Here is a 53460-nt window from a genome sequence, read left to right as displayed (position 1 = left end):
CATTCCCCGCCGCAGCGAACGCCGAGGCCTTCCACTTGCAACTGAAAGAGCGCTTCGGCGACCGCGCAGAGACTGCCGAGAAGCTCTACCCCGCCGGCGATGACGCGCAGGCGAAGAAGTCGAGTCGGGAATTGTTCGGTGACGAACTTTTCGCCGCAGGTGTGCATGCTGCCGCGCGCGCACAGGCGCGGATCGCGCCCACCTACGTCTATCACTTCGCACATCTGCAGCCCTTCAAGGCGGGACAACACTATCGGGAGGCGAATCCCGCCACGGCGCTCGGTGTGTTCCACAGTTCCGAATACCCTTACATCTTCGGCACCACGCGCGAACTGACGCGCGATTGGACCGAGGACGACGACCGCATGACGACGCTCATGCAGGCGATCTGGACCCGCTTCGCGAAGACCGGCAACCCGAATGCCGAGGGCCTGCCGCAATGGCCGCTGTTCCAGGACGGCGGCCGCACGATCCTTCAGCTCCAGTCCGAGCCGACACTCGTCGACCTGCCGCGCGCCGCGCATCTTTCCTTCGTGGCCTGACCTTCCACCCTTCAAGACCGAGACCCCTATGGCCATCGCCCTCGACCGCTTCGGCTTCAACACTGTCACCATGGGTGGCGAACTCGGCCACAAGCTGGAGTGCATGAAGGCAGCCGGCTTCGCGGGGGTCGAGCTGTGGGCGCGTGACCTGATCAACCACCCCGCGGGTGTCGAGAAGGCCGCGCAGCTGGTCAAGCAGAGCGGCCTCAAGGTCACCGACTTCCAACCGCTGCGCGACTTCGAATGCGCGCCCGACGCCATGCGCCCGCACCGGCTCGAAATGGCGCGCGAGCAGCTGCGGCAGATGGCGCTGGTCGATACCGATCTGCTGCTGTGCTGCTCGACCACGTCGCCGCTCGCCATCGACGATCCCGACCGCGCCGCCGAAGACCTGCGCACGCTCGCCACGCTGGCGACGCCGCTGGGCATCCGCATCTGTTACGAGGCGCTCTCGTGGGGACGGCACACCAACCGCTGGTATCAGGCGTGGGACATCGTGCGCCGCTGCGACCGCGAGAACGTGGGCCTCAACCTCGATTTCTTCCACATGTCCGTGCACGGCGACGACACCAAAGAAACGCTCGCCCAACTGGCCGAAGTACCGGTGGAGAAGATCTTCCTGGTGCAGCTGGCCGACTATTTCTTCGAATACAGCGACCGTCAGGCCGACATGATCGAACTCGCGCGCCACCAGCGGCTGTTCCCGGGCGAGGGCCTGCACGACGTGCGCGACCTCGTGCAGTTGCTCGAGGACAAAGGTTATCGCGGCCACTACACCTTCGAGGTGTTCAACGACGACTATGTGAATTCCGACCCGATGGTGGTCGGTGAGCGTGCCATGAAGAGCGCGCGCTGGATCAGCGAATCGCATGTTGCCGGCGGAGGGCCGGTGCGCGTGCCATCAGCCTCGCGATAGACAACAACGACAACAAGAATTTTTTCCGTGCTTTCATCAACCACAAACGAGGAGACTTCAATGCCCATTCACAAACCCCGCCGCTTCGCGATCCGCCTGGCTGCCGCTTGCGCATTCGCGGCCTGTGCCGCCGGCGCTTTCGCGCAGGACACCATCAAGGTGGCCAACATCCAGGAGCTGTCCGGCACCGGCGCCACCGCCGGCACCAACTTCAAGAACGGTGTCGAACTGGCGATCAAGGAAATCAATGCCGCCGGCGGCATCATGGGCAAGAAGATCGAAAGCGCGATCAGCGACACGCAATCCAACCCGGGTATCGCCAAGGCGATGGCCACCAAGGCAGTCGACAACGACGTGATCGCCGTCTTCGGACCCGGCTTCTCGGGCTCGATGATCGTCAGCATGGCTGAAACCCGCCGTGGCGAGACGCCCAACTTCACCGGCGCCGAGGCGACCGCCATCACCGCGCAGGGCAATCCCTTCGTCTTCCGCACGAGCTTCTCGCAGGTCAATGCCATGCCCAAGCTGGCGCGCTATGTGGCGGCCAATATCAAGGCCAAGACCGTCGCGGTGGTCTTCGTCAACAACGACTTCGGCAAGGGCGGGCGCGAAGCCTTCATCAAGTCGGCCGAAGCCAACGGCATCAAGGTCGTAGCCGACATCTCGACCGAACCGGGCCAGGTCGACTGGTCCGCGCCGGTGCTCAAGGCCAAGCAGAGCAATGCCGACGCGGTCTTCGTCTACACCAACGAAGAAGAATCCGCCCGCGCGCTTCGCGAACTGCGCAAGCAGGGCTGGAGCAAGCCGATCCTCGGCGAGACCGTGCTGCCGAGCCAGAAGGTGATCGAACTCGCGGGAGAGTCCGCCAATGGCGCGTTGGCCCACGTCGGTCTCACGGTGGATGCGCCGATCCCGTCGATGCGTGCCTTCCGCGCCAAATTCGAGAAGGAATACAAGTACATCCCCGATCACAACGGCATCAAGGGCTACACCAGCGTCTACATGTTCAAGGCCGGCGTCGAAAAGGCCGGCAAGCTCGACCGCGTCGCCATCGCCAAGGCACTGCACGGCTTGTCGATCTCGGCGGCCAAGGAGCCGGGCGTGTTGATGGACGTGACCATCGATGAAAAGGGAGACCTCGATCGTGAGAGCTTCATCGTCGAAGTGAAGAACGGCAAACAGGAGGTCAAGGAGATCCTGCCTGCACTGGGCAAGAAGCTGTAAGGGTCCGGCCGGGCGCCATGACCGATTTTCTGCAGCTCTTTTTCTCGGGGCTTGCCACCGGCGCGATCTACGCGCTGGCGGCGCTCGGGTTCACGCTGCTGTGGCAGGCCAGCGGCACCATCAACTTCGCCCAGGGCGAGTTCGTGATGCTGCCGGCGTTCGCCATGCTGGCGTTTCTCTCGTTCGGCGCGCCGCTCGGGCTGAGCTTCGTGCTGACCGTCTTCGTCGCGGTGTTCGTGCTGGGCTGGCTGTTCAAGCGCGGCCTGGTCGATCCACTCTTCAAGTACGGAATGATGCCGATCGTGGTGGCCACCATCGGCCTGTCGATCGCGATGCGCAACGGCGTTCGCGCCGCGTACAGCGCTGAGGCGCAGCCTTTTCCGAGTCTGTTTGCGGACAAGCTCTTCAATATGGCGGGCGTGACGGTCACGCTGTCGGACCTCGGCACCTTCGCACTCGCCGTGGCGATCGTGCTGGCGACGCAGTCCTTCCTCTCGAAGACAGTGACAGGCCGCGCGATGCAGGCGGTGGCGCAGAACACCGAGAGCGCGAGCGTGCTGGGCATCAACGTGCCGCGCATGGTCTTCTATACCTTCGCGATCAATGCCGCACTCGCGGTGGCGGCGGCGCTGCTGATCACGCCGACCTACCTCGCCAAGTTCGACATGGGCGAGAGCCTGGGCAACAAGGCCTTCTTCGCCGCCATCATCGGCGGCTTCAACAATTCGCGCGGGGCCTTGCTGGGCGGCCTGATCGTCGGCGTGGCGGAGAACCTCGCCGCGGCCTACATCTCGCCGGCCTACAAGGACGCGGTGGCGCTCGTCATCTTCATGATCGTGATCCTGTTCAAGCCGCAAGGCCTCCTCGGCCGGAAAGAGGAGCGCAAGGTATGAGAAAGCTCAACACGCTCCTGATGGCCGCGGCGCTGGCCGCGATGCTGATCGCGCCGCAGTTCCTCAAGAACTTCGGCATCTACCTGCTGAGCTACTGGCTCGTCTTCATCATTGCCACGATGGGGCTCAACCTCACCGTGGGCTATGCGGGGCAGAAGTCACTCGGCCATGCGGCGTTCCTGGGCATCGGCGCATACACGGTGGCGCTGCTGCTCAAGGCGGGTGTCAGCTTCTGGCTGGGCCTTCCGGCCGCGGCGGTGCTGTGCTTCGCGGTGGGACTGGTGCTCGGTTTCCCGGCTTTGCGCGTGCAGACCATCTACCTGGCCTTCGCGACGCTGGGCTTCAACACGGCGATCTGGCTGGTGATGCGGAACGAGGAATGGCTGACCGGCGGCACCTTCGGCATCAACAACATCGCACGTCCCTCGTTGTTCGGACTGTCGCTCGAAGGCAACCGGGCCTACTACTACCTCGTGCTGGCGGTGGCCGTGCTGCTGGCGCTGCTGCTCTGGGGGCTGTTGCGTTCACCCTGGGGCAAGGCCTTCACGGCGCTGCGCGACAACCCCATCCGTGCCGAGAGCCTCGGCATCAGCGTGCGCGGCTACACACTGCTGAGCTTCGCGATCGGTGCCGCCTATGCGGGCGTTGCCGGCGGGCTCTTCGCTTCGCTGGTCCAGTTCATCGAACCCGCGCCGTTCACCGTCGCAGCGTCGATCATGATGTACCTGATGGTGGTCGTCGGCGGTCCAGGCTACTTCTGGGGCCCTGTGCTGGGCGCTGCCGTGGGCGTGGTGCTGCCGGAGTGGCTGCGCGACGTGCCCGGCGTGGCCGACTGGTATTTGCCGCTGTTCGGCGCCTCGGTCGTGGTGCTGATGGTCTGGCTGCCCGACGGACTGCTGTCGATCCCCGATCGCATCAAGGCGCGCCGCGAGTCGCGTGAGGCATCGGCGGCCCGAGCGGCGGTCGCGCAACGAGCGGGGGCTTCGACATGAGCGGCATGCTTCCTCCCGTGTTGCGCGTGACCGACCTGCGCAAATCCTACGGCGCCATCCAGGCCGTCGGCGGCGTGAGCTTCGAAGTGCGCCCCGGCGAGGTCTTCGGCGTGATCGGCCCCAATGGCTCCGGCAAGACGACGCTGTTCAACAGCATGCTGGGCCAGATCAGGCCTGACAGCGGGCGCATCGAGCTCAACGGCGACGATGTGACGAAGCTCGGTCCGATGCAACTCAACCGCCGCGGCGTCGGCCGCACCTTCCAGACGCTGCAAGTCTTCGGCAAGATGACCGTGCGCGAAAACCTCATCGTTGCTGCGCAGGAGCATCATGGAACGATGTGGAGCCGCATGTTCGCGCCGGGCGATTCGGGGCTGGGAGGAAAGGCCGATGCGCTGATCAACCAGTTCCGTATCCAGCATGTCGCCGACAAGAAGGCCGGCACGTTGTCTTATGGGCAGCAGAAGCTGGTGGACATCGGCATGGCCTTCATGAGCGACCCCGACCTGGTGCTGCTCGACGAACCTTGCGCCGGCGTCAATCCGAGTCTCGTCGGCGGCCTCTCATCGCTGCTGAAGGAACTCAACCGCACGCGCAAGGGCAGTTTTGTCGTGATCGAGCACAACATGGACTTCGTGATGGACCTGTGCCACCGCATCATGGTGATGGTCGAGGGCAAGGTCATGGCCATCGGCACACCGGCGGAGATCCGCGCGAACAAGCAGGTGCTCGATGCCTACCTCGGGAATTGAGATGAACGCGATGAACAACGACACCTGCATCGAGTTCGACAACGTGCTCGCAGGCTACAAGGATTTCATGATCCTCAACAACCTGTCGTTCAAGGCCAGGCGCGGCAAGATCACCTTGCTGCTGGGCCCCAACGGCGCCGGCAAGTCCACGGTGCTCAAGACACTGTTCGGCCTGCTGAAGGTGCGGCAGGGTTCGATCCGGCTCGATGGCCAGGACATCACAGGCGCCAGCGCCAAGGACCTTCTGGTGAAGCACGGCGTGGCCTTCGTGCCGCAGGGCCGCAATCTCTTCGGCCAGCTGACGGCCTACGAGAACCTCGAACTCGGCGGCATCACGCTGGGCATGAAGACCACCCACGAGCGCATTCCCGAGGTGTTGGAACTCTTCCCACGCGTGAAGGAGCGCATGCACAGCGCCGCCGCCTCGCTTTCCGGCGGCGAGCAGAAGCAGCTCGAAGTGGGGCGCGCCTTGCTGTTGCGGCCCAGGGTGATCCTGATCGACGAGCCGTCCATTGGCTTGTCGCCCATCGTGGTGCAGGACGTCTTCAGGCTGCTGCGCAAACTGGCTGATGGCGGTACAACGGTGCTGATGGTCGAGCAAAACGTCAAGAGCGCGCTCAAGATGGCTGACGAGGCGATTGCGCTCGAATCAGGCCGCCTCGTGCTGCACAAGCGGGCCGACGAACTGCTGGCCGACCCGAACATCGAACGATTGTTTCTTGGCGGCGCGCATGCGACGGCATCGGCGTCCGTCTGATTTCACAAAGGACTCCCCATGATCTCCGGCAAGACCACCCTCATCGCCCACCTCGGCTACCCCACGGAGAGCTTCAAGGCTCCCATGATCTACAACCCCTGGTTCGACAAGCAGGGTATCGACGCGGTGGTGATGCCGATGGGGGTCAAGGCCGAGGTGTATCCGGGCGTGTTCGACGCCTTGTTCAATCTCACCAACATCCGCGGCGCCCTGGTGACCATGCCGCACAAGATCACGACGATGTCATTGGTCGACGAAGTGACGCCCACCGCGAAGATCGCGGGCGCCTGCAACGCCGTGCTCAAGCGCCCCGACGGCACGCTGCTCGGCGACCAGTTCGACGGCGCCGGCTTCGTGCGCGGTGTGCAGCGCAAGGGCCGGTCGCTCGACGGCGCGCGCGTGCTGGTCTCCGGCAGCGGCGGTGTTGGCTCGGCCATCGCGGCGTCGCTGGCCGCAGCAGGCGTCGCGGAAATGGCGCTCTTCGACGCCAGCACGGATTCGGCCGAGGCGCTTGCCGGTCGGCTGCGCGCGCACTATTCGAATCTGAAGGTCACCACCGGCTCCAACGACCCTGCCGGCTTCGACCTGGTCGTCAACGCCACGCCGCTGGGCATGAAGGAGGGCGATCCGCTGCCCTTCGACATCAGCCGCATCGCGCCGACGACCTTCGTCGGCGAAGTCGTGATGAAGAGCGAATACACGCCGCTGCTGCGCGCTGCGCGGGACAAGGGCTGCGCGGTGCAGGTAGGCACCGACATGCTGTTCGAGATGATTCCTGCCTATCTCGAATTCTTCGGCTACGGCACCGCCACCCCCGAAGACCTGCGCGCCGTCGCCACACTGGCCTATTGATCACCGCAGACCACTTCAGCATTCACCATGAGCATTTTCGAGGGCTTTCTCTCCACATCCGAAACGCTGGCCGCATTCAGCGACCGCAATTTCGTCGACGCGATGCTTCGCTTCGAGGCCGCACTCGCGCGCGCGCAGGCGCAACTCGGGCTGATCCCCGAATCGGCCGCCCATTCCATCGTCGGCAGTTGCAAGGTCGAACTGTTCGATGTTGCCAAGATCGTGCGCGACAGCGGCCGGGCCGGCAGCGTCGCGATTCCGCTGGTCAAGAGCCTGAAAGAGGCGGTGGGCCTCTTCAACGCCGACGCCGTGCGTTACGTGCATTTCGGCAGCACCAGCCAGGACGTGATCGATACCGCGATGGCGTTGGTCACGCGTGAGGCGGTCACGCTGATCGAGACCGACCTCGCCAAGGCCGCGCAGGCGCTGCTGCGTCATGCCGAAACGCACGCGACCACGCCCATCCTGGCGCGCACGCTGATGCAGCCCGCATCGGTGACGAGCTTCGGTTTCAAGTGCGTCGGCTGGGCGGCGCCGCTGGTGCGCAGCCGCGTGCGGATTGCCGCGGCATCGCGAAACGCACTGCACGTGCAACTGGGCGGTGCCGTGGGCACGCTGGCGCAGATGAAGGGGCAGGGGCCGCAGGTGCGCCGCCTCGTCGCCGAGGGACTCGGGCTGGGCGATCCGGGCGCGACCTGGCATACCCAGCGCGACGAATGGATTGCGCTCGGGTGCGAACTGGGCCTCATGGTCGGCAGTCTCGGGAAGATCGCAAAGGACATCGCGCTGATGGGTCAGTACGAGGTTGGCGAGCTGGCGGAGCCCAGCGAGCCGGGGCGGGGCGGCTCGTCGGCGATGCCGCACAAGCGCAATCCGGTGGCATCGATGGTGGCGCTCGCCGCGGCGCAGCGGGCACCCCAGCGCGTGGCGGCGTTGCTGCAAGCCATGCCGCAGGAGCACGAACGCGCACTTGGCGCGTGGCAAGCCGAACTGGCCGAATGGCCGCAATTGCTGATGTCGGCGCACGGCAGTGTTCGTGCACTTGCGGGGGCATTGCCCGGCCTGCAGGTCGACGCGGCGCGGATGCGCTCCAATATCGACCGGCTGCGCGCCGAAGTGCCGCGCGAAGCCGCCGACAATTGGTTCGATCCAGCGCTGGCCGGGCCTGCCGGCGAAATCGCGCTGGCGCAGGTCCTGGTCCTGCAGGCCCAACTCAATACACCCGAATCCTTACCATGACCACCTCTTCCACCCCTGCCGGCGACTACGAATCCGGCCTCGTCAATCGTCGCCGCGTGCTGGGCGACGCCTGGGTCGACAAGTCGCTTGCCAACCGCAATGGCTTCAACAGCGAATTCCAGGAGCTGATCACGCGCCACGCCTGGAACGACATCTGGGGCCGGCCCGCGCTGGGCGACAAGACGCGCCGCTACATGGTGCTGTCGATGATGCTCGGCATCCACGCCTACGAGGAGTTCGCAATGCATGTGCGCGCGGCGCTCGACGGGCCGCCCGAGTCGCGCCTCACGCCGGACGACATCAAGGAAGTGATCATGATGGCTGCCATCTACTGCGGCGTGCCCGTGGCCAACCATGCGTTCGGCATCGCTACCGGGATCCTGCGCGAAAAAGGCCTGCTCGCGGACGCACCGAAGTGAACGGGCATGCCGCGCGCAGCGGCATCTCGTTCGCCCTCCTGTTGCCACTGCTGCTGGCGGCCCAGCCGGTCGCGACCGACAGCTACCTGCCGGCGTTGCCGGCCATCGCACAGGATCTTGGCTCTGCAAGTTCGAGCCTGACGGTCTTCGTGCTCGGCTTCGGCCTCGGCCAATTGCCTTGCGGGCTGCTGTCCGACCGCTTCGGGCGCCGTCCCGTTTTGCTGACCGGCCTCGCGCTTTACACCATCGCGGCGCTGGGATGCGCGCTGTCGCCGGGCATCCCGATGCTGGTGACTTGCCGTGCGGTGCAGGGCTTCTCGATGGCGGCCATCCTCGTCTGCGCGCGCGCGGCGGTGCGCGATCTCTATCCGGCACACGAAGGTCCGCACGTGATGGCGCGGGGCCTGACCGGCCTCGGCGTCGTCGGGCTCCTGGCGCCGATCCTGGGCGCGTATGCCGTGCAGGGCCTTGGCTGGCGCTGGGTGCTCGGCGGCATGGCGGTCTACGCGCTGATCCTGTTCGCGATGTGCTTTCACGCTTTCGGCGAAACGCGGGTGAAGGCCGTTGACCCGACCGCGGCGAAGGGCAGTGTGCGCGAAGTCTTCGCGAGCCAGAGTTTTCGCGCTTGGGCCTCGCTCGCCGCGGCGACCTACGGCGGGTTGTTCTGCTTTCTGCTGCTATCGCCGATGGTCTACATCAGCTACCTCGGGCTCTCGCCCGGCATGTATGGCTGGATTCCGGCGGGCGGTTCGCTCGTCTACATCTTCAGCACCACGCTGTGCCGCCGCCTGCTCACGCGCAGGGGCGCCGTCCGCACGGTGCAACTGGGATCGCGTCTCAGCCTCGCCGGGCCGCTGGTGCAGGCGCTGGGCTGCTGGCTGTTGCCGTTGTCGGCATGGCCGCTGCTGCTGGGCCATGCGATCTATTGCATCGGCCACGGCATTCATCAACCCTGCGGACAGGCCGGCGCCGTCGGCGACTTGCCGCACCTGGCCGGCCGCGCCGTCTCGTGGTCGGGTTTTGCGATGATGGCGGTCGCGTTCATCGTCGGCCAGATCGCCGCAAGCTTCGTCAACCCGCAATTCAGCAACGGCGCGTGGCCCATGGTGGTGCCCATGGCGCTGGCAGGCGTCGTGCTGGTGCTGATCGCCCACGTGTGGCTGCCACGCTTGCCCACCCACTCACATCGAAAGGAAACACCATGACCCGTTTGAATGTCGTCCGCGAGGGCAGTGGCCCGATCGTCGTGCTGAGCCATGCGCTGGGCTGCGACCTGCACATGTGGGACGGTGTCGCCGCGCAACTCGCGCGCTCTCACACGGTGCTGCGTTACGACCATCGCAATCACGGCGCCTCCGAAGTGGTCGCCGGGCCGCACACGGTCGATGACCTGGCCGACGACGCAGCCGAACTGATCGCGCGAGAAGCGGCAGGCGAGCCGGTGCACTTCGTCGGCTTGTCGATGGGCGGCATGACGGCGCAGGCCTTCGCGCCGAAGTATCCGAAGCTGCTCAAGAGCGTGGTGATCGCGAATTCGTCATCGCACTATCCCGATTCCGCGCCGTGGCGTGCGCGTGTCGAGACCGTGCAGGCGCAGGGCGTAGAGGCGATTGCGCCGGGCGCGGTGGCACGCTGGCTCACGCCCGCATTCGTTTCGACGCCGGAAGGCGCAGACGCCGCGCGCGCCTTGACCGAGACGCTGGTCGGAACCGATGCCGCCGGCTACATCGCCAGTTGCAACGCCGTGGCCGCGATCGACTTCCGCGACAGCAACCGCCGCATCGCCGTGCCCACGATGGTGATCGCCGGCACGCGTGACGAAGCCACGCCGCCAGCGATGTCCGAAGCGATGGCTGCGGCCATTCCGGGTTCGCGTCTCACCACCATCGATGCCGCCCACCTGAGCGCCGTCGAGCGGCCCGTCGAGTTCACCCAGCTGCTGGTGGATTTCTGGCGGAGTCTGTGAGGCGCTGCCGCGGGATCAGCTCCCGCGGTAGGTCGAGCAACTCCAGGGCGTGCACAGCATCGGCACGTGGTAGTGCTGCTGCGCATCAAAGATCGCGAAGCGCACCGGCACCGTGTCGAGAAAAGGCGGATCGCTCTCGGCCCCCGGTTGGCGCCGGAAATAGTCGCCGACGTGGAAGACCAGTTCGTATTGCCCGACGCGGGCCGCATCGGGTGCCAGCACCGGCTGGTCGGTGCGGCCGTCGCTGTTGGTGGTGATGCTCTTCACGAGCTTCCAGCCGTCGCCTTCGCGCACCGAGAAATCGATGCGCATGCCGGCGCCCGGGCGCCCGGTGCCGCTGTTGAGTACGTGGGTGGATATGCCGGCCATGATCGTCTCCTTGAATTCGTGCGTGATGTGCGGTGCTGCTCAACTGCCGCGGTAGTACGAGTAGCCCCAGGGCGTGAACAGGATCGCGAGGTGGATGCGCTCCGTCGGATTGGCGATCTGAAAGCGCACCGGCACCTGCGACAGAAAGTTCGGCTTCGGCAACGATGTGCCGCGCGCCGCGAAGTAGTCGTCCAGCTGCAGCAGCAGTTCGTAGCGGCCGGGCTTGTAGCTCTGGTCCACCAGCAGCGGATCGTCGGTGCGCCCGCCACGGTTGGTTTCGAATCGGCGCAGCAAGCGGTAGTCGCTGCCGTCGTACATCGACAACTGCACCTTCATGCCGGCGCCGGGCGAGCCGTTGTGGGTGTCGATCGCATGCATCGTGAGCCGCGGGCTCAGGTTGCTCTGCGAGACGGGCGCGGTCGTGAGACCGGCCGGCGCGTTCTGCGCGACGGCACTCGTGGCCAGGCTGCCTAGCGCGAGGCCGGCGGGCAGGAAGGCGCGGCGGGTGAGGGTGGGCGAAGTCATGGTGTCTTGTCTCCTTTGTTTCGTGCTCTGTGGCTAGGCGACCGCCGTCGCCAGCAGCCTGCCGAGCCGCAGGCGCGTGATGATCGCGATCTGGTCCAGCGCGGCTTCGATTTCGGTGTCGGTGTCGCACTCGGTGCGCGTGCGCAGCGCCTCGAAGATCTGCGTTCGCGTGTTGGCGAGCACGGCGATGATGAAAGGAAAGCCATGCTTCGCTGCATACCCGGCGTTCAGCGCACGCAGCGTCTGCAACTGCTCGCGGCTGAGTGCATTCAGGCCGGCCTGCTCGGTCGTCGAGTGACCCGTCATGGTGCCTGCTTGCGCTTCCTTGCCCGCCAGCTCGGGATGCATGCGCAGGAAGTCGATGCGCACCTCGCGGGACGTCGCCCGCACCACGCCGATCATCGCGCGGTGCAGATGGTCGATACTCATGAACGGACGCTCGGCCCAGGCTTCGGTTGCCACCCATGGCGAGTGTTCGAACACACCGCCCAGAGCGGCGACGAAGCGCACGCGATCGAGCCTGTTGATGTCGGCCAGCGTCAAATCCGGCGCTTCGGCGGTACGCAGCACGGCACTCATAAGCTAACCTCCGTGCTGCGCACTTCGGTGCGAGCGCCTTCGGGCGGCCGGGCGGCGCTCATCGGGCCACCGCCTTTTTCACGAAGCGCGGGACGAACGCGATGATCAGGATCGCGGCGCAGATCTCGACGGCCGCGACGATGAAGAGGCCCGGCGAGAGCAGCCCGGTCGACGTCTTGATGGCGCCCAGCATGGACGGCGCGCCGAAGCCAGCGAGGTTTGCGATCGAGTTGATCAGCGCCACGCCGCCCGCCGCTGCAGCGCCGGCCAGGAAGCGGCCAGGAAGTTGCCAGAAGACGGGGATCGCGCTCATCGTTCCGACGATGGCGAGCGTCTGGGCGGCCAGCGCGAGCATCGGGCTCTGCTTCATGAAGAGCGCGGTGAGCGCGAGTCCCACGGCGCCGAGCGCGGCCGCGAATGCGCAATGCAATCGGCTTTCCTGATGACGGTCGGAGTGCAAGCCGTTGTAGACCATGCCGACCGCGCCGCAGAGGTACGAAAAGGCCATGATCCAGCCGACAGTCGCGGGGTTGGTGAAGCCCACTTCCTTTACCACCGACGGGCCGAAGAAGGTCAGCGACGAATTGGCCGCGATGATGCAGAAGAAGATCAGGATCAGCAGCCACATGCGGCGATCCTTCAGCGAAGCGATCAGGCTTTCCTCACGATGACCGAGCGCCTTGCTGTCGCGCGCCATGTCTTCATGCACGAGGCGGCGCTGTTCGGCCGTGAGCCACTTGGCCTGCTCGGGACGGTCGGTCAGGTAGAACCAGGTCACGAAGCCTGCGATCACCGAAGGAATGCCTTCGATCAGGAACACCCATTGCCAACCCGACCAGCCGTTGAGGCCATGCAGGTTGTTCATGATGCTGCCGGCCATCGGACCGCCGATCACGCCCGCAATGGCAGAGGCCGACATGAAGATGCCGAAGGCCTTGGCGCGTCGCTCGCTCGGATACCAGTAGGTCAGGTAGAGAATGATCCCGGGATAGAAGCCGGCCTCGAAAACGCCCATCAGGAAGCGCAGGAAATAGAACATCGCCGGCGTCTTCACGAACATGGTGGCTACGCAGACGATGCCCCAGCCGATAGTGATGCGCATGATCGTCTTCTTGGCGCCGATCTTCTGCAGCAGCAGGTTCGACGGCACCTCGAAGAAGAAGTAGCCGAGGAAGAAGATGCCGGCGCCGAGCCCGTAGATGGCCTCGCTCCAGCCGAGTTCGTCGAGCATGGTCAGCTTGACGAAGCCGACATTGACGCGATCGACCCAGGCCAGCACCCAGAGCGCGAAGATGAAGGGAATGATGCGCCAGGTGATGCGGCTGTATGCCGCATCCAGCGCGCTGGCCGGCGCACTCGGCGCGGCGTGTTGCGGGACTTCCAGGGTGGCCATGAACGAACTCCTTGGCGGATCAATGAGGGACATCGAAGGGGTGTGTGGATTGGGCCAGCCGGCACCCCCGCCTGTCGATACCGGCGCGGCATGCGAATCGCTATAGACTGCATCGGACATATCGATAGACGGGGGCTACGGGAAAACACCATGCAACGCGGCGTCGATCTGCTCGACGGTCATCTGCTGCGCGTGCTCGCCACGGTGGTGGAAGAGCGCAGCGTGTCACGTGCCGCCGCCCGCCTGCGCCAGACGCAACCGGCGGTCAGCGGTTCGCTCAAGCGGCTGCGCGAGATCTTCGGAGACGCCCTCCTGGTGCGCGACGGCACGACGATGGTGCCGACAGCACGCGCCGTGGGCCTCGCCGTCCAGGCGCGGCGCGCACTCGGCGAACTCGAAGCGCTGCTGGTCGAGCCCGAGGTGTTCGTGCCCGCGCACGCCGAGCAGCGCTTCCGGATCGCTTCGCCCGACTACATCGCGCCCTCATGGATCTCCCGGCTCGCGCAGCACCTGAGCGTCGAGGCGCCGCGCTGCCGCATCGAGCTGCGTGCGCTCGGACCGACCTTCGATTTCGAGCGCGCGCTCGGCGACGACGAACTTGACCTGGTCATCGGCAACTGGCCTTCACCGCCCGAGCATCTGCACATTTCGCTGCTGCTGGAGGACGAACTGGTCTGCCTCATGGCACGCGACCATCCGCTGGCGCAAGGCGCCACGCAGGTCAGCGAGGACGACTACCTGGCCGCCGGCCACGTCGTGCCCGTGCCCTATGCCTTGGCGCAGCGCGGCGTGGTCGAGACTTACCTGGGCGAGCGCCGCCTCGGGCGCGATGCGCGCGTGCAGGTGCCGTACTTCGGGTTGGCGCCGTCGATCGCGGCCAGCACGCAGTTGATCTTCACGACCGCGCGCCACTTCGCCGAATACCACGCGCGGCTGCTGCCGCTGGCGCTGCTGAAGGCGCCCGAGGGATTTCCGCGCATGCGCTTCTATCAGCTCTGGCACGACCGCGTTCACCATTCGGCGGCTCACCGCTGGCTGCGCGGCCTGGTGGCGCAATTCGGGCGGGAACTGGCTGCGCCGGCGATGCCGCAATGTCAGCAGGGTGATCCGCCGGCCAGCGGTTGAAAGACGCGCGGGCGGCCCCATCATCGGAGGCATGCCTACCCGACTCCATATCGATTTCGTGTCCGACGTCTCGTGCCCGTGGTGCGCCGTCGGACTTGGCGCGCTCGAAGCCGCTCTCAAGAAGGTTGCCCCGGACGTGACCGCCGAACTGCGCTTCCAGCCCTTCGAACTGAACCCGCAGATGCCGCCCGAAGGCCAGGATGCCTTCGAGCACCTCCACGAGAAGTACGGCTCCACGCGCGAGCAGCAGGCGCAGGCGCGCGAAGCGATCCGGGCGCGCGGCGCGGCGGTCGGCTTCGAGTTCCGCCCCGAGGGGCGCGCCCGCGTCTACAACACCTTCGATGCGCATCGACTGCTCCACTGGGCCGAGCGCGAGGATCTGGCGAAGCAGGTGGCGCTGAAGAAGGCGCTGCTCAAGGCCTGCCATACCGATGGCGAGAATCCGTCGGATCCGGAGGTGCTGGTGCGCCTCGCGGGTGAGGCCGGCCTCGATCCGCAGCGTGCGCGCTCGATCCTGCAGGGCGATGAGTTCGCCGCCGAAACCCGCGAACGCGAGCGCCTCTATACCGACGCCGGCATCCATTCCGTGCCCGCCATCATCATCGACAACAAGCACCTGATCTCCGGCGGCCAACCGGTGGAAGTCTTCGAGCGCGCCCTTCGGCAGATCGCCGGTGCGGCGCCGCCCAGCGTCGCCGTGGCCTGAACGCTGACTGCGGCCTGAACGCCGTGTAAAGACCGTCAACCGGCAACGGCGCCCGCCGGTTGAGTGAGGCAACCCCGCGCCGAAAGGGGCATGGAGCCTCGATGATCCCTCGATCCGCCGTTTCCGCGCTCGTGCTTGCATCCGCCCTGGCGCTGGGTTCCTGCGCCATGCCGAGCGGCCGGGGGCCCTTGCCCAAGGTCGCCGCCCCAGACGAAGCCACGCAACTGCGCTGGCTCGACCGCGTGAGCTGGGGGGCCGATGCCGCCAGCGCGAAGCAACTCGCGCACGAAGGCCTGCCCGCATGGCTGCGCGATCAACTGCACCCTGCGCCGGCCACGCTGCCGCCCGAGGCGCAGGCCCGGATCGATGCGATGACGATCTCCCGCACGCCTGTCGAATCCATCGCCGTCGCGCTCGTCGCGCAGCGACAGGCCGCGAATGCACTGTCCGACGACGACCAGAAGAAGGAGGCCCGGAGGACCTACCAGCAGGATCTCACGCGCCTCACGCGCGAGGCGCAGGAGCGCTTCCTGTTGCGCGCGCTCTATTCGCCCAATCAGCTCGAAGAGCAGATGACGTGGTTCTGGATGAATCACTTCAACGTGAACGCCCGCAAGAACAACCTCCGCGCGCTGGTCGGCGATTATGAGGAAACCGCCATCCGCCCCCATGCGCTCGGCAAGTTCCGCGACCTGCTGGGCGCGACGGTTCATCACCCGGCGATGCTGGGCTACCTGGACAACGCCCAGAACGCCGCCGACCGGATCAACGAAAACTACGCGCGAGAGCTGATGGAGTTGCACACGCTGGGCGTCGGCGGCGGCTACTCGCAGGCCGACGTGCAGGAACTGGCGCGCGTGCTGACCGGCGTCGGCATCCGCCGCCGCGCACCGGACGCGCCGCCGCCCAACATCAGGCCCGCATTGCGCGCCGACTACGTGCAGCAGGGGCTGTTCGAGTTCAACCCGAACCGCCATGACTACGGCCCGAAAGTGCTGCTGGGCCAGCCCATGACGCAGCATGGCCTGGCGGAAGTCGACGAAGCACTCGACCGGCTGGCGCGGGCGCCGGCCACTGCACGATTCATCTCCCGGAAGCTGGCGATCTACTTCGTCTCCGATGACCCATCGCTGGCGCTGGTCGACCGCATGGCCGACACCTTCCGCCGCACCGACGGCGATATTGCCGCCACGCTCCAGACGATGTTCGAGTCGCCCGAGTTCACTGCGTCGCTTGGCCAGAAGTTTCGCGACCCGGTGCACTACGTCATTGCAAGCGTGCGTCTGGCCGACGACGGCCGAATCGTGACCAACGTGAACCCCATCCTGTTTTGGCTCAACCGCATGGGCGAGCCGCTCTACGGCCACGAGACGCCGGACGGCTATCCACTCACGCAGGAAGCCTGGGCCAGCGCCGGGCAGATGTCCACACGCTTCGAGATCGCCCGTGCCATCGGCGCGAACGGTGCGGTGCTGTTCCGTGGCGAAGAGGGCGCACCGGGCGACAAACCGACGCTGGCACGCCTGGCCGATTCGCCCACGGTACAGGCAGCCTTGCCGTCGATGAGCGCCGACACGCGCGAAGCCCTGGCACAAGCGAAGTCGCCGCAGGACTGGAACACCTTCCTGCTTGCGTCACCCGAACTCATGCACCGCTGAAGGGGGCCGATATGCAGCGACGTGATCTCCTGAAACTGCTCGCCGCGGCATCGGCCTCCGGCCCGGTGGGACGGCTGATGGCGGCACCCGCGGCCGGCGGCACGAAGCTGCTGGTCGTGTTCCTGCGCGGCGCTTACGACTGCGCCAATGTGCTGGTGCCGGTGTCGAGCGATTTCTACTATGCCTCGCGCCCCAACATCGCCATCGCGCGGCCGGGCCAGCCTAACGGCGCGGTGACGGTCGATGCCGACTGGGGCCTGCATCCCGCGCTCTCGGCGAGCGTGATGCCGCTGTTCCAGAAGAAGCAGGCCGCGTTCGTTGCTTTCGCGGGCACCGACGACCTCACGCGCAGCCACTTCGAAACGCAGGATTCGATCGAACTCGGCCAGGCGCTGGACCGGCGCCGGGACTATCGCTCAGGCTTCCTGAATCGCCTTGCGGGTGTGCTGGGGGCGGGTCCGGTCACCGACGTGGCGCCCATCGCCTTCACCAACCAGCTGCCGATCGCCCTGCGCGGCGAGGCCAAGGCAGCCAACATGGCGCTGGCCGGGGTGGGGCGGCAGGGCATCGACGAGCGCCAGAGCAAGGTGATCCAGTCGATGTACCGCAACACGGCGCTGGCGCAGCCTGTCGCCGAGGGATTCCAGGTGCGCGACGAAGTGATGCGTGCCGTCCAGGCGGAGATGGAAGCGGCGAGCCGGGACGCGATGACCGCGAGGGGCTTCGAACTCGTCGCGCGGCGCATGGCGCGGCTGATGCGCGAGCGCTTCGACCTCGGCTTCGTCGACGTGGGCGGCTGGGACACGCATGTGGGGCAGGGTGGTGCCACGGGCTACCTCGCGAACCGCCTTGACGAACTTGGACGCGGGCTGGCCGGCTTCGCGGCGGAGATGGGCGACGACGCATGGCGCGACACGGTCGTGGTGGTCATCAGCGAATTCGGTCGTACCTTCCGCGAGAACGGCAATCGTGGCACCGATCACGGGCACGGTACGGTGTATTGGGTGATGGGCGGCGGTCTTTCGGCGCAAGCCGGCGGGCGTGTCGTCGGCGAGCAGGTGGCGGTCGCGCAGGATCGGCTTTTCCAGAATCGCGACTACCCGGTGCTCAACGAATACAGGGCGGTGTTCGGCGGGTTGTTTCGCCGGATGTATGGGCTCTCGCCGGCACAGCTCGGGCAGGTCTTCGATGGTGTGGCGCCGAAGGACCTGGCGCTTGTCTAGGGGAAGGTCGCCAGTCGAATGCCTCGCTTCGCTGCAAATTGCTTCGAAGGCCTGTTCTACCTCTGCTTCTTTGGAATTTGACCTTGCCCCCAAAAAACGTATCCCTTGCTGAGTGTTTCAATGCAAGCAAGGAGAACGGACATGACGAAGACGACGAGAGCGCGCTACACGCTGGAGTTCAGGAGGCCGTGCGGCTGGTCGAAGGTGGCCAGAGCATCGCGGCGGCGGCGCGCACGTTGGGCGTGGTCGAGCAGACCCTGTTCAACTGGGTCAAGGCACAGCGCCAAGGCAAGCTCACCGGTGCTGACGGCAAGGCGGTGAGTGCCGAGCAGATGGAGATCAGCCGGCTGCGTGCCGAGCTGGCGCGCGTGAAGATGGAGCGCGACATATTGGAAAAAGCCACGGCGTACTTCGCGAGATCGCAGCGGTGAAGTACGCCTTTTGTCCAACGCCACCGACGTGTGTGGCCGATCTCTGTGCAATGCCGGGTGCTGCAAATCAGTATGACGGGATACCACGAGCACTTCGTGCGCAAAGCCAGCGCCGCGCAGCGCCGCCACCTGAGCGACGATGCCTTGCTGGTTCACATCAAGGCCATCCATGCCGAGACCCGTGGCGGCTACGGCTGGCCGCGTATCTGGAAGGAACTGCTGGCCCGCGGCATCCGCGTGGGCAAGGACCGTGTGCAAAAGCTGATGCAACGCCACGGCATTCGCGCTCGAAGCAAGCGTCGTTTCCAGGTCACCACCGACAGTCGCCACGATCTTCCGATCTCGCCCAATGTGCTGAACCGCGAATTCACCGTGAGCGAGCCCGACAAGGTCTGGGTAGGCGACATCACATACATCGCAACCGATGAGGGCTGGCTGTTTCTGGCGGTGGTGCTCGACCTGTTCAGCCGCCAGGTGGTGGGCTGGTCGCTGCGCGAGGACATGACACGCGACATCGTGATCGATGCGCTGCGCATGGCATGGTTCAAGCGGCACCCGGGCAAACAGGCGGGCCTGATCTTCCACAGTGACCGGGGCAGCCAGTACGCCAGCCACGACTTCAGGGACGTGCTCAAGGAGTACGGCATCACCAGTTCGATGAGTCGCAAAGGAAACTGCTGGGACAACGCCTGCAGCGAGACCCTGTTCGGGTCATTGAAGGTCGAGCGGCTGCATGGGCGCCGCTTCAAGACCAGACGCGAGGCCAAGGACGAAACCGTTGCGTGGCTGCTCTGGTACAACCGCACTCGACTCCACTCAACGCTGGCCTACGTCAGCCCGATGCAGTTCGAGCAGGACTGGCTTGCCAATCAACCAAGGCAAGCCAACTCATGAACTCGGCTATGGGTTACGGATTCCAGGGGCAAGGTCATACAACCTGAAGAGGGTCATCGCGATCTTGGGTATAGCCAGAACGATGAAGGCGATGAGATTGATGGAGGCGTGAGCCTCTCAAGGCCCCCCAGCGATCAATTCGAATGACCCCGGGCGCACTTGCTGTGCACCGCGTACTGGATAAGTCGCTCTTGGCCACCCCGCCGCGTTCGCGGTCATGTCCTGCACACTGCAATCCAACGGTTTGCACACGGCCTCGGCCCGCTGCAGTCCTAGGAGCCTGCGCGGCAGAGGCGTGACGAGCGCGCAGAGGCTTGATAGATTTGGGCGCATGCCCATCAGCTACGGGACCATCCCCCGCAATGAGCTGACAGGGCTGGAGTGGCTTCAAGACGGGTACGCCACGCACCCCAGCGCCGCTGTCGTGCGCGCCTTTGGGCAAGCGGCGCACCTTCCCCGTCGGGGTGGCAGTTCCGACAGATCGGCAACCCCGACGACGCGCAAGTCGGCCTGTGTAGGCGTGACGGCGTCTCGCCTTGGCCGCACGGACGACCGGCCCAAGGGGGCCATTGACAAGGTACCGACGACTCGTGCGGCGGACTCATGTTCGCTGGCCTCCCTCTGGCCTGCTGCCGCTGAGGGCGTGGGTTTTCCCCAGTTCGCAGCTTGCCTAGGCCACATATCATTTCGTTCCGAACGAAACGATAGCTGCATCATGATTCCACAGAGCGACTTCGATCTCACGTTGAAGCTGGAGGGCTACATTCCCTACCGACTCGCCGTGCTGTCCATGCGTGTTGCGAAGACGTTTGCGCGCCAGCATGCCGCTCGCTACGGCGTGTCCATTCCGGAATGGCGAACGATCATGACCCTGCGTCACCTGGGTCCCAGTTACCCGGCGGACGTATGCCGGTTTTCGACGATGGACAAGACCAAGGTCAATCGGGCCACCATCCGACTCGTTGCTGCCGGCTTCATTTCCCGAACGCCAGATCCCAATGACGCGCGGCGCTGCACGCTGGCCCTCACCGAAAGCGGCCAGCAATTGCACGACGAAATTCTTCCCATCGCCCTCTCGCTGGAGCACGAATTGCTCTCGGTGCTCGATCCGGAAGAAAAAGAAAGCTTCGATCGCATTCTGGCGAAGCTTGACTCCCGAATCCGCGCTATGGGCAGCGAGGAATTGTCAAACGACAGCGATAGCCCGGAATAAACGGGCCTGATCTAGCAGGCAGCCCTGCCGCCCTGTCACTACCTAACCTCAAGGAAATCTCGTGAACCAAGTCGCCACGCTCGAGCCTGCCAAGACCCAATCCGCCAAGGGCGCCCGAACGTTAAAAAACACCCCAACGCGCTCGGCTGCTCCATCGGTAAGGGCTGCCGCGCTGCGGCGCAAGATCAAAGCCGATCGGATCACTACCTGCATTGGCGCAGAGATCAGTGGAATGGATCTCTCGATCACGCCGGACAAGGACGAGGCGGCCGCGCTGCGGGCGCTGCTCCTGCGCCACAAGGTTCTGGTGTTCAGGGACCAGGACATCACCGCAGCGCAGCACGTCGCGCTGGCGCGCATGTTTGGCGACCTCGAGGTTCATCCCGTGTTCAAGCACCATGAAGAACATCCGGAACTGGTAGTGCTCGAGGGAGGCGCCGGCGCCAAGAACGGCCGTGAAAATTGCTTTCACGCGGACGTCACCTGGCGAGCGCTCCCCTCGATGGGATCGATCCTGCGCTCCGTTGTTTGCCCGGAGGTCGGAGGCGACACGATATGGACCAACATGGCTGCCGCATACGAAGGGCTCGCTGCCTCTACCAAGAAGGCGATTCAAGACCTGAACGGGGTTCATGACATCGCCCCCAGCTTTGCCGATCGAACGGAAGCGTCCAAGAAAGATGAATTGCGCGCGCGGTTTCCCGCGCAGATCCATCCCGTCGTCCGCTGCCACCCGGAAACCGGTGAAAAAATCCTGTTCGTGAACGAAGGCTTTGTTACCCATTTCGAGAATTTTGTCGAAAGCCCTGCATTCCGCACCATGACGGAATTTCGCACCGGCGAGCGGGCACTGCTTGACTACCTTCTCTCGCAGGCCAAATATCCCGAGTATCAAATGCGCCTGCGCTGGCGCAAAAATACAATTGCTTTTTGGGATAACAGGGCCACGCAGCATTACGCCGTGCAGGATTATGCCCCGGCGCAACGGGTCATGTGGCGGGCAACCGTCATTGGAGACAGTCCAATGAAGTCTGCCAAATAACAATAAACACCCCGCCAGATTTAAAACTCAATCACCAGAAAAATCGATTCGAATTATCGAATCGTGGGTCTGCTTTTTCTTTTTTTACCCGGCATCGTCTCAAAACAGAAGGAGATATATCATGCTCTTGCGTCGCGATTTTCTGTGCAGCGGTATTGCTGCAGCCGCATCACTTAGCGTCTTCGGGGCTCAGGCCAAGAGCACCAAGCCAATCACAATTATTGTGGGATTTGCGGCTGGAGGATCTCCCGATCTGGTGGCCCGCACCTTGGCGGACAAATTGGCGATCAAGCTCGAGCGACCGGTTGTCGTCGAAAACAAATCAGGTGCGGCCGGGCAGCTGGCATTGGCAGCGTTGACAAACGGGAACGCAGATGGCTCGACCTATGTCTTGACGCCATCCGCCATGGTGACTTCGGTGCCCTTGCTCTACAGCAAGTTGCCGTTTGACCCGAAGAAGCTCGAGCCGGTCATGACCGCCTGTCGCTACGAGTATGGCGTAGTCGCCGGCGCGGCAATGCCCGCCAAAAGCATTGCCGAACTGCTTGCCGCCATCAAAGCTGCGCCGTCGCAGGCGTCCTATGGAATTCCAGGGCCGGGCACGTCGCCGCACTATATCGGCATGCTGCTCGCCCGGGCGGCAGGAGTGGATGCCCAGGCCGTGCTCTACCGCGGCGGCCCCCCGATGCTCTCCGATCTGTTGGGCGGACAGATCCCGTATGCGATCAATGTGCTGTCGAATTTCGTCGACCATCACCGCGGCGGCCGCATTCGGGTACTCGCCGTGAGCGGCAGCAACCGAAGCCCACTCCTGCCCGAAGTCCCGACGCTTGCGGAAGCCGGATACCCGCAGGCTCAAGTCGACGACTGGTATGGCTTCATGGCCAAGGTCGGAACGCCGAAGGCAGAAAGCGCCGCATTTTCTGCCGCGGTACGAGAAGTCCTGGAAATTCCAGCGGTTCAGAAAACGCTGCTTGATTCCGGCCACTACCCGTATGTGATCGCAGCAGACGAGCTAACCGCCGACATCGCCAACAGTCAAAAGAAGTGGACTGAACTCATCAAGACAACCGGCTTCAAGATCGAAAGTTGATTTCGGAACCCGGCACCTTCCAGCGTCACAAAACCCAGGAAAAGCACATGCAAACCTACCACAACACGATCAACGGAGCGCCCGTGGGATCCGACGTGACTTTCAACTCGTACAACCCTGCCACCGGCGAAGTACTGGGTCGCGTGCCCGAGTCGACCCAGCAGCAGGTGGTAGAGGCGATTGCCGCCGCGCGAGCCGCGCAACCCGCCTGGGCAGCCAGGCCCGACGCCGATCGCAAGGCGCTCGTGATGAAAGTAGCGGATGTCATCAACAAGAACGCCGACTATCTGGCCGAATGGGTTACCCGCGAGCAAGGCAAGCCGCTCGGTGGCGTCGGTCCCAGCGAAATCCCTGGCGCACGTTTCGAAGTGTGGGGCTGCGAAGCCTGGACCCAGGTGCCTGCGAGTCTTGACCTGCCCGTGGAAGTCGCCTTCGAGGACGACACCCGCCGCGATGAAGTGCACCGCAAGCCCTATGGCGTGATTGGCGCCATCGCCCCCTGGAATTGGCCTTTGCTCATCGCCATCTGGCAGATCATTCCTTCGATCCGTGCGGGCAATACGGTCGTCATCAAGCCCTCGGAATACACCTCCATCGGGACGCTCGAGTTGGTGCGCCTGATCGCAGAGGCGCTCCCGCCCGGGGTCATCAACACGATCAGCGGCTCAGGAGAGGTCGGCTCCTGGCTGGTGTCCGACCCGGGCATCGACAAGGTGATGTTTACCGGCTCCTCACGCACGGGTTCAAAGATTGCGGCGGCGGCGGCCAAGAACGTGACTCCGGTGACGCTCGAGTTGGGAGGAAACGACGCGGCCATCATGCTGCCCGACGCTGATCCTAAAGCGATGGCGATGGGGCTCTTCTGGGGTGCGTTCATCAACATGGGGCAAACCTGCGCGGCGGCCAAGCGGCTTTACGTTCCGGAGAACCTGTACGAAGACACCGTGCAGGCATTGAAGGAACTCGCCATGGCAATGCCCATGGGCAACGGCATGAGCGATGGCATCGTCATGGGGCCCATCCAGAACAAGATGCAGTACGACAAGGTGGTCAACCTGGTCCAGAGCGCGCGCGAGCAAGGCGGCACGATCGAATGCGGAGGCGAGCCGATGGCCGGCCCGGGCTATTTCTATCCGCTCACCCTGGTCACGGGCCTCAAGGACGGCGACCGCCTAGTCGATGAAGAGCAATTCGGCCCGGTTTTGCCCATCATCAAGTACCGCGAGATCGAAGAAGCAATCGCCAGCGCCAACCGGCTCGACGTGGGGCTAGGTGCCTCTGTCTGGTCACCGGATGTCGAAAAGGCCAAGGAGGTGGCATCGCGCATTCACGCGGGAACGGTGTGGATCAATCAACACGGGATGGTTCACCCGATGGTGCCTTTCGGTGGCGTGAAGGGCTCCGGGTACGGCGTGGAGTTTGGTCACGACGGATTGAAGGCGGTCACGCGCCCGAAGGTCATCAGTGTGAAGAAGTAGCGGGTTCCTCGCCGCAAGCGGAATTCTGTGGAGCCTTGCCTTGGAAGCGTTCACTTACCCGGTGCCGCGCGCCCTCACGTCCGAGTAGGGCGCAACGTACCAAGTCAAGCTGCACCATGCCGCGGTCATCTGTCATCGAACCCCATGTCTGAACCCCATCGGTTCATCTGAGCGCGGACCTGGGTGTCGAGCTTCACAGCCATCGCAGACGACTCCGCAACGCGAACTGATCGCTCCCTTGACGCCCGACCCTATTTCCTTCGAACCGAGGAAGGGCCGCATAGGGCACGCAACCGCCGAATGCTTTGTCGCTGCTGATGGCCGCTTAGGCGCGGTCAGGTGACATTCGGTGGCTGGGCCTTCAAGGACCGGTAGTGGCCGGGACTGCCTGTTCACCAATCTTGCCGATAGCAGCCCTTGGTCTTGCGGACGATCACGCCGAAGGGCACCTGGCAGGTACGTCCGCGAACTGGTACTCGCGGCCATGAGGAGTCGCTTGATCTTGCGCCGATAAGCTGCCCTTCGAAAACGCGAGCGACCGAAAGCGGAAGCCCCACCTACACGAAGCGGACGGCTGCGTGCGAAAGATCGGGCGGGTTTCCCCCACGGACCGTGCCCCTGGCGGCACGCCATGCGTCGTGCAGTGACAACCATTTTGCTGTTGCCATCGGTCTCGTGAGTGGCTGGCTATCCTTTCACAGCCAGCACCGTGAACGCTGTTGCGCAAGCGAACAGTGCGAACGCAGTAGTCGCGGCCATTGTCATCGGGTGCGGGGCCATCGCGGGTTCACCGATCGCCAGCCGCTTCCTACGCAGCGCGCCGAACGTCATCATGGCCACTGCCGCCACCAGCAAGATGCCGCCGAGCATCATGACGAGCCACTGGTCGCTGACGATGCCAGCGCGCAGCGCGAGCCCGGCATTGGTGAGACCCGCCAATGCCGTGCGATTCCAGGCCAGGGCGGTGCGTTCGGGCTGCAACCCGGGGTCGCGCAACGGTTGGCGTCCGCCTGCACGATCCAGCGATCCAGTTCCCTTCATTGCATCAGCAGCGATGCGGCAATCGCGGCCGAGAGAACCAAGGTCGCAGCTGCCGCAAGCGGCAGGGACAAGTTGCCCCGCAACGTCCTGGCGTGACGCATGGCGATTTCGTTGTCACGCCAGCGCAGGTATGCCATCCCGCAAAGAAGCATCGACTGTACGGTCAGCCCGACCGCAATGGCGACGACGACCGCGTGCGGGCCAAGCCGGGTCGCGAATTGGTCCAAAACGAGACCCCCGGCCAGCAGGGACAGTGCCGTTCGTATCCACGCCAGAAAGGTCCGCTCGTTAGCCAACGAGAAGCGGTAGTCCGGCTCCTGACCTTCGCGCATCCACCTGGGAGTCCACATGAGAGTTCTCTCGGCAGCGGCTAGAAGTTCGATGGCTTTCGGGTCATCTCAGGACGTGCGCTGGCCCTTGAGCGCCGATGCCGGTATCGCCAGAAGCATCACAGTCACCGAGATGACGAGTACGGCGGAGATTGTGTACATGCCCAGCCCCAGGCTTCCCGTGGTCGTCTTGATCCAGCCCAACAGTGCCGGGACGATCGCCCCCCCAAGCGCGGACATGGCACCGATCGCGGCGATCCCTCCGGCTGCGGCCGATCCCGCGAGGTAGCTCGGCGGGATGGTCCAGAACACGGCGACGAACGCGAAATGTCCGACGCCGCACAGGGTCAGCAGGGCCACGGCACCGGCGGTGGTGCCGAAGAACAGCGGAAGCAGCGCCAGCGCCGTCGCCGAGACCAGGGCCGCGCCGGCGGCATGCCAGCGGCGCTCCAGGGTCCGGTCCGAATGCCGTCCGACCAGGATCATGCTGATCAATCCGGCCAGCGACGGCAGTGCGGTCAGGAGACCGACCTGGGTGATGCTGGACACGCCAGTAGCCCGGATGATCGTCGGCGCCCAAAACGCGATGGCGTTGGCAGACCAGTAGGTGGCGAAGCCCAGCAAAGCCATCACATAGAGCTTCGGGTCCCTGAGCGCGCTCAGGAAGTTCGCCTGCTTCTTGTTTTCGCGAAGGCGGCGGTCAGCGTCGACGTCGCGTTTGATGAGCGCTCTGTCCCGGTCGTTGAGCCAGTGCGCCTTGTCCGGGCCGTCCTGCAGATAGAAATAGGCCATCACGCCCACGATCACCGACGGGATGCCTTCGAGCAGGAACAACCACTGCCAGGCATGCAGCCCGTGCTGGCCGGACATGTTGTTCATGATCCAACCGGAGACGGGGCTGCCGATGATGCCGGCGACCGGCAACGCAGCAATGAACATCGCCGTGATGCGGCCGCGGTGTGCGGCAGGGTACCAATAGGTCAGGTACAAGAGAATGCCGGGAAGGAAGCCGGCTTCGGCCGCACCCACCAGAAATCTAACGACATAGAACTGCAGCGGTGTCGATACGAACATCGTCGCTGTCGACGCCAAGCCCCACAACACCATGATGCGAAGCAGCGTCTTGCGTGCGCCTATCCTTTCAAGCAGCAGATTGCTCGGTACCTCGAGCACGAGGTAGCCGATAAAGAAAAGTCCGACACCAATCCCATAGACCGTGTCGCTGAAGCCCAGGTCGCTGCGCATCTGCAACTGCGCGAAGCCCACGTTCAGACGATCTACGTAGTTGAGCACGTAGCAGAGGAACAGAAACGGAATCAGCCGTAGCGTTACCTTGCGAAAGGCGGTTTCGGATTCGGCGTGCGCGAGCGCTTCGCTGTTCGCCGTGGCGGCGTAGGTCATGGGTGCGTCTCCTGGTGATGGGCCGCCTTCTCGCAGTCGCTCGTAATCGAGAGGCGCCGCATGGGCTTGGCTTGAGCGCGAGATGGTGCTCGCGACTAGAGTCATTGTTGTTGGTCGAGGACCCACAAACAAGGTGCCGCCACGCTGACACATAAGCGAAATTGAAGTGTCGATTGATACGGTTCCTCTGCGCCGCCGACGGGTCGAACACAAGGGCACCCTGCGACAACGCGGCATTTCAGCCGCTGCGCCCTGAGCGGCGGTCGTGGGTCAGGACGGCGCCACGGATCGGAACTACCGGGGCAGGCTCTTCAGCCGATCCACGATCGAGTCGAGCAAGTCGGCGTTTCGAAGCTGCTTGCCCTTAGACCAGAACAGGCAGACCTCGTACAGCGGAAGGCCCTCGCGAATCCGAACGATTTCGAAACCGTCCCGTGCCGCCTCCTGCGGTTGAAGGGCCGGGTGCGGGACCACGCACAGCAGCTCGGACTGGGCTACTAGATTGAGCAAGGTCGGGTAGTCCCCGCACTGGACCAAGATGCGTGGCGGCGGCAGCCTGTGCACTCGGTGCGCCTCCTCTATCACGTTGCCTGCGGTGCCGGTGCGACCGGCAACGCCCCAGCCGGCTCCGGCAATGTCGCGCAGCGACTGCGCTTCGGCGAGCGGATGCCCCTGGCGGGCGTAGATCCTCGGCGTGCTGGTGTGCAGCGGCACGCGCTTGGTGCCCGCCGACGGAAAGCGCCGGGGCAGCGGCGCGATGACCAGATCGAGCTCCTTGCTGTGGAGCGCAGCGAGCATCTCCGACGCATTGCCACCAAGGATCTGAAGCAGGCCATCCGGCTCGCGCAGCCGCCAGACGGATTCGATCGCCGGGGCATAGAGCAGGGCCGCGGCAGGCGCCATGCCGACCTTCAACACAGCCGCCTCACGGCCCAGACTCCACGGCCGCGGGTCCGCGGCAAACCTTGGCAACCGCTCCAGCCGGCCGAAGAGGTCGCCGGCATGCTGCGCCGCCTGGACAGCGGCGCTCGTCGGTAACTTCTGACGCCCTGCTTTCTCGAACAGGACGGCGCCCCATTCCTGCTCGAGGCTGCGCATGGCCATGGTGATCGCGGGCTGGCTCACACCGGCCGCCTCGGCCGCCGATGCGAACGATCCCTTTTCGACGACGAGCTGGAGGTATCGCAGGTGCTGAAGGTGCATGGCGCAAGGTTAGCGCCATCCACCGCAACCGCTACGCGATGCGTTTCGGATTCGGGCTCGTGTCCGCGTGCTCAATCATCATCTGCGCCAGACGCTGCAGAAGTTCGAGCTTCAACCCCTGCGCTTCGGGCGCATGCCAGAGGTTTCGCAACTCGTGCGGGTCGGCGCCCAGATCGTATAGCTCGCCCCAGTCGCCTTCGCCGAACACGCTCAGGCGGTGCGTGTCGCTGACCAGCGTGCGCACCCGCACGGGCTTCTCGAAGCCGAGATACGCGCGTTGCTGGTTCTCTTCCACCAGTACGGCGGCGCGTGCCGTTGGCAGCGCATCACCGGTCGGCGTGACCAGCGCCCGACCCTGGCTTCCGTTGGGCGGCGCAATGCCGGCGCGGCTGAGCAGCGTGGTCGGCAGGTCCATCGACGAGACCAGATCTCGGCGCACCGCGGCCGGCGCACCGCCCGGCTCGCGCCAGATCAGCGGAACGCGGATCAGGCTTTGGTAATGCAAAGGCCCTTTAAGCACGATGCCATGGTCGCCCATCAGGTCGCCGTGGTCCGAGGTGAAGACGACCACGGTGTTTTCGTCGGCGCCACTGGCGCGCAAGGCGTCCATCACCAGGCCGATGCGGTCGTCGATGTTGGTGATCATCCCGTAAGTCAGCGCGATCATCTCCTGCACCTCGCTCTCCGAGGCCGCGAAGAGGCGCGGCCCGTCGACCTTCGCTTTGCCTTGCCGCCGCTCGTCGAGCAGCCAGCGGACATGCGGCGCGGGCTCGCCGTCGCGCGACATGCTCGCCGGTACCTCGATCGAAGCCGGGTCGTACATGTCCCAGTAGCGCCCGGGCGGCGTCCACGGATGGTGCGGATCGGGGAACGAGCACATCACTGCGAACGGCTGCTCGGCGTTGCGCTCGACGTGGCGGCGGATCCACTGCGCCGTCTGATCGGCGATGTAGTGCGTCGGATAGCTGAACTCGTCGAGGTTCGTGCGCCAGGCCTGGGGCGCGACGTAGCGGGGGTCGCGCTGGCCGTGTTCGCGCCCCAGACGATTCGCCAGTTCGGGATGCTCGGCCTCCAGCCAGCGCAACCAGTCGCCGAAGCACTCGTCGGCGTGATGGTTGCAGAGGGTCACGTCCTGGAAACCATAGAACGGCAGGGTGAGCCGATGGTCGGGGTTCAACCAGCTCGAGCGCAGTTCCTGCTCATAGGCTGCAGCCGGCGCCGTCTCTCGGCGGGCCTCGAGATAGCGCTGCGACGGCTGCGTCCCCGGCAGCCGCTGCGCCGGCGGCAATACCGGAGGCAAATCCTCCATGTTCTGCAGGTGGCTCTTGCCGATCAGCGCCGTCCGGTAGCCGGCCTCGGCCAACAGGTCGGCGAAGGTGACCGATTCGAGCGGCAAGGGAATGCCGTTGCTGCGCGCGCCATGGGCCGAGGGCATGCGCCCCGTCATGATCGACCCCCGATTGGGCATGCACACCGGCGTCGCCACGTACGCACGCTCAAAGCGCTGCCCGGCGCTCGCCAAGGCATCGATATTCGGTGTTTTCACGACCGGATTGCCGTAGCAGCCGAGGTGATCGGCGCGATGCTGGTCGGTGATGAAGATCAGGAAGTTCGGACGCATGGTGCGGTCCTCGTCAAAAGTGGGTATGACGTCCATTGTTCGGTGCGGCGAAGGACTGGACAAGAGCGACGCGCTCCTAAACATAAGTGTCGCTTATGTCAGCCCGATCTTCTTGACACTTCAAATTCGCTTATCAATTGATCGTCGCACCGCTTGTCCTTCCTCTCGTGCCCGCCAAGAATGAGCTCCATTCAATCCATACACCGGAGACACGCGATGCCCCTTCTACCCCGTCGAACGACCCTGCTGCTGGCAGCGGCTGCCCTCACACCGCTGCTATCGCTGGCGCAAGCGCCGGCCTATCCGTCCAAGCCGATCACCCTGGTCGTGCCGTTCCCGGCCGGAGGCCCCAACGACATCCTCGCGCGGGCGATTGCCGAACGTGTCGGCCCGGTCCTCAAGCAGCCCATCATGGTCGACAACCGTTCAGGGGCGACCGGCAACATCGGCGCACAAGCCGTGGCCCGTGCTCCGGCGGACGGCCACACCCTCTTGCTGACGCTGGACACGTCGATCACCGCCAATCCCGCGCTGTACGGTAAGCGCATGGGCTACGACCCGGAGAAGGACCTGAAGCCCGTTGCATCTCTGGGCCGTTTCAGCCAGATGCTGGTAGTCAGCCCGTCCAGCAAGATTGCCGACTTCAAGCAGTTCGTCGAGGCCGCACGCAAGGATCTCAACTATGCGTCGGCTGGCAATGCCAGCCCCGGCCACCTGACGATGGAGTCGCTGCAGACGCTAATCGGCGGCCGGCTGAACCACATCCCGTACCGCGGCAACGCGCCGGCGGTGACCGATCTCCTCGGCGGGCAGGTGCAGGCCGGTTTCGTTGCGACGCCCTCGGTTGCGCAGCACGTGGCCGCGGGCAAACTAATCCCGCTGGCCGTGTCGGGCGCCAAGCGATCGAAACTCGCGCCGTCGGTGCCCACCGTTACTGAACTGGGGTACCCCGCCGCGACTGCCGAATTCGGCTATGTGCTGATGGTGCCGTCGGCAACGCCCGAGCCCATCGTTCAACTTCTCAATGCCGAGTTTCGCAAGGCGCTCGCCGACCCGGGGGTGAGCAGCAGGTTGCAGGCGATGGACATCGAACCCATCGCCGGCACCACGCAACAGGCTGCGACCGACCTGAAGGCCGGCCGCGAGCGCTGGACCAAGTTGATCAAGGAACGCGGCATTCAGCCCGACCAATGAAAGAAATAGGCACCATGAAGATCGAACACATCCACCACGTCGCCTACCGCTGCAAGGACGCCAAGGAAACCGTCGAGTGGTACGGCAAGATGCTGAACATGGACTTCGTGCTCGCGATTGCCGAAGACGAGGTGCCGTCGACTCGCCAGCCCGATCCGTACATGCACGTCTTCCTCGATGCCGGTGGCGGCAACGTGCTCGCATTCTTCGAGTTGCCGACTCAGCCGCCGATGGGTCGCGACCCGAACACGCCCGAGTGGGTGCAGCACATCGCGTTCAAGGTCAAGGACCGCGCCACGCTGCTTGCCTTTCGCGAGCGACTGGAGAAGAACGGCGTGCAGGTGCTCGGCGTGACCGACCACGGCGCTTTCCACTCGATCTACTTCTTCGACCCCAACGGCCACCGAGTAGAACTGGCCTGCCCGGACCCGGACGAGCAAGCCATGCTCGAACGGATGAACCAGGTGAAGTGGCAGATGCTAGAGGACTGGAACAAGACCAAGCGCGCACCGCGCCACGCGGCATTCTTGCACCAGCGCGAGTTCAAGCAATGAACGCCCGCACCGATGCGACGCACGACCCAGCCCTCGATAGCTGGGTCGAGTCGGCCAACGAGGCCGATTGCGACTTCCCGATCCAGAACCTGCCCGTCGGTCGTTTCCGGCGCAGCGCCGGCGACGAGTGGCGCCTGGGCATGGCCATCGGCGACCAGGTGCTCGATTTGCGTGCGGCCGGCCTGCTGGCGCATGCCGACATGAACCGGCTGATGGCACAAGGCACGGCCGCCCGACTGGCGCTGCGGGAACAGGCCAGCGCCGGACTGCGGCGCGGCAGCGCGAAGCAGTTGCTGTGGCAGGCCTGTCTGCTGCCGCAGGCCGCCGTCGAGATGGGCACGCCCTGCGAGATCGGTGACTACACCGACTTCTACGCCGGCATCCATCATGCGACGGCGGTGGGCAAGCTGTTTCGGCCGGCCGAACCGCTGCTGCCGAACTACAAGTGGGTGCCGATCGGCTACCACGGCCGCGCGTCGACGATCGGCGTGAGCACCCCTGGACTCGGCCAGACCTTCCCACGTCCTCTCGGCCAGACCAAGGCGCCCGACCGCGGAGCGCCCGGCTTCGGTCCGTGCCGTCGCCTGGATTACGAGCTCGAAATCGCAGCCTTCGTCTCGCGGCCCAATGGCGCTGGCGAACCGATCGCGATCAGCGAGGCCGACGAACACCTGTTCGGACTCGCGCTGTTCAACGACTGGAGTGCGCGCGACATCCAGTCCTGGGAGTACCAGCCGCTGGGGCCGTTCCTGTCGAAGAATTTCGCGAGCACGCTGTCGCCGTGGATCGTGACGATGGAGGCGCTCGCTCCGTTCCGCAAGCCCTACGTCCGGCCCGACGGTGATCCGGCCCCGCTGCCCTACCTGGACGATGCCGCCAACCGCGAACAGGGCGCCATCGACATCGAACTGGAGGTCTGGTTGCAGACCCCGACGATGCGCAAGGCGGGCCATGACGGCGACCGGCTAATGCGATCGAACTTCGGCGATGCCTACTGGACGCTGGCGCAACTGGTCGCGCACCACACGGTGAACGGCTGCGGCCTGCGGCCGGGCGACCTGCTTGGATCGGGAACGCTGTCCGGGCCGGGCGAGGATCAGGGTGGTTCACTGCTCGAGCTTTCCCGCGGAGGCCAGCAGCCGATCGAGCTGTCCAGCGGTGAAACACGGACCTTCCTCGAAGACGGGGACACCGTCATCCTGCGAGGCTACTGCGCGCGCGAAGGCTTCCAGCGCATCGGCTTCGGAGAGTGCCGCGGCACCGTAATGCCGTCGCGGCAGGCCTGAAAGCGTACCGAGGAGGCTCCGTGGCAAGGAGCACCCGGCTTGCACAGGTGGTCACGGAATTTCTGACGGTGCGACGCCGATGGTCGGTGGCTTGATGGCGGTCGGCTCGCCGCACCGCCTGATCGAAGGACTGGTGCGCCACGAAAAGAAGGACCTGACGCTGATCGTCAACGACACCGCGCGCCCCGGCGTCGGCGTCGGCCTCGACGAGGTGCAGCGCGTTACCGGGACACTGCTAAATCGCATCGACCGGGGCAAGCCTCGCGCGCGTCGACGCGGCGCGACTGCTTGCGATTCTCGCGTGGTGTGCGCGCGTCCAACGGCGCACTATGCGTGCCGATGCGACGCATGCCAGAGCGGCGGCCTCGTGCTCGTGCCGCAGGGTGTTGCTCTTGCGGCCATCGCCGGCATGCTGCCCGAGCGCGGCCCTGTATGCGGCCATGCTGTCGGCGCAAGTTGGGCGGGTGCCGCGCAAACGTTCAATTCCGCTCGAATCAACACTACGGCAAGGCTCAGCCCCCTCTAGGGGCTGCCAAGGATTCCATGCGTGAAAAGACCGCTCTGTGGCGAAATGGCGAATGTCGGCCGTCAGTGAAATTCGCGAACGACCGGTCTTGAAAGGCCCGTGCGGCAGCAACGGGCCCCAAACGCGCTATCCGCATCAAACTCACGTTGCCCGCTGAAGTACCACAGCGGTCGCTCTGGTACGTCGGCTTCAGCTTCAGTTTGTTGCCCGCCTTGAGCGTCGCGACCTTGCCCCGCAGCGAGGTCGTCCAGGGCTTGCATAGCAGCTCTACCGGGCCGGGAGTCAAGATTCGACGAGTCGCCCGCTACAGGGCCTCGTTGTGAGCGACCGCTTCGTGCACAGAGTTCCAGTGCTCCCCCAGATTGCGCCTCGAGAGGTATGTCGCGTCGTAGCTCGGGTTGGCCAAGAGCCAAGTCAACGGCGCACCGATGCGACCTTCATATGCAATGGGTGGAATCTCCGTGCGCAGCGCATCAGGGTCAAGGATCAGTCGCCGAGTTCAACCTCGCCCTCGACTTCGACCGGAATATCGAACGGCAACTCCGCCACCCCGATCGCGCTGCGCGCATGCGCGCCGGCTTCCGGCCCGTAGAGCTGGATGATCAGATCCGAAAACCCGTTGATCACCGCGGGTGTCCGGTTGAAGCCCGGCGCCACATTGACCATACCGAACACCCGCACCCAGGCCGAGATGCGATCGAGATCGCCGATGGCTCGCTGCAAGCTGCCAAGAATGGCCAGCGCGGTGAGTTGTGCGGCCTGGTAGCCCTGCTCGACAGTGAGTTCGCGCCCGACCTTGCCTCGCGGCTCGGCGACGCTCCCGTCGTTGGATTGCGGCCCGTGCCCGGAGATCAGCACGCGACGGCCGATGACTCGGACCCACGGGAAAGGAAGGGCCACGCCCGGCGGAAGCGACAGCAGCGGAGGGAGCGAGAGGTCCAGGGACCGAAGCTTGTTTTCGATGCGCGACATGGCCGCAGATGCTACGACCGTCTCGCCGATCCCGCAAAGAAAAACGCCGAGGAGCGCGGAGCCCCTCGGCGTGTCTTCAGGCCTTGAAGCCTTCGGGATCGATCACTTGCTGTTGAAGTCCAGCGCGGCCGTCAGGTCGCCCATCGGCTTGCCGCCGTTCTTCAGCAGCGCCACGTCGCGTTCGACCAGGCCCGGCAGCGGCGGCAGCGACCAGCGGTGCGTGATGAAGCGCAGCGTGGAAGCCGTGTCGTACGGCGTCTTGTCGACGAAGCCCTTCTTGGCGTACGGCGAGATGATCAGCGCCGGAATGCGCGTGCCGGGACCCCAGCGGTCGCCCTTCGGCACGGTGGCGTGGTCGTAGAAGCCGCCGTTTTCGTCGTACGTGACGACGACCAGCATGTGCTTCCACTGCGGGCTGGCCTGCAGCTTGGCGATCACGTCGGCGATGTGCGCGTCGCCATCGGTGATGTTGGCGTAGCCGTTGTGCTGGTTGAGGTTGCCCTGCGGCTTGTAGAAGGCCACCGCAGGCAGCTTGCCGGCGGCCGCGTCCTTCAGGAAGTCGGCGTCGAAGTCCTTCAAGTGCGTGGCGCGTGCATCGGGATGCGCGACCGGATCGAACTCGGCGTAGTAGTTGAACGGCTGGTGGTGGAACTGGAAGTTCGGCGTCACCGCGGCGGCGGGCGCTGCCGCATCCGGGCCAGGGAACTTCCGGTCGCCCTCGGCGATGGCCGTGGTGCTGTTCCATGCACCGCCGTACCAGGCCCAGCTCAGGCCCTTCTTGTCGAGCAGGTCTCCGATGGTGGTCTGCGTCTGCGGCGGCAGCGTGTTCGCCTTGGTCGGGTCAGCGAAGAACTTGGTCGAGTCGCCGGCCGCCGGCGCGTTGCCGCTCGGCTGGTAGGGCGGCTGCATGGTGTTGACCGCGTAGAACTTGCCGCTCGCATCCTTCGGCGTCAGCGTGTTGTCGTTCTTGTAGGTCGCCGCACCGTTGAGCACCGAGGCGGGCGAGTTGGCCGCAGGCGTCAGCCGGACGAAGTTGCCGTTGGCGTCCACGTCGATCGCCGAGATGGTTGCCTTGGCCGGAGAGGTGTCGGCATCGGCGTTCGGGTAGGTCGGCGCACAGGCGCACACCAGGTACTGGTGGTTCAGGAACGACCCGCCGAAGGCGCCCATGAAGAAGTGGTCCGCCAGCGTGTACTGCTTGGCGATCTCCCACATCTTCATCTTGCTGCCGTCGAAGTAGCCCATGCTCAGGCCGCCTGCGTCGGAATAGGCAGTGAACTTGTCGTTCTTGCCGCCGTTGATCTGCATCTGGTTGTTGTAGAAGCGATGGACGAGGTCGCGCGTGATGGTCGTTTGATCAATCTTGGTGCCCGTGTTGAAAAAGCCGGCCGGGTCGTCGATCTGGAACATCTTGTTGGGCATGCCAACGGTCTGCGCTTGCGTGATCGTGGCGGACTGGCCAGCGATGGTCACGCCGCCCCATACCGGCGGCAGCGCGGGCAGGGTGGCGCCGTCGAAGTCCTTCTGCGGTTCCGGATTGCTCGACGTCGACGTCGGGTTCACGCCCGGAATGCCGTCGGCGCCGGGGAAGAGCCCGTAGAGGTTGTCGAAGCCACGGTTCTCGGCATAGATGACGACGACGTTCTGGATCTTCTCGAGCGCGAGGCGGTTGCGCAGTGCCTGGATCACGTCGCCGCCCGAGCTTGCCTCGGCCACGGCTTCGGCGATGCGCTCGATGGCCTCGTCGATCTCGGCCTGCAGCAATGCCTTGATGCCCTTGTCGTCCATCTTGTTGTGGTCGACCATCAATTGTGTTTCGGTCACGCCCAGGCGCTTGGCCAGGGCGGCGCGCGCGGCGGCAAGGTCGCCGCCGTTGTCGTCCATCATCGCGGTGAGTTCGGTGCTGATGGCACTGACCACAGCATTCGCTCCGGCGGGTGCGCGGAACACGAGCGGCTGCGTCACGGCGCTTTCGGTGTCGGTGGCCGGGTCGTAGCGCTTGCTCGACGTGCCGATTTCGGCCACGACGGCGCCTTGTCCATTCACCTTGAAGGCGCCGTTGTTGTCGGTCGTCGCGCTGGCTTCGTTGCTGTCGCAGCGGCCGTTGTTGTTGGCGTCGATGCAGACCTTGGCGTTGCGGTAGTAGCTGCCGGTGACGACGCCCGAGGTGGTGGCCGTGCTGGCCGTGCCAACGGGCAATGCAAAGCCCGATCCGCTGCTGCCACCGCATGCCGCGACGACGGCAGCCGCCACGATCGAGATGGGCCAGGGCGAGAGGCGGACCATCGGGTTGCGCAGGAGCCGCGCGAATGCGGCGCGGGATGTTGCAGAGGGTTTCATCATGTGTGGAGTTATGCGGTTGTTGATGAGTCCGGTCGAACGCCCGGCGCCCGCGATGTTCGTCCTGCTCGATGACAGGCACATTTCAGAAAAATGGTTTCATCGCCGTTTCGGGGGCTCAAGCGTCATTCGGATGTCATGTTCGATGCCTACGCTGCGCGATCTGCCCCGGTTTCCTGGGGCCATGCCTGCGATGCGCATTTCAAATCTGTTCCGGTCGATCCGATTCCGGCTGGGCCTTCTTGCGTTGGCGTCCTTCGCGCTTGCCGCTTGCGAGCGGCCGACGCCTTCCGTCTCTGCGAACCCACCGGCGGCTCCGTTGGCGACAACGCCCGCGCCGGTGCCCGCGTATGTCGGCGCGACCTACGCGCCCGTGCCCGGGAAACCGCAGCCCACCGCCGCGCAGCTGACGGCACTGGGGCGCAGGATCTTCTTTGATCCGTCGCTGTCCGCATCGGGCGCGCAGTCGTGCGCCAGTTGCCACGACCCTCACCATGCCTTTGGCCCGCCCAACGCGCTGTCGGTTCAGTTGGGCGGCGTCGACGGTCGCACACAAGGCCCTCGAGCCACTCCGTCGTTGCGCTATCTCGAAACGCTCACGGCCTTCTCGGAGCATCACCACGACAACGATGGCGACGACAGCATCGACGCCGGCCCCACCGGCGGACACATGTGGGACGGCCGGGCCGGTTCGGCGCACGAACAGGCCGGGCTGCCGCTGCTGTCGGCAGCCGAGATGGCCAACGCCTCGATCGAAGACGTGGCCCATAAGCTGCAGCGCGCGGCCTACGCGGACGAGATGCGTGCCGTTTTCGGCGCCGACGTGTTCGGCGACGCACCGGGGGCGTTCCGCGCTGCAGGCATCGCGCTCGAGGTCTTCCAGCAGTCGCCCGCTGAGTTCTATCCTTTCACGAGCAAGTACGACGCCGTGCTGCGCGGCGAGCAGAAGCTGAGCCCCGCCGAAATGCGCGGCCTGCGTCTCTTCAAGGCCGAGGACAAGGGCAACTGCGCGTCATGCCATCTCAGCGATCGCACGCCGGACGGTGCGTTTCCGCTCTTCAGCGACTTCGGCATGATCGCGATCGGCGTGCCGCGCCACCGTGGCCTGGCAGCCAATGCCGACCCGGCCTATCACGACCTCGGACTCTGCGGGCCGATCCGCACCGACCTCAAGGACCATCCCGAATACTGCGGCCTGTTCCGTACGCCGACCCTGCGCAATGTGGCGGTGCGTCAGGCGTTCTTCCACAACGGTGTGTTCCATTCGCTGGAAGAGGCGGTGCGCTTCTATGCCCAGCGCGACACCGCGCCGCAGCGCTGGTACGGGCGCGATGCCAAGGGCAGGGCGCAGCCCTTCGACGACCTGCCGGCGGAGTACCACGGCAACATCAACACCGACCCGCCCTTCGGCCAGAAGCGCGGAGACAAGCCCACCTTGACGGAGCCGGAGATTCGCGACGTGGTTGCGTTCCTGAGGACGCTGACGGATGCCGATCAACTGAGAGCCGCCGGCCATCCGGCGAAACCTTAGGCGCTTCGGATTTCAGGTGTCCGTATCGTGGATCAGCCGCCGGCCGAGGCTGATGGCATCGTCCTGCGCATAGCCGAGCTTGCGGTAGAACGCGATCACCTCCGCGTTGGACGAACGCACCAGCAGATTGATCTTCGGGCAACCTCGCTCCATGAGCAGCCGCTCGGCTTCGTGCATGAGCGCGCGGCCGATGGATTGCTTGCGATGCTGCAGTGACACCGCGAGGTAGTAGACCCACCCGCGATGTCCATCGAAGCCCACCATCGCGGAGCCGACGAGCGCATCGCCGATCGTCGCGACCAGGAAGAGCTCCGGCTGCTCGCTCAGCTTGCGCTGGATGTCGCGATGCGGATCGTTCCAGGGCCGCGTGAGCCCGCACTCGCGCCAGAGCGCGATCACACTGTTTTCGTCGGAAGGGTGGAACGAGCGGATCTTCATGATTCGCCTCTCGCCCTGACGTCCGCCACCACGCGCGCGTAGCGCTGGAAGCTCCAGTAGGCGCTCGCCCAGTCCATCAGCACGACGAGGCGGTTGCGGAAGCCGATCAGGAAATACACGTGCGCGAACAGCCAGAACAGCCACGCCATGCGACCCGAGAAACGCAACGGGCCGAAGGGCGTCCCGAGGTCCACCACGGCGGAGTTGCGGCCGATCGTGGCGAGATTGCCGTAGTCGCTGTAGCGGAAGGGCTCGGTCGGCTGGCCGGCGATGCGGCGAAGAATGTTCGTGGCGGCGGCGCGCCCCATCTGCTTCGCGCCGGGCGAGACACCGGGCACGGGCGTCGGCTCCTTGCCCGGCCGATAGCTCATCGCGGCGGCGAGATCGCCCACCACGCTGATGTCCGGGTGCCCCGGCAAGCTCAGGTCGGGCAGCACCTTGACCCGGCCCGCGCGGTCCGTTTCGGCACCGGTGGCGCTCGCCAGCAAGCGGCCAAGCGGCGAGGCCGCCACGCCCGCGGCCCAGACCACGCAATTGCACGCGATGCGGTGGCTGCCGACGCCGGCGCCGCCATCGCTGAACGGCGATTCGACCTGCAGGCCGCCCTCGTCGACCGACGTGACCTTCGCATTGAGGCGCACCTGCACGCCGAGCTTCTGCAACTGCTCCAGCGCGCGCTGGCTGAGCGACTCGGGCATGGCCTGCAGCACGCGCGGTCCGCCCTCGATCAGCAGGATCTCCGCGCTACCCGGATCGAAGCGCCGGAATTCGCCCGAGAGGGTGTGGCGGGCGATCTCGGCGAGCGTGCCCGCCATCTCGACGCCGGTAGGCCCCGCGCCGATCACCGCAAAAGTCAGCAGCGCGCGACGACGTTCCGGATCGGATTCAACCTCTGCCGCTTCGAAACTCAGGAGGATGCGGCGGCGGATCTCGAAGGCATCGGCCAGCGTCTTGAGGCCCGGCGCCATCTTTTCCCACTGGTCATTGCCGAAATAGCTGTGTGTCGCGCCTGCCGCGACGATCAGGTGGTCCCATCCGATCCGGGTGCCGTCGCCCAACTGGATCTCGCGCGCGGCCGGATCGATGTGCGTGACTTCGCCGAGCAGTGTCGTGACGTTGGGCTGTTGCCGAAACAGCAGCCGCACCGGCGCCGCGATGGCGGGCGCGGCAAGGCCCGCGGTCGCCACCTGGTAGAGCAGGGGCTGGAAGAGATGATGGTTGGTCTTGTCGATGACGGTGATGTCAACATCGGCTTTCTGCAGCTTGCGCGCGGCCTCCAGTCCACCGAAACCGCAGCCGATGATCACGATGTGCGGGCGGCCGTTGTTCTTGGAAGTGCTCATTCGCAGGATGATACGCAGGCAGGGCGATGGCAAGCTCTCGCAACTTGTGCCAAAGTGGCGCGTTCCGCTGCGCCGGCGTCGCGGTTCCGTCTCTTCGGGCGAGACCTTGTCCTACGGCGTCTTCCTGTGTACGTGGGCTAAAACCCGTCGAGACGAAACTTGGAGACCCCATGAACCTGATCCGGCCGGCCGCGCCCGCGGCGGACGAACTGCGCGAGCGTTTCCAGTCGGTGCGTGCTCACAGTCTTTCACTGGCGGCGCCACTCTCCGCCGAGGACCAGTGCATCCAGTCGATGCCCGATGCCAGTCCCACCAAATGGCATCTTGCGCACACCACCTGGTTTTTCGAGACCGTGTTGCTCCAGGCGCACGCAAATGGTTACCGGGTGTTCGATCCGCGCTTTCACTACCTTTTCAATTCGTACTACGAGGCGCTGGGTCCGCGTCATCCGCGGCCACAGCGCGGCCTGCTGACGCGGCCGTCGCTCGAAGAGGTGCACGCGTATCGGCACCACGTGGACGAAGCCGTGCGGGCGCTGCTCGGCAGCGCGAGTGAGGCGGACTGGTCGGCGATCGAATCCATCGTCACGCTGGGGCTGCATCACGAGCAGCAACATCAGGAGTTGATCGTCACGGACATCCTGCATGCGTTGTCATGCAACCCCTTGCAGCCGGCGTACCGGCCGGCACCGGGACCTGCGTTGCGTCTCGCTGCGGTGGCGCGGCCGATGCAATGGTTGTCGAGGCCCGGCGGCGTGATCGAGATGGGCCATGACAGCCATGGCTTTGCCTTCGACAACGAGACGCCGCGCCACTCGGTGTTGTTGCAGCCCTATGCCATCGCAGACCGTCTCGTGAATTGCGGCGACTATGCGCAGTTCATCGCCGACGGCGGCTACGAGCGGCCCGAACTGTGGCTGTCCGATGGTTGGGCCACCGTCCAGGCCCAGGGATGGCGCTGTCCGGCCTACTGGCTTGCATCGGGCGATCCGAGGCTGATGCACCAAGGCGCGACCACGGGCTGGCAGGTCTTCGGTCTGCACGGCGTCAGGCCGATGGAGCCCGAGGCGCCGGTCGCGCAACTGAGCTTCTATGAAGCCGCCGCCTACGCCGAATGGGCCGGGGCGCGGCTGCCGACCGAGTTCGAGTGGGAAGCGGCGTACAAAGCACCCGGCATTTCGCAGATGACCGGCCATGTGTGGCAGTGGACGCGCTCTTCCTACGACCCCTATCCAGGCTTTCGGCCGCTCGCGGGCATCGCGGCGGAATACAACGGGAAGTTCATGGTGGGCCAACTGGTGCTGCGAGGCAGCAGTGTCGCGACCCCGCAAGGGCATGCGCGGGCCAGCTATCGCAACTTCTTCCCGCCGGCGGCACGCTGGCAGTTCTCGGGGCTGCGGCTCGCGAAAGACCTCTGATGGGCACTCCAGCATTCAACCTCCAGGCATTCCGCGCGGCACAGCGGGCTGCGCCCCTGTCCGACTTCGCCCGCGAACTGAACGCAGGGTTGAGCCTCGACGCGCGCAGCATATCGCCCAAGTTCTTCTACGACGTCGCGGGCTCGGCGCTGTTCGATCGCATCTGCGAACTGCCCGAGTACTACCCGACACGCACGGAGGTTCGCATCCTCACCGAATGTGCGCCGGAGATCGCGGCGCAGATCGGACCCCATGCCGAGATCGTCGAGTTCGGCGCGGGTTCGCTCACCAAGGTGCGGCTGCTGCTCGACGCGCTTGAATCGCCGAAGCGCTATGTGCCCATCGACATCTCGGGCGAACATCTCGAAGCCGCGGCCGCGCGCCTGCGCAAGGACTATCCGAAGCTGATCGTGCAGCCGATGGTGGCCGACTACACGATGCCGCTGGTGCTTCCGTCGCGCGAGAAGGGTGGCGGCCAGCGCGTGGGATTTTTTCCGGGGTCGACGTTGGGCAACTTCAGCCCCGAGGAGGCGCTCGCCTTCATGCAACTGGCGCAGCGGCTGCTCCGTGGTGGCGGCTTGCTTCTGGGCGTCGATCTCGTGAAGGACCCCGCACTGCTGCATGCCGCCTACAACGACGCGCAAGGCGTGACGGCGGCCTTCAACCTCAACCTGCTGCGACGCGCCAACGCCGAACTCGAAACGGATTTCGACGTCGACGGCTTCACACACGCCGCGTTCTACAACTCGCCGCTGCGGCGCATCGAGATGCACCTCGTGAGCCGGCGCGCGCAGACTGTGACGCTCGACGGCCAGCGTTTCAACTTCGAGGAAGGCGAGACGATCCATACCGAGAACTCGCACAAGTTCACTGTCGATGGGTTGCGCGCCCTCGCCGTGAAGGCGGGCTTTCGGCCTGCGGCGGTATGGACCGATCCGGAGCGGATGTTCAGTGTGCACTGGCTCCAGGCGAAGGATTGACCGTTACGGTATGTCCGTTACGCGCCAGCAGTGCTCACAGATTGCCGCAGAACACCTCTCGGTTCAGGTCTACAGGGCTCGTTCGGACGACAAGCGCATGGGGCGAACCCGTCAACTGAGACAGCGGTGCGGGTGCTGTATTGGTCAAACGGAAAGGCCCGCTGGCCGGAGCCAGCGAAGTGGGGTTGTTGATCTCGGTCACCAGAACGACCTTGTTCAAGGCGAACTTGGGGTTGGGTGCAAGGCTTCCACATCGGCCTTCAAACACAGCCATGTACAACTGCACAGGCGGCGTCGTCGCGACGCTCAGGCCCGAGACTTCGATCGTCACCACGGTGGCATCTCCTTGTGGACGCAGGAATGCCTTGCCGACCTGACCCGCGTTCATCCCCGTCGCCGAAAGCTGTACTGTCTTCATACTTGCCTCGGCTGCACGGTTGCTTGTGGTACACCCCCACATCCAATGAAGCCCGACGATGGTCGCGACAATGAGAAAGGATCTCAGCGCTTGACGCTGGACACGGTTGTGCTTCTCCACCTGACGCCCTTCGATGTCTTGCTTCATGGGCCACCTCGCTTGAAACGGGTTTGAGTCAATATAGGCGAAGGACCGGCGTTTTCACAGCACTAGCCGGAATCAGCATGCGTAGTGACCCAGAGAGCCAAGATCCCAAACTGCTGCGCCGCCTGTTGCGCGCGAAGGACCGGATGGACGCCGCCTCGCACGAGGGCTGGCCCGTCCGGCGGCTGGCGGAAGTGAGTGGTGTCTCCGCGGCCCACTTCGCCCGATCGTTCAAGCAAGCCTTCGGTGTGCCTCCGCACCGGTATCTGCTCACCCGGCGCATCGAGCGCGCGACGGCACTGCTGCGCGACACCGACCTGCCCATCACCGAGATCGCCTTCCACACGGGGTGGGCGAGCCTTGGCACCTTCGGGCGCATCTTCCGCGACATCACCGGCGAGAGTCCCAGTGCGATCCGGGCGCAGGGGAGAGCGATGGCGAACGACCTCGGTCGCGTGCCCGCCTGCATCGTCAGCGCCGCGCACCGGCCCGACCTCACGATCGCAGTTTTGGAGAAGCGGCGCCGAATCGCAGTCGATATAAACGGGTCTCAAGAAAAGGAGATCTCATGAGTCAAGGTGTACAAGTGGCTGGTCTGTATGTGCGAGACCAGGACGAAGCGCTCACGTTCTACGTCGAGAAGCTGGGCTTTCGCGTTCACACGGACGTGAAGAACGGGGACTATCGATGGCTCACCATCCAGCATCCGGACCAGCCGTCGTTCCAACTCGGACTGTTCAAGCCAGGGCCGCCAATGCTCGATGCTGCGACGGCGCAGACGCTGAACGCGATCGTGGCCAAAGGCGCGATGCCGCCGCTGGTGCTGGTCGTCGACGACTGCCGCGTTGCCTACGACCGGATGAGCGAGCGCGGCGTCGAGTTCACGCAGGAACCCGTGGAGCGCTACGGCACCGTGGATGCAGGCTTCCGCGACCCGTCGGGTAACGGGTGGAAGATGATCCAGGAGCGCCGCTGAGGCGGCTGGCGCCTTGCTCAGGCCTTCGTATTCGCCTGGTCGTCCCGAAACGCTGCTTCTCCGGCGTCCGACACCTCGACCCACTTCTTGTCGGGCGCTGCGTCCGGGACGTAGCTGTCGTGCCAGTTCCACCACTTGTAGGGCGGCGTTTGGGGATAGCCCTCGGGTGAGTCTTCCCAGACCTCTTGCCGGCCCAGCGGCGTGATGTCGAGGTAGTTCCAGGTGCCCCCCATCTGCTCGTCGCCGCGGCTGTGGATGAAGTAGGTGCGGAACACGCGATTGCCGTCGCGGTAGAACACGTTCGTGCCGTGCCACTCGCCCACGCCGAAGTCGGCGTCGAAGCTGTCGGTGATGGTGAACCACGGCATCTTCCAGTCCATCCGCGCCTTCAGCCGCGCGATGTCCGCCTGAGGTGCGCGCGAGATGAAGGCGAGGGTCGTGTCGCGGGCGTTCAGGTGGGCGAGGTGGGCGACCTGGTCGGCCACCATGGAGCAGCCCCGGCAGGCTTGGTCGGGCCAGCCGAACACGCCGGGCTCGTAGAAGGCGCGGTAGACGATCAATTGACGCCGGCCGTCGAACAGGTCGAGGAAGCTCATCTTGCCCGAAGGTCCTTCGAAGACATACGAGGTCTTCGCCTCCATCCACGGCATTCGCCGGCGCTCGGCGGCCAGGGCGTCGCGCGCGTGGGTGTGCGCCTTTTCCTTCACGAGCAGCTTCTGGCGGGCCGCTTCCCATTCCTGCGGCGACAAGACTGGCGGTGTATGCATGGCAGAGGTGGTCATGGTTTGAATCTCCATTCGATGAACATCGGTCGTTGTGGACTGGGAGAAAGTTTGGCACCGGAAGCCCAACGCCGGGAGTAACAAGTGTGGCGACATTCCAGGCGCCGAAGCGGCGTCTGGCATCAAAATCGCTTGCCTTTCGGTGGAACAACGAAGCAAGGATGACATTCATGGCGAAGATCCCTCCCGGCGTCGGTCCTCGTTATCCGCAAGTCGTGATGCTGGTCGGCGCGACGGGCGACCTGGCGCGGCGCAAGCTGCTGCCGGGCCTGTTTCACCTCTGCAGTTCGGGCTTCATCCCCGGCTGCCGGATCATCGGCGTCTCGCTCGACGAACTCGACGCCGAAGGCTTTCGCGCCGCCGCGCGCAGTGCGCTGGATGAATTCGGCAGTCGCAAGGTCTCGCCGGCCGCCTGGGACGCCTTCGCGGGCATCCTCGACTACGTGCCGCTCTCGGGGGGGGCGCAGGCGCTCAAGGAAGCGGTCGAACGCGCCGAGGCGTCGCTCGGCGCACCCGAGTGCCGGCGCCTTCACTACCTGAGCGTGCCGCCGAGCGCGGCCCTGTCGGTGGTACGCATGCTGGGCGCGGCCGACCTGGTCGAGCGCTCGCACATCGTGATGGAGAAGCCCTTCGGCACCGATCTCGCGAGCGCGGTGTTCCTGAACAGCCAACTGCACGAGGTGTTCCAGGAGGAGCAGATCTTCCGCATCGACCACTTCCTCGGCAAGGAGCCGGCGCAGAACATCCTGGCCTTCCGCTTCGCCAACGGCCTTTTCGAGCCGATCTGGAACCGCAACTTCATCGACCATGTGCAGATCGACGTGCCCGAGACCCTCGGTCTCGGCAAGCGCGCGGGCTTCTACGAGCAGACCGGCGCCTACCGGGACATGGTGGTGACGCACCTCTTCCAGATCCTGGGCTTCATGGCGATGGAGCCGCCCACGGCGCTCGAACCGGCGCCGATCAGCGAGGAGAAGAACAAGGTCTTCCGCAGCATGCTGCCGATCGTGCCCTCGGAGGTGGTGCGCGGGCAGTACAGCGGCTACAGGCAGGAAGAGGGCGTCGACCCCGATTCGGATACGGAGACCTTCGTGGGGCTCAAGTGCCATATCGACAATTGGCGCTGGGCCGGCGTGCCTTTCTTCCTGCGCACCGGCAAGCGCCTGGCCGAGGGGCAGCGCATCATCTCGATCGCCTTCCGCGAACCACCCAAGAGCATGTTCCCGTCCGGATCGGGCGTCGGTGCGCAGGGGCCGGACCACCTGACCTTCGACCTTGCCGATGCATCGAAGATGTCGCTGTCCTTCTACGGCAAGCGACCCGGGCCGGGCATGCGCCTGGACAAGCTGAGCCTGCAGTTCGCGATGCGCGATACAGGGCTGGTCGGCGAAGTGCTGGAAGCCTACGAGCGCCTGATCCTGGACGCCATGCGCGGCGACCGCACCTTGTTCACGACGGCAGAGGGTATCGAGCGGCTGTGGCAGGTTTCAACGCATCTGCTCGAGTCGCCGCCGCCGGTGCGGCTCTACGAGCCGGGATCGTGGGGGCCGAAGCCGATTCACCAGCTGATCGCGCCGCATGCCTGGCGGCTGCCCTTCGAGCGCGCCTGGCGAGATCCGAACAGAGCGGGAAGCTGAGGGCGCGGGCGTTGAGCGACACCGCGCAGGCGGCTTGTGCAATGATGCGTCGTCGGCGCAGGCGTTGTACCGAATTCAATCATTCACCAGGAGACATGCCATGGCAACAGATCCGTTCGGCGACATGAAGAATATGCTGGAGCAACTCAAGATGCCGGGCATCGACATGGGGGCCATCGTCGAGGCGCGACGCAAGGACGTCGAAGCCTTGGTCGAGGCCAACAAGTCGGCTTACGAGGCCATGCAGGCCATCGCGCGCAAGCAGACCGAAATGATGACCGAGTCGATGCAAGTCATGCAGGAAGCCGCGAAGGGCGTCGGAGACCCGTCGAAGCAGACCGAGGTGGTTCGCAATGCCTTCGAGAAGACCATTGCCGACATGAAGGAAATTGCCGAGATGGCGAAGCGGTCGCAGACGGATGCAATGGCCCACATCACGCAGCGCGCAGCCGAGCACATGGAAGAGATCAGGAAGCTGATGTCGCGCAAGTAGGTGCCGGGCGCGACAGCGTCGACTTGGCGTTCGAGTCGTTCACTCCGGAAACCTTGCCGGCGTTGAAAACGGCTTGGTCGCATGTTGCGCCATCGCAGTCGTTGGCAGTCCGAATGCGCTCGATGCCAGGACGGCGACCATCACGATGAGAAACCGCTTCATCCGGGAACCTCCATCATTGAACACGCCTGATGTGCTACTTTCGTGAGTGTGAATGGCGCATCGCGCCTTGGAGTCACGAAATGAAAGCAACCTGGAACGGCGTCACCATCGCCGAGAGCGACGACACGGTGGTCGTCGAAGGCAATCACTATTTCCCCATGGAATCGCTCAATCGCGACCATGTGACCTTCAGCAACCACAAGACCACCTGCGCCTGGAAAGGCACGGCGAGCTACTACTCGCTGCTGGTCAACGGCGAACTCAACACCGATGCCGCCTGGTACTACGCCGATCCCAAGCCCGAAGCAGAGATGGTCAAGGACCGCGTCGCCTTCTGGAAAGGCGTGAAGGTGACTGAGTGAGCACGGCATTCAGCCCACCGTTCACGCCGCCCGATCGCCTCGTTTCCACCTTGCGCCAGGACGGCTATGCCGTGCTGAGCCCGCAAGGCGTGGCCCAGTGGCTGGGCGCATCGCTGTCGGAGCTCGAAGCGCTTCACGGCGATTGGCAGCAGCTGCCGCCTGACGACTACCTGAAGGACGGGGGGCGCTATCGCACGCGCCGCCATGCCTGTTTCACGGTCGATGGCGCGACGCTCGTGCAGGCGCCGCATCGCGCGCATTGGCAGCCGGTCGAATACAACGCGCTGCATGGCGGCATGCAGCGCTGGTTTGCGCCGATGGAAGAGGGCACTGTGGCGCAGCCCGTGTGGCAGCGCCTGATGCGCGCGCTCGGCGATGTGGCGAGCGGCTTGCGCGGGACCCAGCCCTGGTACATCGAGGCGCACCAGTTCCGCATCGACACCGCCGACGGCATCGGCCGGCCGACGCCCGAAGGTGCGCACCGGGACGGTGTCGACGTGGTCGCGGTCGCGCTCGTCGGCCGCCACAACATCAAGGGCGGCGAGACCCGCGTCTTCGAGGCGACCGGTCGTCGTGGCGAACGCTTCACGATGACCGAACCGTGGACCTTGCTCCTGCTGGACGACGCACGCGTCATCCACGAATCGACGCCGATCCAGCCGCTGATCGAGGGCGAGCCCGGATGGCGCGACACCCTGGTCGTGACGTGCCGGGCCGGCAGTTTTCAGGGCGATTGATGCTGCGCTGCGGACTGGAGAAGTCCTACATCCGCAGTGCATGTCTTGGATGTAAATTCGGGGCCCGGTTCGCCCGCGAATCCTGTTCTGTGCATGAAAGAGGTCTGCCATGTTCAATCACATCCTGGTGCCCATCGACGGCTCCGAAACGTCGATGCTGGCGGTCAGCAAGGCCAGCGGGCTGGCCCTTGCGTTCGGCAGTCGCATCACACTCATTCACGTGGTGGACAACTACCCCTTCATCGGCGTGGGCGCTGACTACGCCTTGGGGCAGAACGAATACCTCGCCGCCGCGACAAGCAGCGCCAATGCGGCGTTGGCGCGTGGCGTGGCGGCGCTGGCAGCCGAAGGCCTGCACAGCGACCAGCGCGTGATCGACGGGCACGTGGTGCACGAGGGCATCGTCGACACCGCGATCGCCATCGGCGCCGACCTGATCGTGATGGGCTCGCACGGGCGCACGGGCATCGAGAAACTGCTGCTCGGCAGCGTGACGCAGCGCGTGCTGCAGGATGCGAAAGTGCCTGTGCTCGTCGTCAAGGGCGAACACTAGAAAGGCGGCGGGCTTTCGAATCGGCACATCCGATCTTCGGCCGGATGCATGAATTCGAGCATCGTGGCATGCAGCATGAGCCTCGGCGCTCGTTGCCGGAGGTGTTCATCGCCGTAGAGCGCATCGCCGAGAATGGGGTGGCCGATCGACTGGAGATGCACTCGCAGTTGATGGCTTCGCCCGCTGAGCGGCTCCAGCCACAAGTGACTGGCATCGCGATCGGGCAATGGCTGCTTGACGCGCCATCGCGTCTGGCTCGGCTTGCCGGCGGCATCGATCTTCTGTAGGGGCCTGCGCGGCCAGTCGGCCATGAGCGGGGCGTCGATCAAGGACCATTCATCGCTGAGAGGCAACAGGCCGTCGACGATCGCTTCATAGCGCTTGCTGACCTGCCTTGCGGCGAATGCGTCGCCGAGTGCGCGCTGAATGGAGAGGCTGCGTGCCATCAGCACCAGGCCGCTCGTCGCCATGTCGAGCCGATGCACGACCAGCGCATCCGGCCAGCGGCGCGTGACACGCGCGCTCAGGCAATCCTGCTTGTCCGCGCCGCGGCCGGGCACGCACAGCAGGCCGGCAGGCTTGTCGAACACCAGCAGATGCGGGTCTTCGTGGATCAGGTGCAAGTCAGCCTCGGTCATGGTCGGTCAAGTCTAGAGGTGTCAGCTATCCTCGCTGCGATGTCCGCTCCCGCTCCTGCTGCTCCCTCGCGATCTTCCAGTTTTACCGACCTCACGCGCGAGCGGCCCTTCATGCAGTTGTGGGTTGCGCGGGTGTTCGGCACCGCCGCAAGCCAGATGCTGCTCGTCGCCATCGGCTGGCACATGTACGACATCACGCACAGCGCCTGGGATCTCGGCCTGGTGGGCCTCTACCAGTTCGTGCCGGCGCTGCTTCTGGCGCTGCTCGCGGGGCACGTGGTCGACAACCATCATCGCGGGCGCATCGTTGCGACGTGCTTCGCGGTGCAGGGCGCGGTGTCGCTCGTGCTGTTGCTGGCCGTGCATGCGTCGCACGATTCGCGCGGCCTTCTGTTGGGGCTGTCGCTGGTGCTCGGCGCGGTCCGCGCCTTCCAGATGCCCGCGCAGCAGGCGCTGACGCCGTTGCTCGTGTCGCCGATCATGTTGCCGCGCGCGATGGCCTTCAGTTCGGCCGGCATGCAGGGCGCCATCATCGGAGGGCCCGCCTTGGGAGGGCTGCTGTTCGTCGCGGGCATGGGCGTGGTGTACGGCGCCGCGGTGGCGTTCTTTGCGCTGGCTTCGACGCTGGTGCTGCGTCTGAAGTACGTCTACACCCTGTCGCCGCGCGAGCCCGTGACGCTCAAGACGGTGCTGGCCGGTGTCGATTTCATCTGGAAGCGCAAGCCGGTGCTGGGCGCGGTCTCGCTCGACCTGTTCGCGGTGCTGCTGGGCGGCGCCGTCGCGCTGCTGCCCATCTACGCCAAGGACATCCTCCATACCGGCCCTTGGGGCCTGGGGCTGCTGCGCGGCGCGCCGGCGATCGGTGCGCTGTTCATGTCGATCATGCTCACGCGCCGGCCGGTCGAACGCCGTGTGGGCCGCAAGCTGCTGATGGCGGTGGCGATGTTCGGCGTGTGCATGATCGTGTTCGGCATCTCGCGCAACTTCGTCGTGTCGATGATCGCGCTGGCGGTCTCGGGTGGTGCGGACATGGTCAACGTGGTGATCCGCCAGACGCTGGTGCAGCTCGAGACGCCGGACGCGATGCGCGGGCGCGTCAGCGCGGTGAATTCGATCTTCATCGGCGCGAGCAATCAGCTCGGCGAGTTCGAGTCCGGCGCCACGGCGGCCCTGCTGGGGCCGGTGGGCTCGGTCGTGGTGGGCGGTATCGGCACCGTGCTGGTGGCCGCTGCATGGTTCCGGCTGTTTCCCTCGCTCGCGCGGAGGGATCGTCTCGTCAAGCTAGAAAGCTGAGAACGCGTAGGGCACGTCGATCGTGACGTCGCCGACCGGTTCCGCCACGCAGGGCAGGATCCAGCCCTCGGCCTTTTCGTCGGAACTCACGCCAGGCCATTCGATGCGATAGCGGATCTCGCCGGCCACGAGCTTGCAGATGCAAGTGCGGCAGGTGCCGTTGCGGCAGGAACTCGGCAGCTCGATGCCGGCGGCGTCGGCGGATTGAAGCAGCGTGCGTTCGGATTCGGTCTCGAAGATGAATCCGCCCGGTTCGACCAGGGCCTTCATCGTGGGCGAGAAGCGGAGGATCGAGGGATGGAGGATTGCTGCCTCCGCTGATCGCGCAGCATGAAGAGATAGAGGCTTTCAACCTTCTCGCGCGCCCAGGGCGTCTTGCGCAGGAACTTGAGGCTGGACGAGACGCTCGGGTCGCTCGTGAAGCAACGCAGGGGAATGCGCTCGCCCAGCCCCTGCCAGCCGTAGTGCGCCTCGAGCGCCGTGACGATGGCTTCCAGCGTGAGGCCGTGCAGGGGATTCCGGGCCTGCTTCTGCGCCGCCGGGGGCTGCGCGGCGTCGTCCATCACTTGTTCTTGAGCTTGCCGCGTGGGATGACCGCGGTCGTGACCGTACGCACCGGCTCGATGCCTGAACCTGGCGGCTTCGGCGGCGAGGTGTCCTTCTTGGGTTTCTTGGTTTCCTTGTTGCTGCGCTGTTGACCCTTGGCCATGGATATCTCTCCGGGATGATGCAAATGTGACGATCAGTTTATAGCCCCAGCGAAGAGCCCCCACGGCCGTCACTTCTCGGCGCGGCGACAATACGACCCTTTACCGTTCCGTTCCCCGCATTCATGTCAGATTACGAAGTCCGCCCCGCCACCATGCGCGACGCCAAGGCCGTCGCCGAAATCCACGCCGCCGCCGCCAGGGCCGCGTACGAGGGCATCCTCCCCGAAGACCAGTTGCGTGCGCTGGCCCCCGGCACGCGCGAGGCCAAATGGCGCGAAGCCATCGAATTCAGCGAGCCGCAGGTGCATGTGGCCGAACTGGACGGCGAGATCGTCGGGTTCGTGGGCTTCGACCGCTCGCGCGATCCCAAGACGCCGTCGACCACCGGCGAGATCTGGGCGATCTACGTCAAGCCCGAGCATTGGGGCAAGGGCGTCGGCGTGGCGCTGTGGGACGCCGCACGCGACGGTCTCGAGGAAGAAGGCTGCACGGTGGTCACCGTGTGGGTGCCGTTGCGCAACGACCGTGCGATGCGCTTCCATGAACTCGCCGGCTTCAAGCGCGAGATGAAGACCGCCAAGACGACCGCGATCGGCGACGTCAAGATCGAAGAAATCCGCCTGAAGCGAACCGTCTGACGCGACCGCGCAAGGATGGCCACCAGTCTCTTGTTGCTGCTGGACGACATCGCGACGGTGCTCGACGATGTCTCGGTGCTCACCAAGGTGGCGGCCAAGAAGACTGCGGGCGTCCTGGGCGACGACCTTGCGCTGAACGCGCAGCAGGTGGCCGGCGTCAGGGCCAACCGCGAGTTGCCGGTTGTCTGGGCGGTGTGCAAGGGGTCGTTCGTCAACAAGGCGATCCTCGTGCCCGCCGCGTTGCTGATCGGCACTTGGCTGCCCTGGCTGGTGACGCCGCTGCTGATGATCGGCGGCGCGTTCCTGTGCTTCGAAGGCTTCGAGAAGCTCGCGCACAAGTTCCTGCACAAGAAGGAAGACGCGGCCGAGACCGCGCGCCATGAAAAGCTCATCGCCGACGCGGCGGTCGACGTCGTCGCGGCCGAGAAGGCGAAGATCAAGGGTGCTGTTCGCACCGACTTCATCCTCTCTGCCGAAATCATCGCGATCACGCTCGGTACCGTGCAGGGCCAGCCCTTCATCACCCAGCTGACGGTGCTGACGGGCATCGCGATCGTCATGACCGTCGGCGTCTACGGACTCGTGGCGGGCATCGTGCGGCTCGACGACGCGGGGCTCTACCTGAGCAAGCGCGAAGAAGCGGCCTCGCGCGCCCTGGGCCGCGGTCTTCTCGCCGCCGCGCCCTGGTTGATGAAGACGCTCTCCGTCGCCGGAACGATCGCGATGTTTCTCGTGGGTGGCGGCATCCTTGTGCATGGTGTGCCGGCCCTGGCGCACGCACTGGAGGCCTGGTCCGCGAGTGCTGGTGGCGTGGCGGGCGGCGTCGTGTCGATGGGCGCCAATGCCGGCGTCGGCGTCATTGCCGGCGCCATCGTCCTCGCGGCGGTCGAAGGCGTGAAAAAGGCGCTCGGCAAGCGCTGATCCCTGCGGCTTGACGCCCCCGCGGCGCCTCGGCCGGCTTCAGCGTTTCTTGCCTTTTGCCCGCTGGACGAGGTCCACGACGACCAGCGCAATCCCCAGCACCACCGCAAACCAGCCGACCACATGGGCACCGCCGACGGTGTCGCGCCACGCGGGCGACTGAAGAAAGCTCGGTGCAATCAACACGGCGGCGCCGATGAGGATGCACATGACGCCGCGCTCGAGCATGCGCGGCGTTCGGGTGGGTCTGGATGCCATCGGCCGAGTTTACGGGCGTCTGGGGTGCCCCATTTCCGTGCGTTTTGTCGCGGATTAGCTGCCGTTGTCATCAGAAAAGGATGAAAAACTGTCACATTTCCGTCGCTTTTCTGCGATCTCGCACCAGTTCTGTGATTTCCTCCCAACAGTTATGAGTACCGAAGAATTACATTCGTAAGTATTCAATTCCGCCATCAGCGGATTCAAAAACTTTTGGAAGAGGAAGAGTCAGCGACATGAATCGAGTTTTCAGGGTTGTTTGGAACTCCTCGCGGCAGAT

At 65.0% G+C, this 53460-nt stretch carries 59 protein-coding genes and 1 pseudogene (2 of these 60 running past the window's edge); 39 read left to right on the top strand and 21 right to left on the bottom strand.

Annotated elements, in window-relative coordinates; all coding sequences use genetic code 11:
* The 12 genes in view from AC1DHL_RS23230 to AC1DHL_RS23175 are tightly spaced (at most 60 nt apart) and all read left to right on the top strand, a layout consistent with a single transcriptional unit that may run on beyond the window.
* Nucleotides 1–542, top strand: partial view of a carboxylesterase/lipase family protein gene (locus AC1DHL_RS23230; protein ID WP_478163518.1) — the 3' portion only. The gene continues 949 nt to the left of window position 1, outside the view; the window shows 542 of its 1491 coding nt (coding positions 950–1491); the start codon falls outside the window, past its left edge; it ends in the stop codon at nucleotides 540–542.
* Between the two features lie 28 nt (nucleotides 543–570).
* A complete protein-coding gene (locus tag AC1DHL_RS23225) occupies nucleotides 571–1458 on the top strand; it encodes a sugar phosphate isomerase/epimerase family protein (protein WP_478163517.1) in 888 nt (295 codons plus the stop codon).
* A gap of 60 nt (nucleotides 1459–1518) precedes the next feature.
* Nucleotides 1519–2682: an ABC transporter substrate-binding protein gene (locus AC1DHL_RS23220; RefSeq protein WP_478100942.1), complete on the top strand. Its 1164-nt coding sequence runs from the start codon at nucleotides 1519–1521 to the stop codon at nucleotides 2680–2682.
* Between the two features lie 17 nt (nucleotides 2683–2699).
* The gene (locus tag AC1DHL_RS23215) at nucleotides 2700–3575 is read left to right on the top strand and encodes a branched-chain amino acid ABC transporter permease (RefSeq protein WP_478163516.1); all 876 of its coding nucleotides are present in this window, start codon (nucleotides 2700–2702) and stop codon (nucleotides 3573–3575) included.
* Nucleotides 3572–4567, top strand: coding sequence for a branched-chain amino acid ABC transporter permease (locus AC1DHL_RS23210; protein ID WP_478163515.1), 996 nt, complete (start codon nucleotides 3572–3574; stop codon nucleotides 4565–4567). Before AC1DHL_RS23215 ends, AC1DHL_RS23210 begins: the two co-directional genes overlap by 4 nt.
* Before the next feature lie 5 nt (nucleotides 4568–4572).
* Entirely contained in the window at nucleotides 4573–5319 is a 747-nt protein-coding gene (locus tag AC1DHL_RS23205) for an ABC transporter ATP-binding protein (RefSeq protein ID WP_478163533.1), read from the top strand.
* Between the two features lie 10 nt (nucleotides 5320–5329).
* A complete protein-coding gene (locus tag AC1DHL_RS23200; protein WP_478163514.1) occupies nucleotides 5330–6076 on the top strand; it encodes an ABC transporter ATP-binding protein in 747 nt (248 codons plus the stop codon).
* A gap of 18 nt (nucleotides 6077–6094) precedes the next feature.
* Entirely contained in the window at nucleotides 6095–6928 is an 834-nt protein-coding gene (locus AC1DHL_RS23195) for a shikimate dehydrogenase family protein (RefSeq protein WP_478163513.1), read from the top strand.
* Between the two features lie 27 nt (nucleotides 6929–6955).
* Nucleotides 6956–8167: a 3-carboxy-cis,cis-muconate cycloisomerase gene (pcaB, locus tag AC1DHL_RS23190; RefSeq protein ID WP_478163512.1), complete on the top strand. Its 1212-nt coding sequence runs from the start codon at nucleotides 6956–6958 to the stop codon at nucleotides 8165–8167.
* Nucleotides 8164–8586 (top strand): carboxymuconolactone decarboxylase family protein, encoded by a 423-nt coding sequence (locus tag AC1DHL_RS23185; protein ID WP_478100953.1) that lies wholly within the window; start codon nucleotides 8164–8166, stop codon nucleotides 8584–8586. Before pcaB ends, AC1DHL_RS23185 begins: the two co-directional genes overlap by 4 nt.
* Complete coding sequence (locus AC1DHL_RS23180; protein WP_478100955.1) at nucleotides 8583–9791, top strand: multidrug effflux MFS transporter; 1209 nt, start codon at nucleotides 8583–8585, stop codon at nucleotides 9789–9791. Before AC1DHL_RS23185 ends, AC1DHL_RS23180 begins: the two co-directional genes overlap by 4 nt.
* On the top strand, nucleotides 9788–10552 hold the full coding sequence (locus AC1DHL_RS23175; RefSeq protein ID WP_478163511.1) for an alpha/beta fold hydrolase: 765 nt from the start codon (nucleotides 9788–9790) through the stop codon (nucleotides 10550–10552). The genes AC1DHL_RS23180 and AC1DHL_RS23175 overlap by 4 nt, the downstream gene beginning before the upstream one ends.
* Before the next feature lie 15 nt (nucleotides 10553–10567).
* Here the strand turns inward: AC1DHL_RS23175 and uraH (AC1DHL_RS23170) are convergent, their stop codons facing one another.
* Genes uraH (AC1DHL_RS23170) through AC1DHL_RS23155 form a run of 4 tightly spaced genes read right to left on the bottom strand, consistent with a single transcriptional unit; the run spans nucleotide 10568 to nucleotide 13418 of the window.
* The gene (uraH, locus tag AC1DHL_RS23170) at nucleotides 10568–10921 is read right to left on the bottom strand and encodes a hydroxyisourate hydrolase (RefSeq protein ID WP_478100959.1); all 354 of its coding nucleotides are present in this window, start codon (nucleotides 10919–10921) and stop codon (nucleotides 10568–10570) included.
* Between the two features lie 39 nt (nucleotides 10922–10960).
* Nucleotides 10961–11446 (bottom strand): hydroxyisourate hydrolase, encoded by a 486-nt coding sequence (gene uraH / locus AC1DHL_RS23165; protein WP_478163510.1) that lies wholly within the window; start codon nucleotides 11444–11446, stop codon nucleotides 10961–10963.
* Between the two features lie 33 nt (nucleotides 11447–11479).
* Complete coding sequence (gene uraD, locus AC1DHL_RS23160) at nucleotides 11480–12025, bottom strand: 2-oxo-4-hydroxy-4-carboxy-5-ureidoimidazoline decarboxylase (RefSeq protein ID WP_478163509.1); 546 nt, start codon at nucleotides 12023–12025, stop codon at nucleotides 11480–11482.
* 58 nt (nucleotides 12026–12083) lie between these two features.
* A complete protein-coding gene (locus AC1DHL_RS23155) occupies nucleotides 12084–13418 on the bottom strand; it encodes an MFS transporter (protein WP_478163508.1) in 1335 nt (444 codons plus the stop codon).
* 150 nt (nucleotides 13419–13568) lie between these two features.
* On the opposite strand from AC1DHL_RS23155, the gene AC1DHL_RS23150 reads away from it, so the two are divergent.
* The 9 genes and pseudogenes from AC1DHL_RS23150 (at nucleotide 13569) to AC1DHL_RS23110 (ending at nucleotide 24281) form a co-directional block, all read left to right on the top strand.
* Entirely contained in the window at nucleotides 13569–14543 is a 975-nt protein-coding gene (locus AC1DHL_RS23150; protein WP_478100968.1) for a LysR family transcriptional regulator, read from the top strand.
* A gap of 31 nt (nucleotides 14544–14574) precedes the next feature.
* Nucleotides 14575–15249: a DsbA family oxidoreductase gene (locus AC1DHL_RS23145; protein WP_478163507.1), complete on the top strand. Its 675-nt coding sequence runs from the start codon at nucleotides 14575–14577 to the stop codon at nucleotides 15247–15249.
* A 101-nt stretch (nucleotides 15250–15350) separates the two neighbouring features.
* Entirely contained in the window at nucleotides 15351–16907 is a 1557-nt protein-coding gene (locus AC1DHL_RS23140) for a DUF1800 domain-containing protein (RefSeq protein WP_478163506.1), read from the top strand.
* 11 nt (nucleotides 16908–16918) lie between these two features.
* Nucleotides 16919–18130 (top strand): DUF1501 domain-containing protein, encoded by a 1212-nt coding sequence (locus AC1DHL_RS23135; RefSeq protein WP_478163505.1) that lies wholly within the window; start codon nucleotides 16919–16921, stop codon nucleotides 18128–18130.
* A gap of 141 nt (nucleotides 18131–18271) precedes the next feature.
* Nucleotides 18272–19455: pseudogene (locus AC1DHL_RS23130) on the top strand (IS3 family transposase).
* A gap of 715 nt (nucleotides 19456–20170) precedes the next feature.
* Nucleotides 20171–20668, top strand: coding sequence for a MarR family winged helix-turn-helix transcriptional regulator (locus tag AC1DHL_RS23125; RefSeq protein ID WP_478163504.1), 498 nt, complete (start codon nucleotides 20171–20173; stop codon nucleotides 20666–20668).
* A gap of 61 nt (nucleotides 20669–20729) precedes the next feature.
* Entirely contained in the window at nucleotides 20730–21710 is a 981-nt protein-coding gene (locus tag AC1DHL_RS23120; protein ID WP_478163503.1) for a TauD/TfdA dioxygenase family protein, read from the top strand.
* Between the two features lie 121 nt (nucleotides 21711–21831).
* Nucleotides 21832–22803 (top strand): Bug family tripartite tricarboxylate transporter substrate binding protein, encoded by a 972-nt coding sequence (locus AC1DHL_RS23115; RefSeq protein WP_478163502.1) that lies wholly within the window; start codon nucleotides 21832–21834, stop codon nucleotides 22801–22803.
* Between the two features lie 47 nt (nucleotides 22804–22850).
* Nucleotides 22851–24281 (top strand): aldehyde dehydrogenase family protein, encoded by a 1431-nt coding sequence (locus AC1DHL_RS23110; protein ID WP_478163501.1) that lies wholly within the window; start codon nucleotides 22851–22853, stop codon nucleotides 24279–24281.
* Nucleotides 24282–24968: 687 nt separating this feature from the next.
* On the opposite strand, the gene AC1DHL_RS23105 is transcribed toward AC1DHL_RS23110, so the two are convergent.
* From AC1DHL_RS23105 to AC1DHL_RS23085, 5 genes are all read right to left on the bottom strand, one after another.
* Entirely contained in the window at nucleotides 24969–25322 is a 354-nt protein-coding gene (locus AC1DHL_RS23105; protein WP_478163500.1) for a DUF202 domain-containing protein, read from the bottom strand.
* On the bottom strand, nucleotides 25319–25654 hold the full coding sequence (locus tag AC1DHL_RS23100; RefSeq protein WP_478163499.1) for a YidH family protein: 336 nt from the start codon (nucleotides 25652–25654) through the stop codon (nucleotides 25319–25321). The genes AC1DHL_RS23105 and AC1DHL_RS23100 overlap by 4 nt, the downstream gene beginning before the upstream one ends.
* Nucleotides 25655–25720: 66 nt before the next feature.
* On the bottom strand, nucleotides 25721–27052 hold the full coding sequence (locus AC1DHL_RS23095; RefSeq protein ID WP_478163498.1) for an MFS transporter: 1332 nt from the start codon (nucleotides 27050–27052) through the stop codon (nucleotides 25721–25723).
* A 294-nt stretch (nucleotides 27053–27346) separates the two neighbouring features.
* Nucleotides 27347–28255 carry a LysR family transcriptional regulator gene (locus AC1DHL_RS23090; protein ID WP_478163497.1) on the bottom strand — a complete coding sequence of 303 codons (909 nt, stop codon included), beginning with the start codon at nucleotides 28253–28255 and terminating at the stop codon, nucleotides 27347–27349.
* A gap of 31 nt (nucleotides 28256–28286) precedes the next feature.
* Nucleotides 28287–29876 (bottom strand): sulfatase-like hydrolase/transferase, encoded by a 1590-nt coding sequence (locus AC1DHL_RS23085; RefSeq protein ID WP_478163496.1) that lies wholly within the window; start codon nucleotides 29874–29876, stop codon nucleotides 28287–28289.
* Nucleotides 29877–30092: 216 nt separating this feature from the next.
* Here AC1DHL_RS23085 and AC1DHL_RS23080 point away from each other — a divergent pair, with 216 nt between their 5' ends.
* From AC1DHL_RS23080 to AC1DHL_RS23065, 4 genes are read left to right on the top strand one after another with little or no spacing between them, the layout of a single operon-like run.
* A complete protein-coding gene (locus AC1DHL_RS23080; protein ID WP_478163495.1) occupies nucleotides 30093–31070 on the top strand; it encodes a Bug family tripartite tricarboxylate transporter substrate binding protein in 978 nt (325 codons plus the stop codon).
* 14 nt (nucleotides 31071–31084) lie between these two features.
* On the top strand, nucleotides 31085–31624 hold the full coding sequence (locus AC1DHL_RS23075) for a VOC family protein (protein ID WP_478163494.1): 540 nt from the start codon (nucleotides 31085–31087) through the stop codon (nucleotides 31622–31624).
* Nucleotides 31621–32910 carry a fumarylacetoacetase gene (gene fahA / locus AC1DHL_RS23070; protein WP_478163493.1) on the top strand — a complete coding sequence of 430 codons (1290 nt, stop codon included), beginning with the start codon at nucleotides 31621–31623 and terminating at the stop codon, nucleotides 32908–32910. The genes AC1DHL_RS23075 and fahA overlap by 4 nt, the downstream gene beginning before the upstream one ends.
* 58 nt (nucleotides 32911–32968) lie before the next feature.
* Nucleotides 32969–33436, top strand: a complete 468-nt coding sequence (locus tag AC1DHL_RS23065; RefSeq protein WP_478163532.1) for a CoA-transferase — start codon at nucleotides 32969–32971, stop codon at nucleotides 33434–33436.
* A 486-nt stretch (nucleotides 33437–33922) separates the two neighbouring features.
* On the opposite strand, the gene AC1DHL_RS23060 is transcribed toward AC1DHL_RS23065, so the two are convergent.
* The gene (locus AC1DHL_RS23060) at nucleotides 33923–34408 is read right to left on the bottom strand and encodes a RidA family protein (protein ID WP_478163492.1); all 486 of its coding nucleotides are present in this window, start codon (nucleotides 34406–34408) and stop codon (nucleotides 33923–33925) included.
* 102 nt (nucleotides 34409–34510) lie between these two features.
* Nucleotides 34511–36694 carry an acid phosphatase gene (acpA, locus tag AC1DHL_RS23055; RefSeq protein WP_478163531.1) on the bottom strand — a complete coding sequence of 728 codons (2184 nt, stop codon included), beginning with the start codon at nucleotides 36692–36694 and terminating at the stop codon, nucleotides 34511–34513.
* A 247-nt stretch (nucleotides 36695–36941) separates the two neighbouring features.
* Here acpA and AC1DHL_RS23050 point away from each other — a divergent pair, with 247 nt between their 5' ends.
* A complete protein-coding gene (locus tag AC1DHL_RS23050) occupies nucleotides 36942–38279 on the top strand; it encodes a cytochrome-c peroxidase (RefSeq protein ID WP_478163491.1) in 1338 nt (445 codons plus the stop codon).
* 12 nt (nucleotides 38280–38291) lie between these two features.
* Here the strand turns inward: AC1DHL_RS23050 and AC1DHL_RS23045 are convergent, their stop codons facing one another.
* Both AC1DHL_RS23045 and AC1DHL_RS23040 read right to left on the bottom strand, forming a co-directional pair.
* Entirely contained in the window at nucleotides 38292–38717 is a 426-nt protein-coding gene (locus tag AC1DHL_RS23045; RefSeq protein ID WP_478163490.1) for a GNAT family acetyltransferase, read from the bottom strand.
* The gene (locus tag AC1DHL_RS23040; protein ID WP_478163489.1) at nucleotides 38714–40060 is read right to left on the bottom strand and encodes an NAD(P)/FAD-dependent oxidoreductase; all 1347 of its coding nucleotides are present in this window, start codon (nucleotides 40058–40060) and stop codon (nucleotides 38714–38716) included. Before AC1DHL_RS23040 ends, AC1DHL_RS23045 begins: the two co-directional genes overlap by 4 nt.
* 170 nt (nucleotides 40061–40230) lie before the next feature.
* Here AC1DHL_RS23040 and egtB point away from each other — a divergent pair, with 170 nt between their 5' ends.
* Nucleotides 40231–41478: an ergothioneine biosynthesis protein EgtB gene (gene egtB, locus AC1DHL_RS23035; protein WP_478163488.1), complete on the top strand. Its 1248-nt coding sequence runs from the start codon at nucleotides 40231–40233 to the stop codon at nucleotides 41476–41478.
* Nucleotides 41478–42458, top strand: a complete 981-nt coding sequence (gene egtD, locus AC1DHL_RS23030; protein ID WP_478163487.1) for an L-histidine N(alpha)-methyltransferase — start codon at nucleotides 41478–41480, stop codon at nucleotides 42456–42458. Before egtB ends, egtD begins: the two co-directional genes overlap by 1 nt.
* A 34-nt stretch (nucleotides 42459–42492) precedes the next feature.
* On the opposite strand, the gene AC1DHL_RS23025 is transcribed toward egtD, so the two are convergent.
* Nucleotides 42493–43023 (bottom strand): hypothetical protein, encoded by a 531-nt coding sequence (locus AC1DHL_RS23025; RefSeq protein WP_478163486.1) that lies wholly within the window; start codon nucleotides 43021–43023, stop codon nucleotides 42493–42495.
* Nucleotides 43024–43100: 77 nt separating this feature from the next.
* Here AC1DHL_RS23025 and AC1DHL_RS23020 point away from each other — a divergent pair, with 77 nt between their 5' ends.
* Together AC1DHL_RS23020 and AC1DHL_RS23015 are read left to right on the top strand one after the other, a co-directional pair.
* A complete protein-coding gene (locus AC1DHL_RS23020; protein WP_478163485.1) occupies nucleotides 43101–43592 on the top strand; it encodes a helix-turn-helix domain-containing protein in 492 nt (163 codons plus the stop codon).
* A complete protein-coding gene (locus tag AC1DHL_RS23015; protein ID WP_478163484.1) occupies nucleotides 43589–43996 on the top strand; it encodes a VOC family protein in 408 nt (135 codons plus the stop codon). Before AC1DHL_RS23020 ends, AC1DHL_RS23015 begins: the two co-directional genes overlap by 4 nt.
* Before the next feature lie 17 nt (nucleotides 43997–44013).
* Here the strand turns inward: AC1DHL_RS23015 and AC1DHL_RS23010 are convergent, their stop codons facing one another.
* Nucleotides 44014–44778, bottom strand: coding sequence for a DUF899 domain-containing protein (locus AC1DHL_RS23010; RefSeq protein WP_478163483.1), 765 nt, complete (start codon nucleotides 44776–44778; stop codon nucleotides 44014–44016).
* Nucleotides 44779–44948: 170 nt separating this feature from the next.
* Between AC1DHL_RS23010 and zwf the strand changes: the two genes are divergently transcribed.
* Nucleotides 44949–46415: a glucose-6-phosphate dehydrogenase gene (zwf, locus tag AC1DHL_RS23005; RefSeq protein ID WP_478163482.1), complete on the top strand. Its 1467-nt coding sequence runs from the start codon at nucleotides 44949–44951 to the stop codon at nucleotides 46413–46415.
* A 100-nt stretch (nucleotides 46416–46515) separates the two neighbouring features.
* Nucleotides 46516–46908: a phasin family protein gene (locus tag AC1DHL_RS23000; protein ID WP_478101002.1), complete on the top strand. Its 393-nt coding sequence runs from the start codon at nucleotides 46516–46518 to the stop codon at nucleotides 46906–46908.
* A 39-nt stretch (nucleotides 46909–46947) separates the two neighbouring features.
* Here AC1DHL_RS23000 and AC1DHL_RS22995 read toward each other — a convergent pair whose 3' ends face one another.
* On the bottom strand, nucleotides 46948–47070 hold the full coding sequence (locus AC1DHL_RS22995) for a hypothetical protein (RefSeq protein ID WP_478101004.1): 123 nt from the start codon (nucleotides 47068–47070) through the stop codon (nucleotides 46948–46950).
* A gap of 80 nt (nucleotides 47071–47150) precedes the next feature.
* On the opposite strand from AC1DHL_RS22995, the gene AC1DHL_RS22990 reads away from it, so the two are divergent.
* The 3 genes from AC1DHL_RS22990 (at nucleotide 47151) to AC1DHL_RS22980 (ending at nucleotide 48722) form a co-directional block, all read left to right on the top strand.
* A complete protein-coding gene (locus tag AC1DHL_RS22990; protein ID WP_478163481.1) occupies nucleotides 47151–47432 on the top strand; it encodes a DUF427 domain-containing protein in 282 nt (93 codons plus the stop codon).
* The gene (locus tag AC1DHL_RS22985; protein ID WP_478101008.1) at nucleotides 47429–48169 is read left to right on the top strand and encodes a 2OG-Fe dioxygenase family protein; all 741 of its coding nucleotides are present in this window, start codon (nucleotides 47429–47431) and stop codon (nucleotides 48167–48169) included. The genes AC1DHL_RS22990 and AC1DHL_RS22985 overlap by 4 nt, the downstream gene beginning before the upstream one ends.
* A 109-nt stretch (nucleotides 48170–48278) precedes the next feature.
* Nucleotides 48279–48722 (top strand): universal stress protein, encoded by a 444-nt coding sequence (locus AC1DHL_RS22980; protein ID WP_478101010.1) that lies wholly within the window; start codon nucleotides 48279–48281, stop codon nucleotides 48720–48722.
* Here the strand turns inward: AC1DHL_RS22980 and AC1DHL_RS22975 are convergent.
* The gene (locus tag AC1DHL_RS22975; RefSeq protein WP_478163480.1) at nucleotides 48719–49360 is read right to left on the bottom strand and encodes an RluA family pseudouridine synthase; all 642 of its coding nucleotides are present in this window, start codon (nucleotides 49358–49360) and stop codon (nucleotides 48719–48721) included. The two genes, AC1DHL_RS22980 and AC1DHL_RS22975, sit on opposite strands and share 4 nt — an antisense overlap.
* A 111-nt stretch (nucleotides 49361–49471) precedes the next feature.
* Here AC1DHL_RS22975 and AC1DHL_RS22970 point away from each other — a divergent pair, with 111 nt between their 5' ends.
* The gene (locus tag AC1DHL_RS22970) at nucleotides 49472–50653 is read left to right on the top strand and encodes an MFS transporter (protein WP_478163479.1); all 1182 of its coding nucleotides are present in this window, start codon (nucleotides 49472–49474) and stop codon (nucleotides 50651–50653) included.
* Here the strand turns inward: AC1DHL_RS22970 and AC1DHL_RS22965 are convergent.
* The 3 genes from AC1DHL_RS22965 to AC1DHL_RS22955 are packed head-to-tail and all read right to left on the bottom strand — an operon-like array spanning nucleotide 50642 to nucleotide 51362.
* A complete protein-coding gene (locus tag AC1DHL_RS22965; RefSeq protein WP_478101015.1) occupies nucleotides 50642–50923 on the bottom strand; it encodes a 2Fe-2S iron-sulfur cluster-binding protein in 282 nt (93 codons plus the stop codon). The genes AC1DHL_RS22970 and AC1DHL_RS22965 overlap by 12 nt on opposite strands.
* Nucleotides 50920–51216 (bottom strand): VF530 family protein, encoded by a 297-nt coding sequence (locus AC1DHL_RS22960; RefSeq protein WP_478163478.1) that lies wholly within the window; start codon nucleotides 51214–51216, stop codon nucleotides 50920–50922. Before AC1DHL_RS22960 ends, AC1DHL_RS22965 begins: the two co-directional genes overlap by 4 nt.
* Nucleotides 51216–51362: a hypothetical protein gene (locus AC1DHL_RS22955; protein WP_478101019.1), complete on the bottom strand. Its 147-nt coding sequence runs from the start codon at nucleotides 51360–51362 to the stop codon at nucleotides 51216–51218. Before AC1DHL_RS22955 ends, AC1DHL_RS22960 begins: the two co-directional genes overlap by 1 nt.
* A gap of 123 nt (nucleotides 51363–51485) precedes the next feature.
* On the opposite strand from AC1DHL_RS22955, the gene AC1DHL_RS22950 reads away from it, so the two are divergent.
* Both AC1DHL_RS22950 and AC1DHL_RS22945 read left to right on the top strand, forming a co-directional pair.
* Nucleotides 51486–52001, top strand: a complete 516-nt coding sequence (locus tag AC1DHL_RS22950; protein WP_478163477.1) for an N-acetyltransferase family protein — start codon at nucleotides 51486–51488, stop codon at nucleotides 51999–52001.
* A 15-nt stretch (nucleotides 52002–52016) separates the two neighbouring features.
* The gene (locus AC1DHL_RS22945; RefSeq protein WP_478163476.1) at nucleotides 52017–52922 is read left to right on the top strand and encodes a DUF808 domain-containing protein; all 906 of its coding nucleotides are present in this window, start codon (nucleotides 52017–52019) and stop codon (nucleotides 52920–52922) included.
* 39 nt (nucleotides 52923–52961) lie between these two features.
* Here the strand turns inward: AC1DHL_RS22945 and AC1DHL_RS22940 are convergent, their stop codons facing one another.
* Entirely contained in the window at nucleotides 52962–53180 is a 219-nt protein-coding gene (locus AC1DHL_RS22940) for a hypothetical protein (RefSeq protein WP_478101025.1), read from the bottom strand.
* 236 nt (nucleotides 53181–53416) lie between these two features.
* Between AC1DHL_RS22940 and AC1DHL_RS22935 the strand changes: the two genes are divergently transcribed.
* Nucleotides 53417–53460, top strand: partial view of an autotransporter outer membrane beta-barrel domain-containing protein gene (locus tag AC1DHL_RS22935; protein WP_478163475.1) — the beginning only. Its footprint extends 4045 nt past the window's final position; 44 of the gene's 4089 nt are visible here — the first part of the coding sequence; its start codon is at nucleotides 53417–53419; the stop codon falls past the right edge of the window.

The sequence above is a fragment of the Variovorax sp. 10L426 genome (assembly GCF_056395305.1).
The sequence above is the reverse complement of the archived record's forward strand: the minus strand, read 5'-3'. Positions and strand labels throughout refer to the sequence as shown.

What these genes read in the sequence shown, in the direction of transcription:
- AC1DHL_RS23225 (WP_478163517.1), top strand. Translation starts at nt 571, where the DNA reads ATGGCCATCGCCCTCGACCGCTTCGGCTTCAACACTGTCACCATGGGT.
- AC1DHL_RS23220 (WP_478100942.1), top strand. Translation starts at nt 1,519, where the DNA reads ATGCCCATTCACAAACCCCGCCGCTTCGCGATCCGCCTGGCTGCCGCT.
- AC1DHL_RS23215 (WP_478163516.1), top strand. Translation starts at nt 2,700, where the DNA reads ATGACCGATTTTCTGCAGCTCTTTTTCTCGGGGCTTGCCACCGGCGCG.
- AC1DHL_RS23210 (WP_478163515.1), top strand. Translation starts at nt 3,572, where the DNA reads ATGAGAAAGCTCAACACGCTCCTGATGGCCGCGGCGCTGGCCGCGATG.
- AC1DHL_RS23205 (WP_478163533.1), top strand. Translation starts at nt 4,573, where the DNA reads ATGCTTCCTCCCGTGTTGCGCGTGACCGACCTGCGCAAATCCTACGGC.
- AC1DHL_RS23200 (WP_478163514.1), top strand. Translation starts at nt 5,330, where the DNA reads ATGAACAACGACACCTGCATCGAGTTCGACAACGTGCTCGCAGGCTAC.
- AC1DHL_RS23195 (WP_478163513.1), top strand. Translation starts at nt 6,095, where the DNA reads ATGATCTCCGGCAAGACCACCCTCATCGCCCACCTCGGCTACCCCACG.
- pcaB (WP_478163512.1), top strand. Translation starts at nt 6,956, where the DNA reads ATGAGCATTTTCGAGGGCTTTCTCTCCACATCCGAAACGCTGGCCGCA.
- AC1DHL_RS23185 (WP_478100953.1), top strand. Translation starts at nt 8,164, where the DNA reads ATGACCACCTCTTCCACCCCTGCCGGCGACTACGAATCCGGCCTCGTC.
- AC1DHL_RS23175 (WP_478163511.1), top strand. Translation starts at nt 9,788, where the DNA reads ATGACCCGTTTGAATGTCGTCCGCGAGGGCAGTGGCCCGATCGTCGTG.
- uraH (WP_478100959.1), bottom strand. Translation starts at nt 10,921, where the DNA reads ATGGCCGGCATATCCACCCACGTACTCAACAGCGGCACCGGGCGCCCG.
- uraH (WP_478163510.1), bottom strand. Translation starts at nt 11,446, where the DNA reads ATGACTTCGCCCACCCTCACCCGCCGCGCCTTCCTGCCCGCCGGCCTC.
- uraD (WP_478163509.1), bottom strand. Translation starts at nt 12,025, where the DNA reads ATGAGTGCCGTGCTGCGTACCGCCGAAGCGCCGGATTTGACGCTGGCC.
- AC1DHL_RS23155 (WP_478163508.1), bottom strand. Translation starts at nt 13,418, where the DNA reads ATGGCCACCCTGGAAGTCCCGCAACACGCCGCGCCGAGTGCGCCGGCC.
- AC1DHL_RS23150 (WP_478100968.1), top strand. Translation starts at nt 13,569, where the DNA reads ATGCAACGCGGCGTCGATCTGCTCGACGGTCATCTGCTGCGCGTGCTC.
- AC1DHL_RS23145 (WP_478163507.1), top strand. Translation starts at nt 14,575, where the DNA reads ATGCCTACCCGACTCCATATCGATTTCGTGTCCGACGTCTCGTGCCCG.
- AC1DHL_RS23140 (WP_478163506.1), top strand. Translation starts at nt 15,351, where the DNA reads ATGATCCCTCGATCCGCCGTTTCCGCGCTCGTGCTTGCATCCGCCCTG.
- AC1DHL_RS23135 (WP_478163505.1), top strand. Translation starts at nt 16,919, where the DNA reads ATGCAGCGACGTGATCTCCTGAAACTGCTCGCCGCGGCATCGGCCTCC.
- AC1DHL_RS23125 (WP_478163504.1), top strand. Translation starts at nt 20,171, where the DNA reads ATGATTCCACAGAGCGACTTCGATCTCACGTTGAAGCTGGAGGGCTAC.
- AC1DHL_RS23115 (WP_478163502.1), top strand. Translation starts at nt 21,832, where the DNA reads ATGCTCTTGCGTCGCGATTTTCTGTGCAGCGGTATTGCTGCAGCCGCA.
- AC1DHL_RS23110 (WP_478163501.1), top strand. Translation starts at nt 22,851, where the DNA reads ATGCAAACCTACCACAACACGATCAACGGAGCGCCCGTGGGATCCGAC.
- AC1DHL_RS23105 (WP_478163500.1), bottom strand. Translation starts at nt 25,322, where the DNA reads ATGAAGGGAACTGGATCGCTGGATCGTGCAGGCGGACGCCAACCGTTG.
- AC1DHL_RS23100 (WP_478163499.1), bottom strand. Translation starts at nt 25,654, where the DNA reads ATGCGCGAAGGTCAGGAGCCGGACTACCGCTTCTCGTTGGCTAACGAG.
- AC1DHL_RS23095 (WP_478163498.1), bottom strand. Translation starts at nt 27,052, where the DNA reads ATGACCTACGCCGCCACGGCGAACAGCGAAGCGCTCGCGCACGCCGAA.
- AC1DHL_RS23090 (WP_478163497.1), bottom strand. Translation starts at nt 28,255, where the DNA reads ATGCACCTTCAGCACCTGCGATACCTCCAGCTCGTCGTCGAAAAGGGA.
- AC1DHL_RS23085 (WP_478163496.1), bottom strand. Translation starts at nt 29,876, where the DNA reads ATGCGTCCGAACTTCCTGATCTTCATCACCGACCAGCATCGCGCCGAT.
- AC1DHL_RS23080 (WP_478163495.1), top strand. Translation starts at nt 30,093, where the DNA reads ATGCCCCTTCTACCCCGTCGAACGACCCTGCTGCTGGCAGCGGCTGCC.
- AC1DHL_RS23075 (WP_478163494.1), top strand. Translation starts at nt 31,085, where the DNA reads ATGAAGATCGAACACATCCACCACGTCGCCTACCGCTGCAAGGACGCC.
- fahA (WP_478163493.1), top strand. Translation starts at nt 31,621, where the DNA reads ATGAACGCCCGCACCGATGCGACGCACGACCCAGCCCTCGATAGCTGG.
- AC1DHL_RS23060 (WP_478163492.1), bottom strand. Translation starts at nt 34,408, where the DNA reads ATGTCGCGCATCGAAAACAAGCTTCGGTCCCTGGACCTCTCGCTCCCT.
- acpA (WP_478163531.1), bottom strand. Translation starts at nt 36,694, where the DNA reads ATGGTCCGCCTCTCGCCCTGGCCCATCTCGATCGTGGCGGCTGCCGTC.
- AC1DHL_RS23050 (WP_478163491.1), top strand. Translation starts at nt 36,942, where the DNA reads ATGCGCATTTCAAATCTGTTCCGGTCGATCCGATTCCGGCTGGGCCTT.
- AC1DHL_RS23045 (WP_478163490.1), bottom strand. Translation starts at nt 38,717, where the DNA reads ATGAAGATCCGCTCGTTCCACCCTTCCGACGAAAACAGTGTGATCGCG.
- AC1DHL_RS23040 (WP_478163489.1), bottom strand. Translation starts at nt 40,060, where the DNA reads ATGAGCACTTCCAAGAACAACGGCCGCCCGCACATCGTGATCATCGGC.
- egtB (WP_478163488.1), top strand. Translation starts at nt 40,231, where the DNA reads ATGAACCTGATCCGGCCGGCCGCGCCCGCGGCGGACGAACTGCGCGAG.
- egtD (WP_478163487.1), top strand. Translation starts at nt 41,478, where the DNA reads ATGGGCACTCCAGCATTCAACCTCCAGGCATTCCGCGCGGCACAGCGG.
- AC1DHL_RS23025 (WP_478163486.1), bottom strand. Translation starts at nt 43,023, where the DNA reads ATGAAGCAAGACATCGAAGGGCGTCAGGTGGAGAAGCACAACCGTGTC.
- AC1DHL_RS23020 (WP_478163485.1), top strand. Translation starts at nt 43,101, where the DNA reads ATGCGTAGTGACCCAGAGAGCCAAGATCCCAAACTGCTGCGCCGCCTG.
- AC1DHL_RS23015 (WP_478163484.1), top strand. Translation starts at nt 43,589, where the DNA reads ATGAGTCAAGGTGTACAAGTGGCTGGTCTGTATGTGCGAGACCAGGAC.
- AC1DHL_RS23010 (WP_478163483.1), bottom strand. Translation starts at nt 44,778, where the DNA reads ATGACCACCTCTGCCATGCATACACCGCCAGTCTTGTCGCCGCAGGAA.
- zwf (WP_478163482.1), top strand. Translation starts at nt 44,949, where the DNA reads ATGGCGAAGATCCCTCCCGGCGTCGGTCCTCGTTATCCGCAAGTCGTG.
- AC1DHL_RS23000 (WP_478101002.1), top strand. Translation starts at nt 46,516, where the DNA reads ATGGCAACAGATCCGTTCGGCGACATGAAGAATATGCTGGAGCAACTC.
- AC1DHL_RS22995 (WP_478101004.1), bottom strand. Translation starts at nt 47,070, where the DNA reads ATGAAGCGGTTTCTCATCGTGATGGTCGCCGTCCTGGCATCGAGCGCA.
- AC1DHL_RS22990 (WP_478163481.1), top strand. Translation starts at nt 47,151, where the DNA reads ATGAAAGCAACCTGGAACGGCGTCACCATCGCCGAGAGCGACGACACG.
- AC1DHL_RS22980 (WP_478101010.1), top strand. Translation starts at nt 48,279, where the DNA reads ATGTTCAATCACATCCTGGTGCCCATCGACGGCTCCGAAACGTCGATG.
- AC1DHL_RS22975 (WP_478163480.1), bottom strand. Translation starts at nt 49,360, where the DNA reads ATGACCGAGGCTGACTTGCACCTGATCCACGAAGACCCGCATCTGCTG.
- AC1DHL_RS22970 (WP_478163479.1), top strand. Translation starts at nt 49,472, where the DNA reads ATGCAGTTGTGGGTTGCGCGGGTGTTCGGCACCGCCGCAAGCCAGATG.
- AC1DHL_RS22965 (WP_478101015.1), bottom strand. Translation starts at nt 50,923, where the DNA reads ATGAAGGCCCTGGTCGAACCGGGCGGATTCATCTTCGAGACCGAATCC.
- AC1DHL_RS22960 (WP_478163478.1), bottom strand. Translation starts at nt 51,216, where the DNA reads ATGGACGACGCCGCGCAGCCCCCGGCGGCGCAGAAGCAGGCCCGGAAT.
- AC1DHL_RS22955 (WP_478101019.1), bottom strand. Translation starts at nt 51,362, where the DNA reads ATGGCCAAGGGTCAACAGCGCAGCAACAAGGAAACCAAGAAACCCAAG.
- AC1DHL_RS22950 (WP_478163477.1), top strand. Translation starts at nt 51,486, where the DNA reads ATGTCAGATTACGAAGTCCGCCCCGCCACCATGCGCGACGCCAAGGCC.
- AC1DHL_RS22945 (WP_478163476.1), top strand. Translation starts at nt 52,017, where the DNA reads ATGGCCACCAGTCTCTTGTTGCTGCTGGACGACATCGCGACGGTGCTC.
- AC1DHL_RS22940 (WP_478101025.1), bottom strand. Translation starts at nt 53,180, where the DNA reads ATGGCATCCAGACCCACCCGAACGCCGCGCATGCTCGAGCGCGGCGTC.